Source organism: Sphaerospermopsis sp. LEGE 00249 (assembly GCF_014299995.1).
Classification (GTDB): Bacteria; Cyanobacteriota; Cyanobacteriia; order Cyanobacteriales; family Nostocaceae; genus Sphaerospermopsis; species Sphaerospermopsis kisseleviana.
In genome coordinates this window covers 1-57671 of record NZ_JACJUZ010000016.1, presented here as the reverse complement: position 1 = coordinate 57671, position 57671 = coordinate 1, and the positions used below count along the sequence as shown (strand labels likewise).

The 57671-nt window shown below is 37.7% G+C and carries 50 protein-coding genes (1 of these 50 running past the window's edge); 17 read left to right on the top strand and 33 right to left on the bottom strand.

Annotation, left to right across the window (positions count from 1 at the left end):
• Positions 1–16, bottom strand: the beginning of a protein-coding gene (locus H5968_RS25575) for a hypothetical protein (protein ID WP_255427075.1). The gene continues 113 nt to the left of window position 1, outside the view; 16 of the gene's 129 nt are visible here — the first part of the coding sequence; its start codon is at positions 14–16; the stop codon falls past the left edge of the window.
• Positions 17–479: 463 nt separating this feature from the next.
• Between H5968_RS25575 and H5968_RS08120 the strand changes: the two genes are divergently transcribed.
• Positions 480–809, top strand: a complete 330-nt coding sequence (locus tag H5968_RS08120; protein WP_187039530.1) for a hypothetical protein — start codon at positions 480–482, stop codon at positions 807–809.
• A gap of 713 nt (positions 810–1522) precedes the next feature.
• Positions 1523–4087 (top strand): alpha-glucan family phosphorylase, encoded by a 2565-nt coding sequence (glgP, locus tag H5968_RS08115; protein WP_187039529.1) that lies wholly within the window; start codon positions 1523–1525, stop codon positions 4085–4087.
• Between the two features lie 695 nt (positions 4088–4782).
• On the opposite strand, the gene H5968_RS08110 is transcribed toward glgP, so the two are convergent.
• From H5968_RS08110 to H5968_RS08100, 3 genes are all read right to left on the bottom strand, one after another.
• Positions 4783–5214, bottom strand: coding sequence for a DUF29 domain-containing protein (locus H5968_RS08110; protein ID WP_187039528.1), 432 nt, complete (start codon positions 5212–5214; stop codon positions 4783–4785).
• Positions 5215–5646: 432 nt separating this feature from the next.
• Positions 5647–6474 (bottom strand): DUF429 domain-containing protein, encoded by an 828-nt coding sequence (locus H5968_RS08105; protein WP_187039544.1) that lies wholly within the window; start codon positions 6472–6474, stop codon positions 5647–5649.
• Positions 6475–6901: 427 nt separating this feature from the next.
• The gene (locus tag H5968_RS08100) at positions 6902–8341 is read right to left on the bottom strand and encodes a GTP-binding protein (RefSeq protein WP_187039527.1); all 1440 of its coding nucleotides are present in this window, start codon (positions 8339–8341) and stop codon (positions 6902–6904) included.
• A gap of 302 nt (positions 8342–8643) precedes the next feature.
• On the opposite strand from H5968_RS08100, the gene H5968_RS08095 reads away from it, so the two are divergent.
• The 4 genes from H5968_RS08095 to folP all read left to right on the top strand — a co-directional run bounded on the left by H5968_RS08095 (position 8644) and on the right by folP (position 11719).
• Complete coding sequence (locus tag H5968_RS08095) at positions 8644–9465, top strand: class I SAM-dependent methyltransferase (RefSeq protein WP_187039526.1); 822 nt, start codon at positions 8644–8646, stop codon at positions 9463–9465.
• A 404-nt stretch (positions 9466–9869) separates the two neighbouring features.
• Positions 9870–10016 (top strand): hypothetical protein, encoded by a 147-nt coding sequence (locus H5968_RS08090; protein ID WP_162501893.1) that lies wholly within the window; start codon positions 9870–9872, stop codon positions 10014–10016.
• An 11-nt stretch (positions 10017–10027) separates the two neighbouring features.
• Positions 10028–10753 (top strand): triose-phosphate isomerase, encoded by a 726-nt coding sequence (gene tpiA, locus H5968_RS08085; protein WP_187039543.1) that lies wholly within the window; start codon positions 10028–10030, stop codon positions 10751–10753.
• A 108-nt stretch (positions 10754–10861) separates the two neighbouring features.
• Positions 10862–11719, top strand: coding sequence for a dihydropteroate synthase (gene folP / locus H5968_RS08080; RefSeq protein ID WP_187039525.1), 858 nt, complete (start codon positions 10862–10864; stop codon positions 11717–11719).
• Positions 11720–11824: 105 nt separating this feature from the next.
• On the opposite strand, the gene H5968_RS08075 is transcribed toward folP, so the two are convergent.
• From H5968_RS08075 to H5968_RS08065, 3 genes are all read right to left on the bottom strand, one after another.
• A complete protein-coding gene (locus H5968_RS08075; RefSeq protein ID WP_096566896.1) occupies positions 11825–12667 on the bottom strand; it encodes an SPFH domain-containing protein in 843 nt (280 codons plus the stop codon).
• A 347-nt stretch (positions 12668–13014) separates the two neighbouring features.
• Positions 13015–13455 carry an NUDIX hydrolase gene (locus H5968_RS08070; protein WP_187039524.1) on the bottom strand — a complete coding sequence of 147 codons (441 nt, stop codon included), beginning with the start codon at positions 13453–13455 and terminating at the stop codon, positions 13015–13017.
• A gap of 98 nt (positions 13456–13553) precedes the next feature.
• Positions 13554–14441, bottom strand: a complete 888-nt coding sequence (locus H5968_RS08065) for a bacteriohemerythrin (protein ID WP_187039523.1) — start codon at positions 14439–14441, stop codon at positions 13554–13556.
• Positions 14442–15076: 635 nt separating this feature from the next.
• Between H5968_RS08065 and malQ the strand changes: the two genes are divergently transcribed.
• Positions 15077–16582 (top strand): 4-alpha-glucanotransferase, encoded by a 1506-nt coding sequence (gene malQ / locus H5968_RS08060; protein WP_187039522.1) that lies wholly within the window; start codon positions 15077–15079, stop codon positions 16580–16582.
• A 248-nt stretch (positions 16583–16830) separates the two neighbouring features.
• Here the strand turns inward: malQ and H5968_RS08055 are convergent, their stop codons facing one another.
• Both H5968_RS08055 and H5968_RS08050 read right to left on the bottom strand, forming a co-directional pair.
• Entirely contained in the window at positions 16831–17625 is a 795-nt protein-coding gene (locus H5968_RS08055; protein WP_187039521.1) for a RodZ domain-containing protein, read from the bottom strand.
• Positions 17626–17804: 179 nt separating this feature from the next.
• A complete protein-coding gene (locus H5968_RS08050) occupies positions 17805–18575 on the bottom strand; it encodes a pseudouridine synthase (RefSeq protein ID WP_187039520.1) in 771 nt (256 codons plus the stop codon).
• 184 nt (positions 18576–18759) lie between these two features.
• On the opposite strand from H5968_RS08050, the gene H5968_RS08045 reads away from it, so the two are divergent.
• Positions 18760–19473, top strand: a complete 714-nt coding sequence (locus H5968_RS08045) for a DUF2993 domain-containing protein (RefSeq protein ID WP_187039519.1) — start codon at positions 18760–18762, stop codon at positions 19471–19473.
• Here H5968_RS08045 and H5968_RS08040 read toward each other — a convergent pair.
• The 3 genes from H5968_RS08040 to cbiT form a co-directional block, all read right to left on the bottom strand.
• Positions 19463–19630 carry a hypothetical protein gene (locus H5968_RS08040; protein WP_187039518.1) on the bottom strand — a complete coding sequence of 56 codons (168 nt, stop codon included), beginning with the start codon at positions 19628–19630 and terminating at the stop codon, positions 19463–19465. The two genes, H5968_RS08045 and H5968_RS08040, sit on opposite strands and share 11 nt — an antisense overlap.
• A gap of 17 nt (positions 19631–19647) precedes the next feature.
• Positions 19648–20535, bottom strand: coding sequence for a phosphatidate cytidylyltransferase (locus H5968_RS08035; RefSeq protein ID WP_096566886.1), 888 nt, complete (start codon positions 20533–20535; stop codon positions 19648–19650).
• A gap of 67 nt (positions 20536–20602) precedes the next feature.
• Positions 20603–21205: a precorrin-6Y C5,15-methyltransferase subunit CbiT gene (gene cbiT / locus H5968_RS08030; protein ID WP_187039517.1), complete on the bottom strand. Its 603-nt coding sequence runs from the start codon at positions 21203–21205 to the stop codon at positions 20603–20605.
• Between the two features lie 321 nt (positions 21206–21526).
• On the opposite strand from cbiT, the gene H5968_RS08025 reads away from it, so the two are divergent.
• The gene (locus H5968_RS08025; RefSeq protein WP_187039516.1) at positions 21527–22957 is read left to right on the top strand and encodes a serine/threonine-protein kinase; all 1431 of its coding nucleotides are present in this window, start codon (positions 21527–21529) and stop codon (positions 22955–22957) included.
• A gap of 176 nt (positions 22958–23133) precedes the next feature.
• Here the strand turns inward: H5968_RS08025 and H5968_RS08020 are convergent, their stop codons facing one another.
• Both H5968_RS08020 and H5968_RS08015 read right to left on the bottom strand, forming a co-directional pair.
• Positions 23134–24843 (bottom strand): diflavin flavoprotein, encoded by a 1710-nt coding sequence (locus tag H5968_RS08020; RefSeq protein WP_187039515.1) that lies wholly within the window; start codon positions 24841–24843, stop codon positions 23134–23136.
• Positions 24844–25271: 428 nt separating this feature from the next.
• Positions 25272–27020, bottom strand: coding sequence for a diflavin flavoprotein (locus H5968_RS08015; protein ID WP_187039514.1), 1749 nt, complete (start codon positions 27018–27020; stop codon positions 25272–25274).
• 188 nt (positions 27021–27208) lie between these two features.
• On the opposite strand from H5968_RS08015, the gene H5968_RS08010 reads away from it, so the two are divergent.
• From H5968_RS08010 to H5968_RS07995, 4 genes are all read left to right on the top strand, one after another.
• Positions 27209–27964 (top strand): pantothenate kinase, encoded by a 756-nt coding sequence (locus H5968_RS08010; protein WP_222620611.1) that lies wholly within the window; start codon positions 27209–27211, stop codon positions 27962–27964.
• A 519-nt stretch (positions 27965–28483) separates the two neighbouring features.
• Positions 28484–28777, top strand: a complete 294-nt coding sequence (locus H5968_RS08005) for a hypothetical protein (protein WP_187039513.1) — start codon at positions 28484–28486, stop codon at positions 28775–28777.
• A gap of 103 nt (positions 28778–28880) precedes the next feature.
• On the top strand, positions 28881–29117 hold the full coding sequence (locus H5968_RS08000; RefSeq protein ID WP_236104157.1) for a hypothetical protein: 237 nt from the start codon (positions 28881–28883) through the stop codon (positions 29115–29117).
• On the top strand, positions 29117–29521 hold the full coding sequence (locus H5968_RS07995) for a type II toxin-antitoxin system VapC family toxin (RefSeq protein ID WP_137668971.1): 405 nt from the start codon (positions 29117–29119) through the stop codon (positions 29519–29521). Before H5968_RS08000 ends, H5968_RS07995 begins: the two co-directional genes overlap by 1 nt.
• 825 nt (positions 29522–30346) lie before the next feature.
• Here the strand turns inward: H5968_RS07995 and H5968_RS07990 are convergent.
• The 9 genes from H5968_RS07990 to H5968_RS07950 form a co-directional block, all read right to left on the bottom strand.
• On the bottom strand, positions 30347–33454 hold the full coding sequence (locus H5968_RS07990) for a type I restriction endonuclease subunit R (protein ID WP_255427074.1): 3108 nt from the start codon (positions 33452–33454) through the stop codon (positions 30347–30349).
• A 185-nt stretch (positions 33455–33639) separates the two neighbouring features.
• Positions 33640–34551, bottom strand: a complete 912-nt coding sequence (locus H5968_RS07985) for a DUF4351 domain-containing protein (protein ID WP_187039512.1) — start codon at positions 34549–34551, stop codon at positions 33640–33642.
• Between the two features lie 90 nt (positions 34552–34641).
• A complete protein-coding gene (locus H5968_RS07980) occupies positions 34642–36000 on the bottom strand; it encodes a restriction endonuclease subunit S (protein ID WP_187039511.1) in 1359 nt (452 codons plus the stop codon).
• Positions 36001–36351 (bottom strand): type II toxin-antitoxin system VapC family toxin, encoded by a 351-nt coding sequence (locus H5968_RS07975; protein WP_187039510.1) that lies wholly within the window; start codon positions 36349–36351, stop codon positions 36001–36003. It lies immediately after the preceding gene.
• A gap of 219 nt (positions 36352–36570) precedes the next feature.
• Positions 36571–36888, bottom strand: a complete 318-nt coding sequence (locus H5968_RS07970) for a hypothetical protein (RefSeq protein ID WP_187039509.1) — start codon at positions 36886–36888, stop codon at positions 36571–36573.
• 67 nt (positions 36889–36955) lie between these two features.
• Positions 36956–37015: a hypothetical protein gene (locus tag H5968_RS25570; RefSeq protein WP_242027421.1), complete on the bottom strand. Its 60-nt coding sequence runs from the start codon at positions 37013–37015 to the stop codon at positions 36956–36958.
• Positions 37016–37152: 137 nt separating this feature from the next.
• Complete coding sequence (locus H5968_RS07960) at positions 37153–37446, bottom strand: UPF0175 family protein (RefSeq protein ID WP_187039508.1); 294 nt, start codon at positions 37444–37446, stop codon at positions 37153–37155.
• A 172-nt stretch (positions 37447–37618) separates the two neighbouring features.
• Positions 37619–39880, bottom strand: a complete 2262-nt coding sequence (locus tag H5968_RS07955; RefSeq protein WP_187039507.1) for a class I SAM-dependent DNA methyltransferase — start codon at positions 39878–39880, stop codon at positions 37619–37621.
• Positions 39881–40562: 682 nt separating this feature from the next.
• A complete protein-coding gene (locus H5968_RS07950) occupies positions 40563–41057 on the bottom strand; it encodes an NUDIX hydrolase (protein WP_187039506.1) in 495 nt (164 codons plus the stop codon).
• Between the two features lie 778 nt (positions 41058–41835).
• On the opposite strand from H5968_RS07950, the gene H5968_RS07945 reads away from it, so the two are divergent.
• Entirely contained in the window at positions 41836–42006 is a 171-nt protein-coding gene (locus tag H5968_RS07945) for a hypothetical protein (protein WP_187039505.1), read from the top strand.
• 209 nt (positions 42007–42215) lie between these two features.
• Here the strand turns inward: H5968_RS07945 and argH are convergent, their stop codons facing one another.
• The 7 genes from argH to trmD form a co-directional block, all read right to left on the bottom strand.
• Positions 42216–43598, bottom strand: a complete 1383-nt coding sequence (gene argH / locus H5968_RS07940) for an argininosuccinate lyase (protein ID WP_187039504.1) — start codon at positions 43596–43598, stop codon at positions 42216–42218.
• A 125-nt stretch (positions 43599–43723) separates the two neighbouring features.
• Complete coding sequence (locus tag H5968_RS07935) at positions 43724–43936, bottom strand: hypothetical protein (protein WP_187039503.1); 213 nt, start codon at positions 43934–43936, stop codon at positions 43724–43726.
• Between the two features lie 91 nt (positions 43937–44027).
• Positions 44028–44822, bottom strand: coding sequence for a nickel pincer cofactor biosynthesis protein LarB (gene larB / locus H5968_RS07930; protein WP_187039502.1), 795 nt, complete (start codon positions 44820–44822; stop codon positions 44028–44030).
• Positions 44823–45082: 260 nt separating this feature from the next.
• Positions 45083–46870, bottom strand: coding sequence for an ABC transporter substrate-binding protein (locus tag H5968_RS07925; RefSeq protein ID WP_187039501.1), 1788 nt, complete (start codon positions 46868–46870; stop codon positions 45083–45085).
• A gap of 59 nt (positions 46871–46929) precedes the next feature.
• A complete protein-coding gene (locus H5968_RS07920) occupies positions 46930–47523 on the bottom strand; it encodes a hypothetical protein (protein ID WP_187039500.1) in 594 nt (197 codons plus the stop codon).
• 19 nt (positions 47524–47542) lie between these two features.
• Entirely contained in the window at positions 47543–48025 is a 483-nt protein-coding gene (gene ispF / locus H5968_RS07915) for a 2-C-methyl-D-erythritol 2,4-cyclodiphosphate synthase (RefSeq protein WP_187039499.1), read from the bottom strand.
• A gap of 202 nt (positions 48026–48227) precedes the next feature.
• A complete protein-coding gene (gene trmD / locus H5968_RS07905) occupies positions 48228–48938 on the bottom strand; it encodes a tRNA (guanosine(37)-N1)-methyltransferase TrmD (protein WP_187039498.1) in 711 nt (236 codons plus the stop codon).
• Between the two features lie 704 nt (positions 48939–49642).
• On the opposite strand from trmD, the gene H5968_RS07900 reads away from it, so the two are divergent.
• From H5968_RS07900 to H5968_RS07890, 3 genes are all read left to right on the top strand, one after another.
• Positions 49643–50506 (top strand): cyanophycinase, encoded by an 864-nt coding sequence (locus H5968_RS07900; RefSeq protein ID WP_187039497.1) that lies wholly within the window; start codon positions 49643–49645, stop codon positions 50504–50506.
• 171 nt (positions 50507–50677) lie between these two features.
• Positions 50678–53380: a cyanophycin synthetase gene (cphA, locus tag H5968_RS07895; protein ID WP_187039540.1), complete on the top strand. Its 2703-nt coding sequence runs from the start codon at positions 50678–50680 to the stop codon at positions 53378–53380.
• Between the two features lie 478 nt (positions 53381–53858).
• A complete protein-coding gene (locus H5968_RS07890; RefSeq protein WP_187039496.1) occupies positions 53859–54227 on the top strand; it encodes a type II toxin-antitoxin system HigA family antitoxin in 369 nt (122 codons plus the stop codon).
• Here the strand turns inward: H5968_RS07890 and H5968_RS07885 are convergent.
• The 3 genes from H5968_RS07885 to H5968_RS07875 all read right to left on the bottom strand — a co-directional run.
• A complete protein-coding gene (locus H5968_RS07885; RefSeq protein ID WP_187039495.1) occupies positions 54211–54426 on the bottom strand; it encodes an antitoxin in 216 nt (71 codons plus the stop codon). The genes H5968_RS07890 and H5968_RS07885 overlap by 17 nt on opposite strands.
• A 6-nt stretch (positions 54427–54432) precedes the next feature.
• Positions 54433–55518 (bottom strand): RNA-binding domain-containing protein, encoded by a 1086-nt coding sequence (locus tag H5968_RS07880; RefSeq protein ID WP_187039494.1) that lies wholly within the window; start codon positions 55516–55518, stop codon positions 54433–54435.
• 98 nt (positions 55519–55616) lie between these two features.
• The coding region (locus H5968_RS07875) for a tetratricopeptide repeat protein (protein ID WP_187039493.1) at positions 55617–57671 on the bottom strand (2055 nt) is incomplete at its 5' end.

Genomic DNA, 57671 nt, shown 5'->3' with positions numbered 1-57671 from the left:
ATGATGCTCTAATCATGCTGCACACAAAGGACTTATAGGCTAGGGAAATCACGCTTTCAATAACATTAGCGATTTTGAATGACAATTGATCTTCACAATAACATAATTTATTTTTAATGAACAACTTTAAACAAAAAATCCGTTTATTCTCTATGATTTGTATCTGTAAAAATTGTGATATTGCACATTTTTATACTGCTATAAATAGTATTTTATGACTCAGATTTTATGTTTGATAGCTGGCTTTCTGTAGTCTTACTCACTACTATTAATTGATCATCAACTAGGATTTCTCCAAGGCTGACTGCTGATATAGGACTTTTATTTGATTTTGGCGATCGCAAGGTACACCTTGATTGCTTCTTACCCGTTTTCTTTTCCCTGTTACCTTCCCTAAATCACTTTTTTGCACCATGCACAGGACAAAAATCCACTTACAGAGTAGAATATCCCTTTTAAGTAACACCTACGGTTAAATCATGATTACAATTAAAGAAATTGTGCAGCAAGCTTTAACTACTGGCTATTTGAGTGCTACAGCAAAACATCAGATCCATAAACTTCTGCAAACAAATTATGACTCAGAAGACCTAGATGCGTTAATTATTTTACAACGTTCTATTGTGGCGGGTGCAGTTAACCAAGAGTCACTTCGTAAAAAAAATTACTCTGACATAGCTTCCAAAGATAAGAATGCTTCTCCAAACATCAAACTGGCTTATAAAATAGCTGCTGAAATGGCTTTTGCGGCTGCAATAGCCTTAACTATGCCACATAATCCCCAAGATCAGCCTTCTATCGGTACATAAGTATATCAATGATCACCTGATTCATTTTTTCCTGAGCAGAATATTAATAAAATATTAATAAATATTAATAAAATATTAATAAAATATTAATAAAATATTCATTTTACAAAGCTGGGTGTAGTCGCAGTTGTTCACTCTTGGGAAGAATTTGGTGGAGAAAATTTGTTTATTCTCTGTTGAATTAGACAAATTTTAGGGATTTATGTGCAAATAAACCATAAATTACACAAATTACAAATTTTTTTTACAAATTTTTGTGGTAGATTACTTTACTGCTAAACTGCTAAAAATATTAAGAAATAATTAAAAATTATCCGGTTGGTTGATGTGGTGGTTAGTATTTTTGGGCTAAAGTGTTAGTAAATTTAATGATAACTATAATTTTTGTTGCCAAAATCGGTGATTGATCATTGAAACCTAATAATATTCAGGGTTTCACTACTGCCGTTTGCCTGTTGCCTCTTGCCTGATGCTATACAAGTAACAATGAGAAACTGAATTTGATGCCAATAGGAAATTCAGGAATGGAAACCTATAGACCAAGAACGTTGTTTGGTGTAAACTCTAGCAAAGTATAAGACAATAATTCTTAATGCTTAACAAAGTCATCAGAAATTCACAAACATAGTATAAAGAATTGGCAACACCCAGTAAAAACAGTAAACAATAACAGTAAACAATAACCATAACAGAATTAGAACTTTTGCCATACTATGCAGCCAATTCGCACATTTAACGTTTCTCCTTCACTACCGCAGCGACTAGAACCACTGCGAAAACTAGCATACAATCTACATTTTGATTGGAATGTTGAGAGCAAAGACTTATTTCGTCGATTAGACCCAGATTTGTGGGAATCAAGCCGACATAACCCAGTTTTGATGCTAGGTACTATCAGTCAAGGGCGATTATTGGAAGTTGTCGAAGATGAAGGTTTCCTAGCACAAATGGATCGTGCTGCTCGACAACTAGAAGATTATTTACAAGAGCGCACTTGGTATAACAAACAACGCGGATCAACCCAAAAGGAATGTTACGCTTACTTTTCCGCTGAGTTTGGACTGGTAGATTGTTTGCCGATCTATTCTGGCGGTTTGGGTGTTTTGGCGGGAGATCACCTCAAATCTGCTAGTGATTTGGGATTACCTTTGGTTGGTGTGGGTTTACTCTACCAACAAGGTTATTTTGCCCAATATCTGAATGCTGATGGTTGGCAACAAGAACGCTACCCCATCAACGATTTTTATAATATGCCTTTGCACTTAGAACGCAATCCCGATGGCTCAGAGCTAAGGATTGAGGTAGATTATCCAGGACGCAAGGTATACGCTAGGGTATGGCGTGTGCAGGTGGGAACAGTTCCCCTGTATATGCTGGATACCAATATTGAACCTAACAAAGCTTATGATCATGACATCACCGATCAGTTATATGGTGGTGACATTGATATGCGTATCCACCAGGAAATGATGCTGGGGATCGGTGGTGTGCGGATGTTAAAAGCCTTGGGTTACAAGGTGACAGCTTACCATAAGAATGAAGGTCATGCGGCTTTCTCAGCTTTAGAACGCATTCGGATGTTAATCCAGGAAGACGGTTTGAGTTATTCTCAAGCTAGACAAGTGGTAGCTTCCAGTAATATCTTTACTACCCATACCCCTGTACCCGCTGGTATTGATTTGTTTGCTCCCGATAAAGTTTTGTATTATCTGGGATATTATGCAGATATCTTTGGTTTGCCCAAAGAACAGTTTTTAGGTTTGGGACGGGAAAATACTGGTGATTTATCCGCGCCTTTTAGTATGGCGGTGTTAGCTTTGAAAATGGCGACATTTTCCAATGGTGTGGCACAGTTGCACGGTGTGGTATCTCGGCAAATGTTCCAAGGTTTATGGAAGAAAGTCCCCGTTGATGAAGTGCCAATCACTGCTATTACTAATGGTGTTCACGCTCGCAGTTGTGTGGCTAAATCAACTCAGGAGTTGTACGATCGCTATCTTGGTCCAAACTGGTCATCAGTACCACCAGATAATCAGTTATGGGAACGGATGGACGCGATCCCAGATGAGGAGTTATGGCGTAATCATGAACGCTGCCGCCTGGATATGATTTTGTATGTGCGGGATCATTTGGTTAAGCATTTACGCGATCGCGGTGCTTCAGCTTCTGATATTGCCCAAGCTCAAGAAGTCCTTGATCCCAATGTCTTAACCATTGGTTTTGCTCGTCGTTTTGCTACCTATAAACGCGCTACGCTCTGGATGCGTGATTTAGAAAGGATCAAGAAGATTTTATCAGGACATAAACACCGCAAGGTACAGTTTGTCATTGCTGGTAAAGCACATCCTAAAGATATTCCGGGGAAAGAACTGATCCGCGATATCAATCACTTTATCCGCGAAAACCATCTGGAAAAACAAGTGGTGTTTGTTCCAAACTACGATATTCACATTGCTCGGTTGATGGTAGCTGGTTGTGATGTGTGGTTAAATACACCACGTCGCCCCCGTGAAGCTTCTGGTACTAGCGGCATGAAAGCAGCAATGAACGGACTACCTAATTTAAGTGTACTTGATGGTTGGTGGGATGAAGCTGATTATGTACGTACTGGTTGGGCGATCGGACATGGGGAAAATTACGAAGATCCCAACTATCAAGATGAAATAGAAGCTAATGCTCTTTATGAGTTGTTAGAAAAAGAAGTTGTACCCTTATTCTATGATCACCGTGATGGGGATGGTTTACCCCGTGCTTGGGTAGCAAAAATGAAAGATGCTATTCGGTTAAATTGTCCGTTCTTTAATACAGCGCGGATGGTGCGAGAATATGCATTAAGAGCTTATTTTCCTGCCAGCGATCGCTATCATACCCTCACGGCTAATAATTATGCCCCAGCGAAAGAATTAGCAGCTTGGAAAGCAAAACTTGGTGAACATTGGTTTAACATCAAAATCAAAGATATTGATGTCGGAGCAGCTTCAGAAATTGAAGTTAATCAAACTGTGGCTGTAAAAGCTAAGGTTGATTTAGCAACTTTAACAAATGAAGATGTGCAGGTAGAATTATACCAAGGTGCTATTGACGCTAACGGCAATATTGTCAATGCTGTTCCTGTAGTTATGGATTACCAAGGACAAGATGACCAAGGTTTAAGTGTCTATATTGCTGATATCACTTATACCTCTTCTGGTTTGCAAGGTTTGTCTTTGCGGGTGTTACCACAAAACCAATACCTTTCAAATGCTTATGAACCCAGGTTAATCGCTTGGGCGGAATAGGGTAATTTTGGATTTTGGATTTTGGATTTTGGATTTTGGATTATTTTTCTAAAGTCTAAAATCTAAAATCTCAAATTTTTCTCCCTATTGCCTATTCCTTTCTTACTGTCACCTGTCACCTAATTTTGTCTGAATCAGGATATCCAGGATTTACAGCTATTTTCAGGTAAATAAACCACATTTTAATTTAGGTTTCGCGTCAACAAACAATGTAGGGGCGTTCGCGAAGCGTGCTGGAAGCATCAGCATTCGGACAATTAATTAGGGGTTGCTGAGAAAGTCTTTCCGTGAGGGCATAGGAGTCAGGAGTCAGGAGTCAGGAGTCAGGAGTCAGGAGTCAGGAGGAGATTTGAAAATTTCTTTGCCATCTCTTGAAATCCCAAAAAATGCACACTTTTTCCGGTATACCCTTCAAAACCCTTGCACTAATTTCTGTGTTTATCAGCCTCTAACCTTTAATATATCAAGGTTTTAGGTTTATTCAGCAAACCCTAATTATCGGTTTTTACCTAAGACTATCATCCGAATGCTTCGCCCTTACTGTGGTTTAAAGACATGAAAATTGTGCGTATCAAATCTTCCTTGTCTACTTTCCCTCCGTGTCTTCCAGATCCTGCGTTAACAGATAATATTAAAAACCCACCCCTGTGAGGTTGGGGGGATCTACAAATATCTAACATCGCCATTTATTAGTTTTATTGCTTGGGAAACCAATCTTCATCTAAAGCTTGGGAGAGAGTAATTTCTGCTTCTGGGGGAAGTGTAAATAGTTTAGAGACAGATTTTATAGCGACAGGATAGGCTTTTGCATACATAGTAATAAGTTGAGGTTTGAGGCTGGGGCTATCTTCTAATCTTGTTTGAATTTGGGAACGAAAGTTAACAATTTCCGCAGCCCAGTGATTACCTGATCTTGGTTTTTCCGATTCCCAATAGGCTAATTTTAAAAGATGTTCTAAAAGCCGGGTTAAAAGACTAATCAATGCACGTTTATCATTTTTACCCATGCTTTCTATCTCTTCTATTAAATTTTCCCAATCTATATCATTAAAATTTCGTTCTCGCAGTTTTTGTAATGTTTCTTGTATCCATTGGTTATAGTCAGTTTCATAGGGTGTTGATGTCATTCTTTTTTCTCCTGTTAGGTTTATATAACCGTAAACAGTTTCTACTTTATAGATTTTATCTTTTTTTTGGTCTTTTGTGATTTTTTGTCAGCATCAGGATGTTTAGGATTTAAGGATTTCCAGGATGTTATTGTTAGAATCAGGATTTCCAGGATTTGAGGATTTACAGGATGTGATTGTCTGAATCAGGATTTCCAGGATTTGAGGATTTACAGCATAAAATGATCCGAAATGGGGGAAAATGCTATTGAAGCATCATCTAAATGCTACCCTAACCCAGCTTTAATATATGAATGAACAGCGTCTACAGGCATATTATCAGCTAATTCAACAACTGCTAAGTTGTGCATATGGGGAAGAATCGGCAATATTAATATTTCTTGAGTTGTGGAATACTGACCACTTTTCTCCCTAGATAAACAATAGCTAATTCTAATTCTTCCTCCTGACTCCTGACTCCTTGATCTCCTGACTCCTTGATCTCCTGACTCCTGACTCCTGACTCCTGACTCCTGACTCCTGACTACAAATTCTCTCAGGTACAACTATATAACCTGTACTTTCATCTCCTAAGACTAGGTTTTTTTCTGTTCCCCAAAACCACCAATAAGCACTAACATAAGCACAAATTAAACTATCTAATTTATCTTCGGTTTCTTTGAGTTGTTTTCCTGTGTTGGGTATTTCTGAAGGAAAGGAACTACAGATACATGGAGAAGATAAAGGAGGAGAAATAACAGGAAGAATCTCAAGAATGTAATTATATAACTTGAGCAGTTCTAATCGGCGTTCGTGGATTTTTCCTTTTTTATATTTTAAGATTTTTTCTAATCTAAATAAATTAACTATTGCTGGATGGGGAAATACTTCTATTTGATATCTCCCTAATTTTTGAGGTTCAATTTTAGGCGCGTGCATAAATCCCCGTGATTCTAATTCTAAACCAAAGTTAATTGTGCGTTCTGCAAAAGCTAGGTTTTGATTTGCTGGGTAGCATCCCGCATGATATTTACCAAAGTATTTATGACTGAGTTTATCTGGTAAGCGACTACCTGTAGAATTTGGTATTAATGTGGGTGCATCTACAGCAATTATGGCTGGTTCTTCTGGTTTGATGATCTGATCAATCCAAGTTAATATATCTGCAATGGCTTCCTGGCGATCTAAATCCAAAAGTTGCAGTTTTTCATCTTTTAATTCTAAACAACATAAACCACTTGGTTGAGATTGCCAGCCTAAATCAATACCTATAAATTTCATCATAATTAGGTAATTGGTAATTGGTAATTGGTAATTGGTAATTGGTAATTGGTAATTGGTAATTGGTAATTGGTAATTGGTAATTGGTAATTGGTAATTGGTAATTGGTAATTGGTAATGGGTAATTGGTAATTGGTAATGGGTAATGGGTAATTGGTAATGGGTAATTGGTAATTGGGTTATTTGTCTTTCCTCCTGACTCTTGTACGGGCGTTCGCGAAGCGTGCTGGAAGCATTAGCATTCGGAAAATAACCTTTTCATACAATTGATACAGCAGATTCCATTGCTATGAGGTACAAATTTTAATAATAAAACTCTTGTGGGGTGGGCATCTTGCCCGCCCGTGGTGTACCTCATAACACCAGAAAGTGCTGTAATTAGTCGCCCGAATGCTTCGCCCCTACGACTCCTGAGTCCTGAAAACTTTCACTTTCTTCTAATTTTTATCAATAACTCATCTTTAATGCGGTTTAAAATTGATGTTTCATCCAAGCTGGATAAAATTTTACTGACTACTGCTTTTGGTCCTTCGGGTCCCCAGGTTGCGCCATTGGCTAAATACGCTTTGGTGACTTGGCCAATACCATAGGATGATACTCCCGCTACACCTGCTTGAGTTACAGCTACGGATAAATAAGGTCCAAGGGCAACTCCCGCTGTGGCTGATGTAGAGATACCCAGTAAGGTTTTTAAACCACTTAAACCTAAATTTGCTAGTAGTTCACTAGCGCCTATTCCGCCCATACTCAGGGCGATTTTTTGCAGTAGTTGTACCGCTCCCTTTTCTGTCATTTGGATGCCATAGAGTTTAGATAAACCTAAAATCAAAGAAATATCAATAACGATACTGCTGAGGATATCAACTACAGTCACGGGATTAAGGGCGATCGCTAATGCTTTAGTCATCACCGCTTTCCAAATTAAATCATTAGCGTTCTGTTCCCGAATTTCTAATTTTCGCTGGATAACTTGCTCATTTACTGTGTCAGCATAAAGCATGGTGTTGAGCGCAACTAACGCTTTACCTTCCCGTTGCAAAATCTCTAAAATCTTGAGTTTTAGTTGATCTACTTGTGCTTGACCTTGACGTAACTGTATACCTCTACTACCATCAGCACGAACTACGGCAGTTTTAACTAAAGGTGAAGCCGCAGACATGACTATTTCATCAGGTGATAGCAACTCTCGTACTCTATCATCGCGGATTTTTTCGTAAATAGCGATCCGGTCTGTTTCTGGATATTGATCTACTTTGTTAAACACCAAAATCATCGGTTTACCCACTTCTCGCAACTGAGAAAGCGCCATCTGTTCAATTTTGGTCAGATCACCAGAAATCACAAACAGAATTAAATCGGCTTGTTTTGCTACCTGTTGAGCTAACGCAGCGCGGGTTTCTCCATCTACTTCATCTAAACCCGGTGTGTCAACTAATTCTACCTGAGATTGTCCAGTTGAGGGAAAGGTGGCTTTTAATGTACCAATAGCTTCTTCACTGATACTCCAATTTACCTTTTGTTCTGTACGGGTAACACCGTGTAAAGGTCCTGTTTCAAATACCTGCTGGCCTACCAAAGCATTAAGTAGGGAAGATTTACCCCTTCCTACCATGCCAAAAGCTGCTATTTGCACTACCATACTTTCTAGTTTGCCCAGCATGGTTTCTAAGTCGGAAATTTCCGCTTCTAGTCCAGATTTTTCTTGGGTGGTAAGATCAAGATTATTGACTAAATTTCTCAGTGCTGTTTTTGCTTGTGTATAGTTAAGTTCTGCTTGAATATCTTTAAAGGTGAAAATGGCGCTATCTAGTTCTTCTTCCCAGTTGGGTGTATTACTGTTTTCAGGTTGAGGTAATGTCGATGTCATGGGATTTTAGATTTTAGATTTTAGATTTTAGATTTTAGATTTTAGATTTGGGATTTGGGATTTTGGGCAATGATTCAGAATACAGAATACAGAATGAATTAGAGTTTTCGAGTCATTGGTTTGAACAATAGCCGTTTTCAGTTCAGCCTAAGTGAGAGTAGTTGCGGGAGGCAGCATTTTTTGAATGAATAATGAATATAGAATATATTTATTTTTAATTTGTGTAATTGCTCTTAAAATAATCGCACTATACTTAGCACGACTAATTAATTTTTCAAATAGCCATTATTATAACATAGATCATGAAAGAATTAGCACAAGTCAAAAATTTATATCCCCAAGACTTAGAACTGAGAAAAAACTGGTATTCTCCTGTAGCAGCAGCTTATGACAAGGTAAGACCACGTTATCCCAAAGAAATAATTAACCGAGCTATAAAAATAGCTAAACTTACCCCTAAAAGGAAAATTTTGGAACTAGGATGTGGTCCTGGAAATGCAACTGTATCTTTTGCGAAATTAGGATTTTCAATGGTTTGTTTAGATCCCAGTCAAGCAGCTTGTAAATTTGCCAGAAAAAACTGTGCAGCATATCCCAATGTAGAAATTCAACAGACGACATTTGAAGAATGGAAATTAACACCAGGAAAATTTCATGCTGTTTTAGCAGCGACTTCTTTTCATTGGATGAACCCAGAAACAGCTTATGAAAAAGCCGCTGCTGCTTTAAGAGATGATGGGGCTTTAATTTTGTTGTGGAACATGACACCCCAACCTGATTATGAAGTATACCAAAATTTGCATGAAATTTATAAAATTTATGCTCCATACTCAGCCAGATATGAAGATGTAACAGATCAAGAAAAAATAGTTAAATCCTTTGGAGAAAAAGCCATTGATTCAGGAAAATTCACAAACTTAGTTTCTGGTCATGTAATCTGTGAAGTAACTTATCATGTTGATGATTATTTATTATTGTTAGGTACGCTTTCACCTTATTTAAAATTAGAAGTTGGAATCAGAGATGGTTTATTTACGGGGTTAAAACAAAAGATTGATCAGCTTTATGGAGGAAGGATTAATATTTCTTATATTTCAGCTTTTCAGGTAATGAAGAAAGTTTAGAGGATTTTTGTGTGAGAGGATGTTTGAACAGTGGTATCCCGTGATTTTAATCATATTTTTACCCCCCTTAATCCCCCATTATCAAGGGGGGAAACAAGAAAATCCAGTTCCCTCCCCTGAAGGGGAGGGTTAGGGATCTCACAGGGGTAGGTTTTTAATATTAACTGTGAAGGCAGGACCAGGAAGACAAGGAGGGAAAGTAGACAAGGAAGATTTTCTACAAAAAATGTACTTCGGCTTCGCTCAGTACAAGGTCTGTTGAGCCTCAGTTTTTGTTACTAATTGTACATTATTGATACGTATTTTCTCCCTTGCTACCTTGTCTGCCTTGTCCTCCAAGTCTTGCCCTCACGACAATGTAAAATACCTACCCTTGTGAGGGGTTAGGGAGGGGTAAAAAATATTTGATACACTCTCAGGGACTTTTAAAACATCCTCTTATAGCTATTACGCCTTTGGGCGAAACACTAGCACTTTCCTCTCCTGATAGACAAGGAATGTCCGAAAAAGTAGTACAGTTAAAAATTGATCTAGTAGCGTTAGCATCTTGACAAAATCACCTGTGCGAAAAATAGTTATTGCCGGCAACTGGAAAATGTTCAAAACCCAGGCAGAATCAGAAAATTTCCTAAGCGGATTTCTGCCTCACCTGGAGGAAACACCCTCAGAAAGAGAGGTAATATTGTGTCCTCCCTTCACAGATTTAAGTGTAATGTCCAAATATTTACACGGTAGCCGTGTAAACTTGGGCGCACAAAACGTTCACTGGGAAGAAAATGGAGCCTACACGGGTGAAATTGCTGCTCCCATGCTCACAGAAATCGGTGTGCGCTATGTCATCATTGGACACAGCGAAAGACGACAATATTTTGGCGAAACAGAGGAAACAGTGAATCTGCGCCTCAAAGCAGCCCAAAAATACGGACTGACACCCATTCTCTGTGTTGGTGAAACCAAACAGCAACGAGACGCAGGGGAAACAGAAAAACTGATTAGCACCCAGTTAGAAAAAGACTTAGTAGATGTTGATCAAACTAACTTGATTATTGCTTATGAACCAATTTGGGCGATTGGTACCGGTGACACCTGTGAAGCCACAGAAGCAAATCGAGTCATTGGTTTAATTCGTGATCAACTGACGAATCCTCACGTATCAATTCAATATGGTGGCTCAGTCAAGCCCAATAATATTGATGAAATCATGGTACAACCAGAAATTGACGGCGCTCTCGTCGGCGGTGCAAGTTTAGAAGCTGATAGTTTTGCCAGAATTGTCAATTATCAATAACCAAGGCAAAAGGCAAAAGGCAAAAGGCAAAAGTTGATTCATTTTCCAATGCCTCCTGCCTCCTGCCTCCTGACTCCTGCCTCCTGACTCTTGACTCCTGACTCCTGTATGTCAAATCAATTAATTATTAGAGAACGTTGTTTTACTTGGGGACAACGGACTTATTTAATGGGAATTTTAAATGTCACCCCAGATAGTTTTAGTGATGGTGGTCTATTTAACACAACTTCAGCCGCTTTAGCTCAAGCGCAAACAATGGTAGACGCTGGTGCTGATATTATTGATATCGGTGGTCAATCAACCAGACCAGGAGCAGAACAAATCACCCTCACAGAAGAACTTGATCGGGTGCTGTCGGTTTTGCAAATCATTAGACCAAAAATTACTATTCCCATTTCTGTAGACACAACTAGAGCAGAAGTAGCTCAAGCTGCTGTAGAAGCTGGGGCAGATATTGTTAATGATATTTCTGGTGGTACTTATGATCCAGAAATGTTGCCAACAGTAGCCAAATTAGATGTACCAATCATGTTAATGCACATTCGGGGAACTCCCCAAACGATGCAACAATTAACAGATTATCAAGATTTGATGGGAGAAATTTATAGTTTTTTATCCCAACAAATAAAAGCCGCAATTACAGCGGGTATTCAACAGGAAAAAATAATTATTGATCCGGGTATTGGTTTTGCCAAAAATTATGATCAGAATTTAGAAATTATTCGCAGTTTGCCAACATTCAAAACCCTAAAGTGTCCCATCTTAGTGGGAGCATCCCGCAAAAGTTTTATTGGCAAAATTTTAAATCAACCAGAACCAAAAGCCAGAGTTTGGGGAACAGCAGCAGCCTGTTGTGCTGCCATTTTTAATGGTGCTGATATCCTCCGAGTTCATGATGTTGCCGAAATGCGTGATGTCTCCCTAGTTGCTGATGCTATCTATCGACAGGTGATTGGTGATTGGTGATTCTATTTTGGATTTTGGATTTTGGATTTTGGATTGTATTTCATGAATCCAATCTAAAATCTAAAATCTAAAATCTAAAATCTAAAATTCTCTTGCCTTTTGCCTCTAATTTTTTCCATTACCAGAAGTTTTACCATCATCTTCTTTAGTTACAGATTCAGCAATTAATTCTTGAAACATATCTGTAGAATTAGCCGGATCTACAAACACAATTTTAGCGTTATTACTTTCGCCCAATTTTTGGCTGGCTTGTACATAATCTTGAGCTACAAGATATCTTAAAATATCTTTGCTTTCGGGATGGGAACGTATAGCTTCAGAAATAATTTCCATTGAAGTCTTAGTTCCTTCGGCTTTCTTAATAGCTGCTTGTCTCTCACCTTCAGCAGCCGCGATTACCGCCCGTTTTCTAATTTCTGCTGCTCTTTCCTCTTCCATTGACTTCTGTACACTTTCAGGGGGTGTAATTCGCTGAAAATCCAACCGCAGAATTTCGACTCCCCAAGTCCGTGAAATTGGATTTAATTGATCTAATATGCTTTTGTCCATATCTGCCCTAGACATATTAGCTTCCTCTACAGTTTTCTGGGCTATAACTTCCCGCACTGTAGTTGTAGCTAAATTTGAAAGTGCCTGTTGCAAATCATCAACTGCATAAAAGCTGTTTTCCATCTCGACAATGCGCCAGTAAACGACTGCATCTATTTCCATGTAAATACCATCTTTAGTAATGACATTCTGGGGCTTAACATCTAAAATCTGTTCCCTGGTGGTATCTTCCATAACAATTTGATCAAGAAAGGGAACAATGAAATTAAGTCCTGGTTTCAGTTTTCGATGGTATTTTCCCAAGCGTTCAACTAGAGCTTCATTACCTTGATTAACCAGTTTTGCAGATCCTAAAGCATAACCTATGAGTGCTAAAACTATAGCAATAATTGGCTCCATATATACTCCTATTTAGGGCTGGAGAGAATTGAGTATAAAACAGTATGGCAAGAAGTCAGGAGTCGTAGGGGCGAAGTAGGGGCGAAGTAGGGGCGAAGCATTCGGAAAATAGCTTTGGAGAAAAATTAATAATTGTTCGCCCGAATGCTGATGCTTCTAGCACGCTTCCCGAACGCCCGTACAGGAGTCAGGAGTCAGAATATTTGTTTGTAGCAAGAAACCTCCAGAATCAAGTTTTTTTCTCAACAACCAATAACTCGAAAACTCTCATTTGTTCTGAATCTTGTATTCTGTATCCTCAATCCTTACACAGCATGATATTTTACAATAATTATCCTATATGTGGTTCATTTCCCAAATCCGAACCGGGGACGAATCCCATAATTCCGATACCGGAAATAATCCCGCAAAATCCGGTCATGGTCAAAACATAAGTTAATCGGTACACACCAAGGCTCAAAAATACCCACACCCTTAGCATCATCACCCGCTACAGGTTCACCCGTTGCAGTTGCCAAAAACACAATACTAATTGTATGTTGACGAGGATCACGACTAGGATCAGAATAAACCAAAAACTGTTCAATTAACTCTATTTTTAAACCTATTTCTTCCTCAGCTTCCCTGCGTGCTGCCACTTCCACAGGTTCACCATAATCTACAAACCCTCCGGGAATAGCCCATCCTAAAGGTTCATTATGTCTTTCAATCAGAATGATCGGGCGATGAGGTCGATCAATTAATTCAATAATAATATCAACGGTAGGAGCAGGATTTCTGTAAGTCATTGTCAATTTTTAAGTAGCTTCATCTAATATGAACTACCCCAGCCTCAACGATGTCGGCTAGGGTTTATACATCCCCAGCAGTACGTTTATTGAGATGCTTAGGATTGAATTTCATCTTTTTTTTGCCGTTTTTGTCTCAGAAAGGCACTCATTTTTTTGTCTTCATTTTGGATGTGATGAATCAGCCAATCTGTCAAAAAATGGGATACGCTAATAGTAACTTGGGAGCTATCTTGTGTATTTATTTTTTGATTAAATACTGTCACCTTTTCCCTCAGAAGTTCATGTTTGGCTTTATGTTCGGTGTAGCCAGGATAGTCATTTTTTAGCATTACTTCTTCTTCGGTTTCAAAATGAATAGTTGTGTAGATTTTCAGAATCTCTAAGGTTTTTTCTAGTAATTCAGATCCTCTTCCTGCCAGCATGGCACTATTGAGGGCATTAATAGCATGAAACAGACTTTGATGTTGATTATCAATCAGAATATAACCTGTTTCATACTCAGGTCGCCATTGGGCAATCTCTATCTGGGAATTACTAGAAGCAAAGGATGAGATATCTTGAGATTGGGACTTGCTCAAATGACCCTGAAGACAATAATTAATCATCTTCACGTCTTCATTTTGAATGTGATGAATTAACCAATCAGTTAAAAAGTGAGAAATTGTATTCGTTAACTTGGATAAGTCATACTCATTTTCTCTCTCAAAGCTTAAAACCCTGGCTTTTAGTGCTTCATGCTTCATCCTATGTTCTGTATAACCCGGATATTCATGGTCTATCATGAATTGTTCTTCAGTGCTAAAATGAATTGTTGTGTAATCTTTTAAACTCTGAATAGTTTGTTTGATTAAGGATTGGCCTTGTCCCTCCAACATAGCATTATTTAGCGCATTAATTGTACTTAATAAGCTTTTATGTTGCTCATCAATGATGACATTGCCTGTTTCATACTCAGGTCGCCATTGTGCGATTTTAATACTCATATATGAATCCTCAATAAAGAATAAATTGTAACTGCTTAGACAGAAACTTAAATTGAGAGATCTTTGCTTGATCAAGCTTGCACGAAAAATATTTGTTTTTACTTGCAGTTCTCCTGTTTATTTTATACTGGAATTGATATGTAGGGGTTGCTGAGAAAGTCTTTCCGTGAGGGCATAGGAGTCAGGAGTCAGGAGTCAGGAGTCAGGAGTCAGGAGGAGATTGGAAAATTTCTTTGCCATCTCTTGAAATCCCATTGAAATCCCAAAAAATGCACACTTTTTCCGGTATACCCTTCAAAACCCTTGCACTAATTTCTGTGTTTATCAGCCTCTAACCTTTGATATATCAAGGTTTTAGGTTTATTCAGCAAACCCTATGTATTAACTATTATACTAAGCTGATAAACCTTTAATTTGCACAACCAATGCGGGCAGGATGCCCACCCCACAAGAGTTTCAATTTTAGATAATATGCAAGTTAAATGTCCAACATACGCTAAATTTTAGTACGGTACGTTAGACTAAATAAATTGTTAAGAATCAACATATTTTTAATTTAGTGTCCCTAAAAAATCAATTAAATGTAACATTTGTGTAAGTCCTCATCAACAATCTACTCATATTCACCATTAACTATGCCTTTTCCTAGATCAAGCGGAATTTTACTGCATCCAACTTGTTTCCCCAGTCGTTTCGGGATTGGGGATTTAGGGGATAAAGCTTATCGTTTTATTGATTTTCTCAAAGATAGCTACCAGCAATATTGGCAAGTTTTACCTTTAGGACCTACTGGTTATGGTAATTCTCCTTATATGTGCTACTCAGCAATGGCGGGAAATCACCTGCTGATTAGTCCAGATAAGCTGGTAGATGAGGGATTGTTATCTGAAGCAGATTTTGCGAATTTACCAGCATTTCCGGCTGATAAAGTGGATTTTGAGCGAGTTATTGCCATTAAAACCAATCTGCTCAAAAAAGCTTGCGAAAATTTTAAACATCACGCCACCGCTATCCAAAGAAAAGCTTTTCACACTTTTTGCAACACCAGAGGCTATTGGCTGGATAACTATGCTTTGTTTATGGCGCTCAAAGATGCCCACAATGGAGCTAGTTGGTACAGTTGGGAACTAGAACTGACAAAAAGAGAAACCGCAGCATTGGCACGGATGGAACAAGAGTTAACACAAGAAATATTTTATTACAAGTTCATCCAATATGAGTTTTTCCGTCAATGGTCAGAACTCAAGAATTACGCTAATCAAAATGGTGTAGATATTATTGGTGATATCCCCATTTACGTAGCTCATGATAGTGCTGATGTATGGGCAAATCCTGAATTTTTTGCTTTGGATGAAGAAACAGGTGCAGCGGCTTTAATGGCAGGAGTTCCACCAGATTATTTTAGCGCCACCGGTCAATTATGGGGCAACCCGGTTTACAACTGGGAAAAGTTGCAAAAGCAGGACTTTAAATGGTGGGTGCAACGTTTTGAGGCTATGCTGGATTATGTTGATATCATTCGGATTGACCATTTCCGAGGGTTTGAAGCTTATTGGGCTGTACCCCAAGGAGAAGAAACCGCCATCAATGGAGAATGGATCAAAGCGCCAGGGGTAGAATTTTTTGCAGTTATTAAACAAAAACTGGGCAAATTACCGATTTTAGCCGAAGATTTGGGGATTATTACAGAAGAAGTGGAAGCACTACGAGATCAATTTGAGTTTCCGGGGATGAAGGTATTACAATTTGCCTTTGGTTCAGATCCTGGTAATCCGTTTTTACCTTTTAATTACCCACGTAATGCAGTAGTTTACACTGGCACTCACGACAATGACACGACTCTGGGCTGGTTCAATACTACCAATGATTACGAAAAGCAAAATTTATTGTTATATTTGGGAAATATCAGCCCTGATGGTATAAACTGGGATTTAATTCGTTTAGCTTTGAGTTCCATCGCTAATCAAGCGATTATTCCTTTACAGGATGTTTTGGGATTGGCAACTCAAGCCAGAATGAATTATCCCAGTACGGCTGAGGGTAATTGGGAATGGCGTTATCAGCAAGAGGTTTTGACTAAGGAATTAAGCGATCGCTTGAAAATTCTCACCAATCTTTATGGACGCGCTCCCATAAGTTGATGATTAACTTTTCCTGATTAACTTTTTCTGGGTGCGTAGTATAAAGCTGAAACCTCCATTCCGTACTCAAAACCTCATGGTTAGTAGGGGTTGGTTTAACCTAATTAGCAGTTTCAAGGAAACATAGCTATTTTTAGTTATGTGTAGTAGATGATATTGGCAAATAACAGCAATGTTTTCTATATTGTGTTGTATGCCACTGATAAATTTAATACTTGGTTAACCTATCCCTACTGACGCACGACGTTTCAAGACCTGACCTTAGCGGCAATCCTGACTTCCTGAAATTTCCCTGGCTGTCCCATTTGTTTAGGTTGTTGCTGATTAACGCTCATCAACACACCCCCAGCATTGTCAGTTTTTACAGTCAGTTCTTCAGCAGCTTTCCATTTGCGGTGAGATCCTTTTGGTAGAACTCCCTCAAACTCGGTTTTACCATCAGCGACAATACGAACCCAAGATGAGGACTGCAAGGTAACATCAATTTCTACAGTTTCTGAACTGTTGATATCAAATGGAATTGCCTTTAAATCCTGGGATTGCAGTTTCTGAGGCTTTAAATCGTCATTTTTCTCCGCCTTTAGTTGATTTTGGCTATTGTTTGCTTCTAAAGCAGTTTGATTCAATAACTGAGATAAACTAGTTACAGAGCATACTATGACGACAATGTAAAGCAAGTACAGATGAAGAGGACGCAGTTGAAAAAAGGGTTGGGGTTGCCAATTGCTTTGAAAACTGACTTTTTGAGAACCGAGAGGAAAATGGCTGGCAAATTCTGCCCCCTTCACCCCCAGTGCATCAGCAAATTGCCTGATTAAACCCTGAGTGTAAATAGGTTCTGGTAAATCGCTTAAATCACCTACTTCAATTGCGTTTAATAGTCGGCGAGGAATTCTAGTGGTTAACACAATTTCATCCATAGATAAACCCTTTTGTTGACGCAAAACCGCGAGTTTAGCGCCCATTTGTGCTAATTTTTCCGCCTGTTGTTCTTCTATTGATGGTTTGCTGGGTTTCTCATCTTTTTTTCTTGGCCATTTCATAATTTTTATTACACTCCTTAACTCAACTTAATCATTAATAGGTATCCGCTTTATCAATTGATAATTAACAATTGACAATTGATAATTGTGTTATTCAAGGTTGAAAATCCCCGATTTCCAGGTAAAAAAGCCAAAAATTCCAGTTTTTCAAGATTCTGACTTTTAGGAAGAGGCAATTGTCAATTGTTCATTGTTAGTTGTCCATTATTGAATTGATTCTTTAAAAAAATAATTTCTTCTGGGGTGAGATGACGATAGTCACCAACACCGAGAAAACCAGCTTTTAGTGTTTGTAGTTGAATTGAACCGATGGCAGTGCGATGCAGTTGGATCACAGGATATCCTAACTGTTCAGCTACACGGCGAATTTGACGATTTCTGCCCTCCTGTAAAATTATTTCTAATTTGCTTTGGTTGGCCAAACGTTCAATCAAGCGTACTTTAGCAGGTCGTGTTTTTCTACCTTCTAGTACAACACCTTCACGCCACATCTTCAGAACTGTTTCTGGGGGATGTCCTTTAACCACAACATGATATGTCTTAGAGATATTATGACTGGGATGAGTTAGCGAAAATGTCAAGTCTCCATCATTTGTTAATATTAATGCTCCGGTAGAGTCAGCATCTAAACGCCCCACTGGGTGAATACCAGTACCCTTGTGTAAATTTTCGGGTAATAGATCCAAAACTGTAGTTCTGCCGTGGGGATCATCACAAGTAGAAACTACTCCAGCGGGTTTGTTGAGTAACAAATAGATTAAAGCTGGGCGATCGCTGTGAGAAATAGGTTTACCATCAATGCAAATAGTGTCTCGTTGGGGATCGACTTTTTGACCTAAATGTGCCACAATCCCATTTATCTGCACTCGTGATTGCTTAATCATCTCCTCAGCTTCACGACGTGAGGCTATACCCCATTGAGAAATAATTTTTTGTACTCGTGCCTCCATGTATAAATTTTGTATACTTTGTTAATTCAGACTTATTATTAATTGTTCCAAGTTTTGTGGAGTTGATACCTAAAAGTGAATCTTGCCATTTCTCAGTTAATAGCAATCACCATTACAGTTAAGAACTGTTTAAGATCTCGTGATTTTTGAGCAAATATCAAATATTAAGCAATAACCTTGTTCAATGACAGATAAAAACCCCCCATCCGCCAATAGTAAGAAAATAAGGTTAATTACTCAAGCACTAACCACAGCAATTAAGCTATGGCTAAAAACACAATTAACTCAAGTATCGCAGATTGAGATAGAGATTGGAGCAAGCGATCGCCAACTCCTTTCTGGCTGTATTCCTGTGGTATCTATTTTTACTACTAATGCAGTTTATCAGGGTATCCATGTTACACGCATTCAACTTTCAGCTGAAAATATACAGATAAACATTGGTTCCATAGTCAGGGGTAAACCCCTTAAATTATTGGAAATAGTTCCCGTAGTTGGTGAACTGGTGGTAGATGAAGGGGATCTGAATAAATCTCTTTCATCAGAATTATTGTCAACTGGCTTAAATGATGTACTGTTTAAACTATTACCAGAATCATGGGAAAAATACAAGCCTATTTGTTGGCAGAAAATTACACTTGACAATCAGCATTTAATACTGTATGGACTTGTAGCAACTGACAGAGAACCTATATCTTTAGAAATTTCTTTAGGTCTAGAACTGCTGAACAGTCAAGAACTACAATTAACACAGATTAAAATTCTGTATAATCAAGAACCAATTTTAGAAAATAATCCTGGATACAATTTAGACCTTGGTTCAGACGTTGACCTCCAAGAATTAACTTTGGAATCTAGCCAAATCTTATGTCGTGGACGCATCAACGTCAACCCATAATAGATAATTGACAATTGATAATTGACAATTGATAAGTGGTGATTGGTGACTGGTGATTGGTGACTGGTGACTGGTGACTGGTGACTGGTGACTGGTGACTGGTGACTGGTGACTGGTGACTGGGTAATAAATTTGATGTTTCCCTATCAACTATCAACTGTCAACTATCAACTATCACTTTAACAAAGGTAAAATGAGTGTGACAAAATAGTAAACTAAAGGGGCGGTAAAAATATAACTATCAGTCCGGTCTAATATACCACCATGACCGGGTATCAATTGTCCTGAATCTTTTACCCCTGCATCTCGTTTTAACATAGATTCAGTTAAATCGCCTAAAAGACTAGCAACACCTATCAATAAACCCAAAGTTAAACCAGAGATCACAGAGTAAGGAAAATGGAGAAAATAAGCACCGGCTAGTGCTACTATGAGACTGCCGCTAATACCAAAAATTGCCCCTTCTACAGTTTTTTTCGGACTGATATTTGATAAAGGAGTTTTACCGAAAAACTTACCAAAAAAATAAGCACCAATATCAGCAGCCCAAATACATAAAAAAGTTAAAACTGTAAATGTTAAACCTTCGGGTAAACCAGTGATATTTTCTGGGGTAAAAATTTGATTCCAGTTTTCAGGCCAGTAGCCACCAAAGGGAAGATTACTAATAATATTTGTACTATTGAGATTTCGCAAACGTACCCAGTAACTCGGTAAATAACCGACATAAAACAGCCCCATAATAGAAGCGGAAATATCGGCAATGGTAGCAAATTTGGGTTGAAAAAGCAGGTAAAAACAAATAAAAGTTCCTGCTATGGGCATGATAGCATCCGCTAAACTGGCATTGAGAGTACAAATAGCCAGTAAAATTAAACTGACAACTATAGTAGTTTTAGCTGCGGGAGCAATACCTCTGGATCTAACTAAATTAAAATATTCTTGTTGACCTAAAAAGACAACGATCGCCATAGCTATGGTAAAGTACCAACCACCTAATAAGGTTGAAGATAAAGCTAGAGCGATCGCAATAATTCCACTAATAATTCTTGACCAAGGCATAATAATAGTATTTTAGATTTTAGATTTTGGATTTTGGATTGAATCCAAAACCGAAAACCGAATAGATTCAATCTAGTTTTTCACCACTGAGAATAAAAATCGGATCAGCGGCGACAAAGGTTTGGGAAAAACCGCGAGTTTCTAAGCGGTTAACAGCAGACTGTACAACCTCGATATTTCTGGCTCTTAACTGAGAAAAGCTTTGAGAAATAGCATACAGACTTTCTAGATTAGCAGCTGTGGCGACAACTCGACCGGATAAAGGCAAATAAAGCCAGACAGCTTGTAAAATTTCCTGGATAGCTTTTGCCCCTGCTATACAAACACGATCAGGGGTGGGTTGTATATCATGTAAACACTCTGGGGCGCTGCCTTCAATTACTTTGATATTTTTGACTTCAAAGCGATGGCAGTTACGTTTAATCAAATTAGCCACTTCTTCATCTCGTTCTACCGCAATAACTCTTCCTTGGGGACACAATAACCCCACCTCTACAGGAATTGTACCTGTTCCTGCACCAATATCCCATAATACCGAATCTGGTTTTAATCGTAGTTGGGAAATTAACAACAATCTTAATTCTCGCTGAGTTAGGGGTATACCTGGTAAGTTCTCAAATAAGTCATCGGGAATACCAGGGGTAACATAAGGCCAAAGTTGGGAAGGCATAAGCAATTAAAAATTCAAAGTTTAAAATTCAAAGTTTAAAATTCAAAGTTTAAAATTCAAAGTTAAAATTCAAACTTAAAAATTACAGCGGATTCCTGTGTTATAAAGTACATAATAGCGCCCTCATCGGTTGCGGGGAGGGGGTTGGGGATGGGGTTTTTGTACCTGATGACACTGGGAAGTGCTGCATCAGCAGAAGTAGGAAGTAGTAACAATTAGTAAAACTATTCACCGAAAACTTTTAAAACATCCTGACAGTCAACAAGAATAAAATAGAGAAAGTTTAACAACATAATTTTCTAAGTGATCTAGGTGATGCTGATGAATAGGGAAATATTGGGCGATCGCTACCAAGTTCAACAGCAGTTAGGTAAAAAGTCAGCCCGAAGGACTTTTTTAGCTCGTGACACCATAAACAATAACTTAGTAATTGTCAAGTTACTTGCTTTTAATAGTGACTTTGAATGGGATGATTTGAAACTGTTTGAACGGGAGGCGGAAACCTTAAAATCTTTATCCCATCCATCCATACCCTCCTACCTTGATTATTTTGAAGTAAAATCCTCTAATTTTCAAGGATTTTCCCTGGTACAAACTTACATCCCAGCGAAAACCCTAGAACAATACTTACAAACTGGGAGAAAATTCACAGAAAATGAAGTTCAAGAGATAGCTAAAGCAGTTTTAGAGATATTGGTTTATCTTCATGAGTTACACCCACCTGTGATCCACCGTGATATTAAGCCTAGCAATATTTTATTAGGAGAGCGATCGGGGAATAGTGTGGGAAAAGTTTATTTAGTAGATTTTGGTTCTGTGCAAACTGTTTTAGCCTCAGAAACAGGTACTAGAACCATTGTAGGAAGCTATGGTTATATGCCACAAGAACAATTTGGGGGGCGTACAGTTCCCGCTTCTGACCTTTATAGCTTAGGTGCAACTTTAATTTATTTAATCACAGGTACTCAACCGGCAGATTTACCACAAAAAGATTTTCGCATTCAATTTGAACAAGTGGCAAATCTGAGTCCGGGCTTAACTAACTGGTTAAAAAATATGATAGAACCAGATTTAGCAAAGCGGTTTACATCTGCAAAAACAGCACTACAAGCTTTAGAAACACCGGAAAAAACTGATATTACAAATTCAACAATTGCTAAACCAGCAGGTAGTCAAATTCGACTAATTAAAAATGAGGAATATTTAGAAACTACCCTTCCTGCTAAGGGATTAACATTAACTCTTAGTTTATTAGGAATTCCATTTATGATATTTTGGAATTCCGTGATTTTGTTGTTTATCGTTGGCGCGTTTAAGGTCTTTATTTCTAATCCTTTTGATTGGAGAACAATAATAAATGCTACATTCGTAGCTTTCTTACTATCACCTTTTTTTTACAGTGGTTTAGCTATGATATATGGTATATTAAGTTCATTTTTTGAATGTAAAATTAGCATAAATCAGCAACAAATATCCCATAGTCTTTATCTTTGGGGACTGAAAATTAAACATACCTCTGCACCGAGAGAAAACATTAATCACTTAGTTTATATACCTCAACATTTGACAAAAGATAGTGAGGTTGGTAATTCTTTAGTCAACGCAAAGTTGGTAATTTGGATAGGGGTAGAAAAATTGGAAATAAAAGTTGGTGACTATATCATCAAGTCTGAATATGAATTAAAATGGTTAGCTGATGAGTTAAGTAATTGGTTAGGGATAGAACTTGAAATAACCAAAAACTCAAATTAATGCTTCAGATATCTGTTGAAAATGATTCTGGGGACAACCAGAAATAGGTTTAAGTTTTCTCCTTACTAGTCTCTGACTCTGAATGGAGTTGTTGATTACTAATGAAGCAGAAAACGCCTCTTTATAGCCTAAATTACCCCTCTATTTCATGTTAGAGGGGTTAATGTATGGGGTGCTTAATAATAACTTGCTGATTTCCGATGATGCACAGCAGTCACACTATCTTGGTTTAACACTTTGCCATCATCCACTGTGGCATAAACTAACCAATGATCGCCTACTTCCATCCGGTTCTTCACTGTACATTCTAGGTAAGCTAAAGCACCATTTAAAATTATACCACCGTTGTTAGCTTCTGCGGTGTCTAAACCTGCAAATCTATCTTGTCCAGGGGCGTAAACCTTCATAAATTGTTTACGTATTTCTCGCCCCTCTGCTAAGATATTAACAACAAATTTACTACCTGTGTAAGTCATGTTTTCCATTGCCCGATCTTTAGCAACTGCAATGGTTAACCCAGGAGGACTAAAGCTGGCTTGTGCAACCCAAGATGCTAACATTCCAGTTTTCACTTCACCTTGAGTTGCTGTAACGACACACAAAGATCCGACAATTCGCCCTACTGCTTGTTCAACATTACTTGCAGGTTGTCTAGCAACCACGGCTTTTTTAGCAGCGCGTTTTAATGCTTGAGCAAAATCTGTACCTGCTTCCTCACAGGTTTGTAAGGTGACTTCATTAGGTTTGAACTTAACGCGGATGGTTTCAAAACCAAAACGATAACCTGCATCTTTCAGTTTACCTTCAATTAAATCAACTGCTTCCCCACTCCAACCAAAAGAACCAAAGACACCAGCTAATTTATTATTAGTTGCAGTTGATAAAACAATACCTAAAGCTGTTTGTACGGGTGTGGGTGCATGACCGCCTAAAGTGGGCGAACCGATTACAAAACCGGCTGATTTTTCAATTGCCGTTTTAATTTCTTCAGGATCAGCAAATTCGCAGTTAATAGATTCTACGCTAACACCTGCTTTAGTAATACCACGAGCGATCGCACTAGCTAAAGTTGCAGTATTTCCATAGGCAGAAGCATAGATCAAAGCTACACTCATTTCCGCGTTAATTTGTTGCTTGATCCATTCTCGGTAAGAGTGGGTAAGTTCTTGTAAAGCATATCTTACCAAGGGACCATGACCAGTAGCATACAACCTGACTGGCAAATCTGCCAACTTATCCAAAGCTGTTTCTACTTGTTTGGCATGGGGAGCCATAATACAATCGAAATAATAACGGCGATCTTCGTTAAAAACTTCCCAACCTTCATCAAATACTTGATCACCACAAATGTGCGCCCCAAATAACTTATCAGAAAATAAGATTTCTGTTTGTGGATCGAAAGTACAAAGTTCATCAGCGTAACGGGGGTTAGGAGTAGGAATAAATTGTAAATGATGTCCTTTACCTAAATCTAAAGTTTCATCACCCCGCATTACCACAATCGGTAAATCTTCATTTTCTAAAGCTGCACGTAAATTTATCGCCCCTGGGTTAGAACAAACAAAAGTAATTTGAGGCGCAATTTCTGTTAATATTTTTAATGTTGCTGCCCGGTTAGGATTGACATGACCAAGAATTACATAATCAATATTTTTGATATCTATTCTTTTTTGTAAAGCCTGTAAATAAATTTCCGTAAAAGTTTCCCCAGGTGGATCAATTAAAGCGATTTTATCACCTTGAATAATAAAAGAATTAGCTGTTGTTCCCTTAGCTAAAGCATATTCAATTTCAAATCTTAACCTTGCCCAACTGCGCGATCTGATGATTGTTGTATCAGTACCAATAGGCAATATTTGGACATCACGGGGTTTAGTATTTGACATAAATTTAATCTCCTTGTTTCTTGCTTTTAAATCTTCTATTTATGGGAGCATCCCAAATGTGTAAATCTTTTTTGAACTAATGGTAAAAATGATCCAATGAACTGATATGATTGAACCGCAAAGGACACAAAGGACACAAAGGTAAGAGAGTTTAGGAGTTTTTTTGGTGTTACTGCGGTTATTTTTTCAAAATTGGGATGTTCCCATATTTATATTGTTTGTTTCCACTTAAAAACATTCAAATAAAACTCTGTGTCCTCTGTGCCTGGAGTGGTTCTTTTATAAATTAGTTGGTTTCTCAGATAAACTGTGGAATGCCCATTTTTTTACAAAGTGGGCATTTTCCACACAGTAATTGATAAAATTTAATTCATAATTAGTAATGGCAAATTTTTCTTAATTACCAATTACCAATTACCAATTACCAATTAATAGTGATTACCAACCTTCCGATGGTGTACTGCTGTTAATGATTCAGGTTTAGATACTCTACCTGCATAAACCGTACTATACACCGCCCAATGATCGCCGCAGTCCATCCGGCTAACTACTTCACATTCCATGTATGCTAAAGCATCACCCAAAATAGGCGCACCATTTTCTGCTGGTTGGGTTTTGACACCTTCAAAACGATCCGCGCCGGGACTAAAACGTTTTAAGAAGTGTTTCATCAATGCTTGATAGTTGCCTTCTTCTAAAACATTGAGAACAAAGCGATCGCCTACTTGCATCAATGATTCTATCGCCCGATCCTTAGCTACTGCAATAGAAAAACCCAAAGGTTTAAAACTCGCTTGACTTACCCAAGAAGCTAACATGGCGCTGGAAACATCGCCTTTTTTGGCTGTGATGATATACAAACCGCCGCTAATTCTTCCTAGTGCTTTATCTAAATCAGCACTTAAAGATTTCATAGCTTTGATGCTTTTTTCTTTTGTCACCAACTGTCCCAAATCTGTTCCCGCTTCTTCACATTTTTTATAGGTGTTTTCTGTGGGTGTTTCCCGAATCTCAATCACAGGAAAAGCTACAGTTAAACCCGCAGCGCGGAATTTATTTAACAGTGGATAGGTAGGTTCATCATCTCCACTACCGGTTTCAAAAATACCAATGGCTTGTTTTTCCGTTGCAGATCCTAGAACTGTACTCAATGCTGTTTGAATGCTTGTATTACTAGATACGGGATTCATTCCCACTACCAAGCCTTTACAGCGTCCTACAAGTTCCCGTAATTCTTGTAAATCAACTGTTCCAGATAAATCAACTACTTCCACAGCTACCCCGGTTTTTACGATACCGTTGGTAATAGCTTGAGCTAGGCGATCGCTATAACCATATTCAGAAACGTAAAATATACCCACAGTGGTTTCTGCTTTGGTTTGGTTTTGACTCCAATTGAGGTAACGTCCTGTTAATTCTTGGAGATTGTGATATAGTAAGGGTCCGTGACCAGTGGCGATCATTTTGATGGTTTTTAATTCTGCCATGCGCTTCATTGCAGAAAGCACAGAACGGGCATTAGGACCCATCAAGCATTCATAGTAATATTGAAAGTCTTTTTCAATGGCAGATAAATCATCATCAAAAGTGCTATCTGTACAGTAATGCATTCCAAAAGCATCACAGGTGTAAAGAATTTGGGTTTTGTGGTCAAAACTGAAAATAGTATCAGGCCAGTGTAAATTAGGAGCAATCACAAATTCAAACTCATGGCCATTACCGAGATCCAGGCGATCGCCATTTTTCACAATACGACGTTTAAAAGGCTGATGTACCAAATCTTCTAAAAATTGAATTGCTACCTTAGAACCAACAACGGTAATATCAGGAGCTTTTTGTAGTAAATCTTTAACTAAACCACTGTGATCCGGTTCTGTGTGGCTAATAATTAAGTAATCTATATCTTGCGGATTAATTAAACCAGTCAGTGTATCAAAATATAACTGACGGAACTTTTCATGGGAAGTATCAACCAGGGCAGTTTGTTCACCGCGGATCAGAAAGGAGTTGTAAGTTGTACCATTTTGCAAACCAAACTCAATATCAAAGCGATCGCGGTTCCAGTCTAAAGAACGAATAGCCGTGGTATCCTGATCAATTTCTACCGTTTGTATAGTCAGCCGTTTTACTGGGGTTGTACCTTCCTGGCCTTGATTTTTATCGGTGAGCAATACCATAACTCCCCTCCTTAACTTTTATTGAGTATTTATTCCTCTGCCTTATATTGTGACACGGGTTGAATATAACTTTTTCTTAAAAAACCTATCATTCAATTAAGAAAATTAAAACTGTGAAACAAACTGTGAAACAAACTGTGAAACAGAATATCCAACCGCAACAGACAAACAACCCTTGGTTAGCCTTAATGGTTGGTAACTCCCGGCTACATTGGGCTTTATTTATAGATCACACTCTCAACTCTACCTGGGATACACAACATTTATCAAAGTCTGATCTAGAAAAATTAGCAAAAACGAATACTTTGCCCCTTCCTCCGTCTTATGCTCGTTCTATCTTCCTTTCTCCTAACCTGCCTATCACTCTCGTTTTAGCCTCCGTAGTTCCCAGTCAAACACAACTATGGCAAACTTACCCTAATCATCGTTTAATCACCTTAAATCAAGTCCCTATCCGGGGAATGTATCCCACATTGGGCATTGATCGCGCTTTGGCTTTATTTGGCGCAGGTAAATCCTATGGTTTTCCCATGTTAGTAATTGATGCAGGAACAGCATTAACTTTTACAGGGGCAGACTCCAATCAGCGTCTTATTGGTGGTGCTATTTTACCAGGTTTGGGTTTACAATTTACCAGTTTAGGACAAAAAACCGGACAATTACCATTGTTAAAAATTAGGGAGATCATAGATTTACCGCCCCGGTTTGCTATGGATACACCCCAAGCAATTCAAAGTGGTATCATTTACACTTTATTGGCGGGAATAAAAGAGTTTATTGATGAGTGGTTATCGTTGTTTCCTGATAGTAAAATTGCTATTACTGGGGGAGATAGTGAGTTATTGAGAATTTATTTAAAACAACAGTTTGCCGAAATAGGTGAAAAGATAATTTTAGATAATAATTTGATATTTTGGGGAATGAGAGAAGTTAATTTTGTCTGAATCAGGATGTCTGGTTACTGAGCGACTTGTACTGAGCGCAGTCGAAGTAAGTCGAAGTACAGGATTTAAGGATTTACAGGATTTTTTTTGATAGGTTATTTGTGCAGTATCATAATTTTTATTTGTCTGAATCAGGATGTCTGGTTACTGAGCGACTTGTACTGAGCGCAGTCGAAGTAAGTCGAAGTACAGGATTTAAGGATTTACAGGATTGTCTTTGAGAGGTTATTTGTGAGATGCAATGATTTTTATTTGTCTGAATCAGGATGTCCAGGATTTAAGGATTTACAGGATTTTTTTTGATAGGTTATTTGTGCAGTATCATAATTTTTATTTGTCTGAATCAGGATGTCCAGGATTTGAGGATTTACAGGATTTTTTGGTAATTTTAATAATTGGGATTTGGGGAATGGTTGGTATTTGGCGATCGCTACTTTTACGAAAGATATCACATGATTTACAAAACCTTTGAAAATGTGATATAATAAATATACTATTTTCTATACAATGAAATAAAATATGACTAAAACATTAATGATTGATGTTATTCAGCACCTAGACTCTCTTTCTGTTGAAGAACTACTGGCAGTTAAAACAAAAGTAGATTTTTTAATTCAAATTAAATCATACTCTCACAGTATCGAAATTCCAATTGCAACAGAATCTTTAAGCGAATTAAAACCAGAAAATAATAATTCTTTAGAAAAAATTATCGCACTTGTAGACGAATGGATAGCTGATGAATCAGGCTATGATCAAGAAACTTATCCTCAAATTGAAGCAGCTTTGAATAAAAACAAGTTGTCAATATAAATGAGTAGAGTAATATTGTTAGATTGTTCTATTTTAAAATAAAAATATTGCCAAAAATTGTTTATAATTACATCATAACTATTGGAATATAGGAAAAAAATTAATGATGCACAGTATGAGAGTGCGATCGCGCATTGGTAAAGATGGACTATTGCAGATTCATTTACCCGAAGCACAAGAAGGAACAGAACTAGATATTGTTCTTGTCTATGAAACAACAGCAACAGTTCAAAATAAAACTCAAAACACAATCAAAATCAGTGATTTTTATGGATGTATTCAGGATGAAACATTTATCAGACATCCACAAACAGAACAACCAGAGAGAGAAACATTTTAATGATTTACTTACTAGACACTAATACCTGTATTGTTTATCTCAAAGGTAAAAATCTCTATTTAAAGAAAAAACTTGAGAACATACCACTTTCAGAAATCGCTGTTTGTTCAGTTGTCAAAGGTGAACTATTTTATGGTGCAATGCGTAGTGCTTATCCAGAACGTAATTTGAAATTACAGCAAGATTTTCTCAATCAGTTTGTTTCTTTACCTTTTAATGATCAAGCTGCCACTATTTTCGGAAACATTCGCGCTCAACTGACTGCACAAGGAACACCTATCGGTGGTTATGATTTACAAATTGCGGCTATTGCTTTAACCAACAATTTAATTTTAGTCACTCACAACACCAGAGAATTTTCACGTATACCCGAATTAAAATTAGAAGATTGGGAAATTGTCTGAATCAGGATGTCCAGGATTTAAGGATTTACAGGATTGTCTTTGAGAGGTTATTTGTGAGATGCAATGATTTTTATTTGTCTGAATCAGGATGTCCAGGATTTAAGGATTTACAGGATTTTTTGGTAATTTTAATAATTGGGATTTGGCGATCGCTACTTTTACGAAAGATATCGCACAATCTACAATCTGCTAAACTGTTCCAAAATCCCTAAATTATCATACTTTTAAATAACCAAACACCAGAAATCACCAATCCCCATCCTGTACATCCTTAAATCCTGGATATCCTGATTCTGACAAAAAATCAACACCAGAAATCAAAAAACCCCATCCTGTACATCCTCAAATCCTGGATATCCTGATTCTGACAAAAAAAAGATCAACAAACCTTTTATTATCAATAAAATCTGTCTTATTCTCAATAACTATTGAGAATCATGTCAACAAGCCAAAATCAACCAACGAATTTTCAAGGTTCTTGACATCTTCACAGCTTATGTTATGATAGAAAAGACAGACCCAAGGGACTACTATATCTTTATATCCCCTACTCCCAACTTAATAAAAAGGGTTTTCTGACTTCCCATAACTAAACCCAAGAAATCAAAAATCCCCATCCTGTAAATCCTCAAATCCTGTACTTTGACTTACTTCGACACCGCCCTTCGACACCGCCCTTCGACACCGCCCTTCGACACCGCTCAGGACAGGCTCAGGACAGGCTCAGGACAGGCTCAGGACAGGCTCAGGACAGGCTCAGTAACCAGATATCCAAATTTTAGTTACATTTCATTAACGTACCCTACAGAATTGGCGATCGCACTATCATAAATTCTCACCTTTAAGACTCTCATAAATACTAGCCAATAACTTATCAAACACCACCGCTTTAAATTCTTCATTATTCATCACCTCCATAAAGATTTTTTCATTCCCGTCCATGCGTTCAATAAACAACGCTTCCAGATGCTTTTCTAGGACAGGGGCGAAGTTTTCTTTGCTGTTGACTTGGGCTGCTTGTTTGATATGATCTTTACTAATAGCTGTTTCGGTGATTTGTTCAAAAAATAACTGATCTGCTAGGGTAAAATTAGTCCCAAACCGTTCATTAAGAGAGTCTATAAGCTGGGATAGGGGAACTTCTCTATCTGGTTGACGAGTTCCCACTGCTGTAGCACCTGTTAATGGTTCTGCTGTCCCTTCTTGTAAATCAATTTTGCCTTCACTGATTTTTTCTAAGCGATAATATTTAATTTCTATATCCCTAGATAAATCAATTTGGGGAGCGTTTTTACTTTTGGGTAATTTCTTGAGTAAAAATCGTCCGTAAGCATAAAGTTTTTCAAGTTCTGAATCTTGATAAGGAATAATTTGCGCTAGGAATAAATACAAATTACGAAAGCTGGTTAATTGATTTTTAAATTGTTCTTGTTCTGGTTCTGCTAATTCTTGATATTTGTCTACAATTGGATCTAATAAACTATTTAATTTTTGATGTTCACCGCCAGTCAAGGAAGTTTTAGGACGAAACCAAATTTCACACCATTGGTTAACATCATCTAGGCTAAAAAGTTGCCATTGATAAAGTTGATAGGATAAATCATTTAATTGTTGGGGATCTGCTGTTTCTCCTACGGGGGTTTCTTCGTAGTAAGGTTTAAAAGCTTGGTAAATGTCCTCTGGTTTGTTGACAAAATCCAGTACAAAGGTGTCTTCTTTCCCTGTAGTGGTACGATTGAGGCGAGATAAAGTTTGCACTGCTTGGACTCCATCTAGCCTTTTATCTACAAACATTGTATGTAATAATGGTTGGTCAAATCCAGTTTGAAATTTATTCGCTACTAATAATACTTGGTAAGCATCACTGGTAAATTTATCGGCAATTTCTTGAGATTTTATTCCTCCATTCATGTTGACTTCTGTAAATGTTTCATCTGGTAATTCATCTAAGGTGATAGAACCAGAGAAAGCGACTAAAGATTTAATATCACTATAGCCTTTGGCTTGAATATATTTATCAAATTCCAGTTTATATCTTACTGCGTGTTCACGGGAACGGGTGACAACCATTGCTTTAGCTTTACCGCCTATTTTATGACGGGTATGGTTGCGGAAATGTTCGATAATAATTTCTACTTTTTGGGCGATGTTATGGGGGTGAAATTCGATAAATCTGGCAATGGCTTTGGCTGCTTGGCGACGGGGTAAATCGGGATTTTTTTCTGAGGTGCGGACAAGTTCATAATATCTTTCATAGCAGGTATAATTGGCTAGTACATCTTTAATATATCCCTCTTCAATTGCTTGCCGCATGGTGTAAAGATGAAAGGGAGATTGACCGTTTTCTCCTGGTTCATCAAATACCAGCAGGGTTTTTTGTTTGGGTGTAGCTGTAAAGGCGAAATAACTCAAGTTAGGTTGTTTGGTGCGGGCAATTTGTTCTTTTAATAGTTCTTGTTTGGCTTGGTCTGTTAAATCTTCTTCTGTTTCATCTGCTAAAATTTGGGCAGCAATGGCTGATTCAATGCCATCTTTATTGAGAATTTGCCGCAGTTCATTGGCGGTTTCTCCACTTTGGGAACTATGTGCCTCATCTACTATAATAGCAAAGCGTTTATCTTTGGTGGTGATGTCTATAGTTTTACCTTTTTTAGCTAAGGTTTGAATGGCTTTATTAATAAAGGGGAATTTTTGAATAGTGGAAATAATAATTGGTACACCATCATTTAAAGCTGTGGCTAGTTGTTGGGTGTTTTCATCTATTTTTTGCACCACTCCGGCTTTATGGTCAAATTGATAAATGGTGTTTTGTAATTGTTGGTCTAAGATGGTTCTATCGGTGATAACGACGACGGTATGAAAGATTTTTTCATCTTGGTTATCGTGGAGGTTGGCTAACCGATGTGCCAACCATGCAATAGAGTTTGATTTTCCTGAACCTGCGGAATGTTGAATTAAATAATTATGTCCGGCTTTATGTTTTTTGGTATGTGCAATTAATTGACGAACTACATTAAGTTGATGATAGCGGGGGAAAATTAAAGTTTCTTTTTTTTGATAGTTAATTCCTGTGGCTGTGGGTGTTTTGATTTCTTCAATTTTTATGTGTAAAAATCGGGCTAATATATCTAATAAACTATCTTTTGCTAATACTTCTCGCCAAAAGTAACTGGTGCGATATTCGCCATTTTCCCCCGGTGGGTTGCCAGCACCGTGGTTATGGCCTTTGTTGAAGGGGAGGAAGTAAGTATTTTCTCCTGCTAGTTTGGTGGTCATCCATACTTCTTCTGTGTCTAGGGCAAAGTGGACTAAGCACCGTTGTTTAAAGACAAATAGGGGGTCTTTGGGGTCTCTATCCTGTTTGTATTGGTGGATGGCGTTGAGGTAGGTTTGCTGGGTGAAGGGGTTTTTCAGTTCGATGGTGGCGATGGGTAGTCCGTTGATACTGAGGAGGATATCAGGGATTTTTCCGGTTTTAATTGTGACTTGGCGGGTGATGGTGAGGCGATTTTTTTGATACTGTGCCAAGGTGTCGGGGTTCATGGCTGTGTTAGGTTGGAAGTAGGCGACTCGTAAGGTTTTACCGTAGCATTTGAAACCATTACGGAGGACATCTAGCATTCCCCGGCTTTTAAGTTCTTTGGTGAGGCTATCTATGAGGATTTTTTGGGGGTCTTTATTGGTGGCTAGGCGTTGCCATTGTTTAGGTTGGGTGGTTTGGATGAAATTGATGATTTCTGTGGGGAAAAGGGCGGTTTCTGGGTCGTATTCTGCGGCGTTACCTTGGTGGTAGCCACTGTGTTGCAGTAGTTCTCTTTCGATGGTGTGTTCAAATTCTTTTTCTGTGTGCATTGGTGTATAACCAAATTTTGTAAATATTTTCAGTATAATCCTAATATTCTTAACTCTTGTAGCACAGGCACACTTCGACATAGTTCGACTCCGCACTTCGACTTACTTCGACTACGCTCAGTACAAGTCGCTCAGTACAAGCTCACTAACCGCTCAGTACAAGTCTTGCCTGTTCTGTACATCATGTAGATGAAATATGCTGTAAATATTTTAAATTGGTTGGGTTTCACTTTGTTCTACCCAACCTACAATTAAGTTATTTTAAGTTATTTTTGTTGATCTAACCAGTTAATTAAATTATCTACAGATTGGAAATCAAAAATAGCATCTGCTAGACTCTCTATCTGTTCTACAGATAATTCATTAATCCGGTTTTCTAGGCTGGGTGTAATATTATTAAAACGCCGTTTTATTTGTTTTTTGATAATTTTTTGTTCTCCTTGTTCAATACCTTTTTCAATACCTTTTTCCATCCAACTGGTAACAATTTCCATGATTTGTTCCTGTTCTACTAAGTTAGCTTGTTTTAATTCTGTTTCTAGTTGTTGTTCTTCTGTGGTGTTTAATCTGAGGTAGGTGTCAATGAAACCGGAAATTAGTTCCATTTTAGCAGGGTTTAACTGGAGTGTTACTAACATTCTTAGGCATTCTAGTTTGACGCGGACTCTTTCTTCTGGTGCAAAGTCCATTTTTGCCATTAATGCTGCTGCTACGGGGTTGGGTTGGTTTAAAAAGTTGCGCCAGTTGAGGTTGTTTAGTTGAATGGCAACATAGTTAAATTCTAATATTTTGCGGTTGGGGAAGTTAACGGTATATTGGTTTTTTTCTGGGCGTTTTGGTTCATCATAGGAAAATATAACGATGGGGAAGATAGGAAGTAAATATTTGGCATCTAAACGGGAAAAGTAATGAAACATTCGCCGTTCAAATTCTTTTTGATTATATCCTTGGTTTTCTAGATGTATTAAAAAATAACTGTCTTGTCCTTGCCATTTGACTTGTGCTAATAGGTCTATTTTTCTTTTGTCTCCAGCGGTGACATCTGTAAATATTTCTTCTGGTAAAAAGGTGAGGGTGTCTTTTTCTACATATTCTAATATTTCTGGTAGAAACAGTTCTATAAATTCCCAAAAGAATGTTTGGATTAATTCTTTAAATAGTCTATCGTGGTCTATCATGGGTTTTGTGGTAGAGAATAGGGAACGGGTTTAAAAATGTTTTAGCATCAGGTTTTATGATTACAGGTTTGATTTATTTAGCTACATTAACTATATTTTAGGTATGGGAATTTTCCTCACATCTATTTTACCTGTGACGGCATTGGTGATCAAGGCTGTGCGGTATTCTTTTAATAGGTCTATGGCTTGTTTAATTTTGGTTTTTTGTTCTTCTATTTGTTTGGTTTTATAGTCTAAATATTCAGCTATTTTTTGTTGTTCTTGGAGTGGAGGTAATAATACTGGTAATTTCTTTAAAAGTTCCTGACTTAATGATGCTCTAGTAACAAGGTTCATTTCTTTTACAAAGAAAAATCTATGCAGTTGACACCTAAAATAATATTTTGAAAATCCTGGAAATATTAAGTTTGCAAAGGGTCTAACTCTGATTAAAAAACCTGAAAAAGTTGCATTATCAATGGACTGTAAACAAGTTGATGTAATGCCTATTTCTTCTATAGTTTCTGATGTTCTTGTAAAAAATATATCTCCTGTTTGGACTGAATAATTTATTCTATCTTCATCTGTAGAATTAGCTAATCCATTTACTATTTTTGGTAATTCTGGATTTGCATAAACATCTGTATAATTTACAAAAGGATAACCAAAACCAAAATAATCAGCACCTTTACTTATTCCATTTTGACAAAACCCTGTGTAGCGTAATCTTTTTACTTCCCAATGCTTCGGAATATCACCCAACCACTCAATACCAGAATCTTTCATCGGGACATTTACATCTAGTCCTTTGGTGACTGCGTGAGTAATAAGGGACGTGCGTTTTTCGTCCAGTTTTTCAATCAGGGTTTCTTTCTTCGCTATCAGTTCATCTATTTGTTTGGTTTTATAGTCTAAAAATCGAGCGATCTTTTCTTGTTCTTCTAATGGGGGAAAAGTAATTCTAATATTAGCTATAATTCCCATTCCTATATTCTGCTGTGTACCAAAACTCCAACTTTGTTCCACTGAATAGAAGAAAGGTTTTGACTTAATCACATAAAATAAAAAATCAGTTGTTGTTTTTTCTTGATTAGGTCTTAAAGCTGCTAAAGGCGACCATATATTAAATTCTTCATGTGTTTGAACACGAGCTACGTTTCCGGTAGTTGCACCGGATTTAACCATATAAACATCACCATATTTAGGTTTATATTTTTTAGAGAATCTTTTATGTTCTTCTAAAGAAATATAGCCTCTTTTTTTGTCAAAATTAATTTGATCATTTTTAATAGCTTCAGCAGAAATAAATGGTATTCCATCATCTAATAAATCTGGAGTTTCATGTGGTCCATCTGTAATTGGCATAGATAAAGAGAATTTAATAGGTATAACTTCCCAATGATTAGGAATCGCCCCCAACCACTCAACCCCAGAATCTTTATACTTATCATAACCCTGATACTTACCCATTTAACTAACTTCCCAATCTTCAAACTTTAACCCGTCAATTCTGCTAAACTCTCTCACATTATGAGTTACTAATATTAAATTATTCGCCAAAGCAATAGCAGCAATTTGTATATCATTGGAACTAATAGGAGTACCAATTTTAGCTAAATCAGCCCGAATTTGTCCATAAACTTCCGCACAATTATCATCAAAAGGTAAAGATACAAATTGATATAAAAATGATTTTTGAATCTTCAAAGCTTTTTCAGGGTTATTACTTCGCTTTGATCCATAAAATAACTCAGCCTTGACCACAGAACAAACCGCAACTTTTTCAGGTTCTAGATTATCGAGATGATAATTAATACTCAATAGACATCTCCAGAAAAGAAATTATGGAACTTATTTATGGGGGCAGGGCGAAGCTTATGGGATATCTAGATGTCTGATTTTTCCGTTAAATTATCGCCCAAATGCTTCGCCCCTACAACATATTACAAATTAATACATTCTATTGTGGAGATGTCTAATGACCTACCCTTGAGATACATAATACAAGCATTTGTATCTAATAAATAAACTAAAGAATTTTTATTCATTAAACACCCCAACTAAATCATCATCCCTATCTTCATAAATCCCTAGTTCATCAATATTAAAATCAATATCCGCACAAGCACCAGATAAATTGAGTATTCCTTTAGTATGCAGCATATTCTTTTGTTTTAAAAACTCCTGTAATTCAGCTTCAGAGAAAAAGTTAAGCATCTCCTTCATTTCCTGAAAATCAATTAAACCTTCCCGCAAAGCATCTAAGACAAGATTGGCAATGATTTTTTGTGGTAAATTACCCCATTCATTTTGAATCTTATCTGTTAAATTATCTGGTAAATCTATGGTGATTTGCATAATTATAAAATCTCCCTAATCTATTTTTTTATTATACCTGAACAAATACCCTACTTCTTTTTTATTCTTACTCCTGTTCCTGTACCAAAGTCAAAACTTGTACATAAAGTCTGTCAGAAATTCTCATTCCCTGTGCTTGCATCTCATCTAAAACACCTTGAACACCTGGGGAATAATAACTTTACCAAAAAGTTTGGGTAATAAATCAAGATGATTTACCTTAGCTAATTCACTAATTGGCGTAGTATCAGAAACGATTATCATTTAATAATTATGTTGATTTAAAATTAATTTTGCTAATTCTGCTTGTTCTACTTCTTGACGTAATTCATCCAAGGTTTGAGAATCATCAAAAAGAGAAATACCCCATCTTTTCATCATTTCTATGACTTCTAAACGAGAAATGCCCAGAATTTTACCAGCCCTACCACTGGTAATTTCTCCTACTTCTAATAATGTCATTACATAACCTTCCTTGGCTTTTTGTAAAGCCTTTTGTCTGACTGCTTCTGAAAGCTGAATACTTTCTAATTGTTCATCTAAAATCACTAATGCCATTACTAAAATCTCCCCAATCTATCTTTTAATTTTACAGCATATTCTAGGGACAAGATGAAAACTTTTATTAACAATCTTCCATCATACCCAGATCCCCGACTTCTACCATTAATTAATAATTTCTGGACAAGAATATTAAAGAAGTCGGGGATCTTAATTCTGCTACTACAACCTATACCACTTCCCCTAACATCGCCATAATATCCGTTTCCAAAGATTTAATATCATCCTCAATTGCATCTAAATTTCTGGGTGGTTGATATACATAAAAATGGCGATTTAAAGGAATTTCATACCCTACCTTAGTTTTATCAAAATCAATCCAAGCATCTGGAACATGGGGTAAAACTTCTTTTTCTAAATATTCTTGACAGTGGTTGTCTACTAACTTAATCAATTCATTGACACTCGCTTTGTCTCCATATTCCAAAGGTAAAGGTAAGGGAATATTATCTGGTAAAGGAACAATTTCTGTATCACGTAAATTACTATCAGGTTCAGGATTTCCTTTAGCATCTGTACAAATTTCTGCTTGTGGATCTGTTTCTCCTAATGCTGCTAAAATGGCTTTTTTTACAGGTGCTTTTAATGTCAATCCTGCCTTTTTTAACACTTTATTTAAATCTGTTTCCAACTCTGTACGGGATAAATACAGTTTATCAGCTTGCATATTTTGCAAAGCATCAATAATCTGTGATTGGAGATTTTTACCCTCTAATATTTCTAACTGTTGTACTTTTTCATCTTTGCGCTTTTTAGTAGTAGCTAAATTTTGAAACGCTGTTTGTTCCCATAATCTCCCTAAACGTTCCTCGCTTACCTGAAAATTTAATCTTAATGGACGTTCCACAGTAATCTTTAAAAAACCAAATTCCCGATTATCAAATATCTTAGAACATACTCGCTGTTCTATTTGTCCATCTGTTTCTACTTCACTAATACCATTGTGGTGAAAATCTCCATATAATCGCACCAGTTCGGTAATATGTGCGGGGGATAATTCATTGCGCTTATTACCAAGACTCTTTTTCATTTTCTGGTAATGTTTTGTACCATCAATAAGCTGGACTTTACCTTTTCTATGATCCGCTTTTTTATTAGTAACTAACCAAATATAAGTGAAAATTCCGGTGTTATAAAACATCTGATCAGGTAATGCAACTACCGCTTCTAACCAGTCATTTTCAATGATCCACCTTCTAATATTACTTTCACCACTTCCCGCATCTCCTGTAAATAAAGGTGAACCATTAAAAACAATGGCAATTCTTGAACCGTCTCCCCCTTCCTCTGGTGGTTTGTGCATTTTTGATATCTTATGTTGCAGGAACAACAATGAACCATCATTAATGCGTGGTAAACCTGCGCCAAATCTGCCATTAAATCCTAAGCTTTCATATTCATCTTGCACAAAATCTTGCTCTGGTTTCCATTCTACTCCAAAGGGAGGATTGGCAAACATATAATGAAATTTTTTATCAGGATGTCCGTCCTGGGGTAAGAAGTTATTACTTTTAGCTTTGGCGTTTTTTACTCCCAAGGTGTCGCCATAAATAATATTATCAATGGGTTCATCTTTAATCAGTAAATCTGCACAACAAATAGCATAGGATTCGGGGTTATATTCTTGCCCAAATAATCCTAAGTTAGCTTGGGGATTCTGATTTTTAATATGTTCTTCTGCTACTGATAACATTCCCCCTGTTCCGGCTGTGGGGTCATAAATAGAACGATAAATACCTTGTTTAAAAACATCTTGTTCATCACAAAAAACCAAATTTACCATCAAGCGAATTACTTCACGGGGTGTAAAGTGGTCTCCCGCTTCTTCGTTTGCTTGTTCATTAAATTTTCTCACCAATTCTTCAAATAAATAACCCATTTGTAGGTTAGAAAGTTTCTCTGGTGATACATCTATTTCTGGTTTACAAAGTTCTTTAATCACTAAATACAAGCGATTACTTTCATCGAGTTTTTCTATTTCCGCATCAAAATCAAATTTTTCAAATATATCTCGCGCCCTGGGGGAGAAACCATTGATATAATTGCGTAAGTTACTGGTAATGCCATCTGGGTCACTCAATAAACTTACATATTGGGGAATATAGTTAGGTTCTGTGGATGAGGTGTCAGATGTATTAAATGTGAACTTGCTGAGATTGTATAAAGGTTGAGTTCTCTCTGTACCTGTGGCAACTTTGGCGATCGCTTTTTCTAGTGCGTCTCCTTTTATCCCCATTCCCTCATATTTTACTTGGGCTTCCAGTACAGCTTTCTTGGTTGGTTCTAATACCGCATCTAATCGCCGCAACACTATCAAAGGTAACATCACCCGCCGATATTGGGGAGGGCGGTAAGGTCCCCGGAGTTTGTCGGCTATACTCCAAATCAAACCGACTAACTCTTGATGATTTGTATTTGCTGTAGTTGTCACTTTAGTAATTTTTAGTAATTGAGTAATTGAGTAATTGAGTAATTGAGTAATTGAGCAAGTCCTAAGTTGACAATTTCATAGACAAAACTATACTTATATTGACAAAAATCAATATATTTTTAGGAAAAAATCAACTACTTGATATATAATACAGTGATATCAAGTATTGAATTGAGACTATTGCCGACGCGAAAACCAAGCAATGATGGTGGTAGTCTTTTTCAGAAACTTAATTGGAACACAATCGCGTCTGGCTAAGGCGTGAAAGTCTACTGAGGGATAACTGCTCCCATGCTCCCGTTGAAGTAGAAAGTAAAGTCTAGTTTTGTCTAGGTTTTATATAGCAGTAATAAAATTAGAGCGAAGTTAAGCTGTTGTGCCTTTAACTTGAATAATTAATACAAGCAAGATGCTTGTGCTACTGTAAGTTCAGGTTTTTTGATTATACAGTTTAGCTAGTTTTAGGGATAGTTTGTTGGGTTTTGTTCCTTAACCCAACCTACAAGATCAGCGATCGCATTTCAGATTGAAGTTAAGCTGTTATGCAGCTAAACTGTATAATCTTAATATTCTTAAGTCTTGTGGAACAGGCATCTTGCCTGTTAACCTTATATAAATTAAATGCACAACAGCTTATTTATTAATTGGTAAAGAAAATTAATGACTAATGACTAATTACCAATTATGCCAAAGTTGTTAAACCTTGTAAATAATCTTCTAACTGTCTAGCGTGATCATGAGACATTTGAGGTTGAGGTAAAGAACTAGGATCAAAAGCTTGAATTTCTAACACTTCTAAATTATCTTCAACTTTCATTTCTCCTTGTACTTCTGCTTCTACCACAATACAAATAGAATGAATTCTTGGATCTCTATCTGGTGCAGAATATACCCCTACCAAACGCCGAATTTTTAATAATTCTAGTCCAGTTTCTTCTTTTAATTCTCGACAAACTGCACTAGCAATATCCTCTCCCCAGTCTATCATTCCTCCCGGTAAAGACCAACAACCATCATCACTGCGACGAATCAAAACAATTCTACCATCAGGTAAAATGGGAATCACGCTAGTACCAGTAATGGGATGGCGAAAAATAATACCCAATACTGTTTTTCCAACGTGCCATAAGCTACCAATAGATTTAATTAATGAACTAAAAAAAGCCAGAATATTCAATCTTCAAATTCTTATTTTGTAATTGTTAATTGGCGAACACTTGATAGAAATGTAACTCACAAAAGATGATTTTCGTTTTTTTTATACAACTCTATCAAGTATTAGGTTTATTATTCTGCTATATAAAACCTAGACAAAACTAGACTTTACTTTCTACTTCAACGGGAGCATGGGAGCAGTTATCCCTCAGTAGACTTTCACGCCTTAGCCAGACGCGATTGTGTTCCAATTAAGTTTCTGAAAAAGACTACCACCATCATTGCTTGGTTTTCGCGTCGGCAATAGTCTCAATTCAATACTTGATATCACCGTATTTATTATATATCAAGTAGTTGATTTTTTCCTAAAAATATATTGATTTTTGTCAATACAAGTATAGTTTTGTCTATGAAATTGTCAACTTAGGACTTGCTCATGGTCATTCTGAGAATCAGTCAATTTTAACATCTGCTGTCAGTAATTGCCTAACTGCTTAAACTCCTTAAACTCCTTAAACTCCTAACTCCTTGAACTCCTGACTCCTTGAACTCCTGACTCCTTGAACTCCTGACTCCTTGAACTCCTGACTCCTTGAACTCCTGACTCCTGACTCCTTGAACTCCTGACTCATAAGAAAAATTATGATCAATCCGGCTTGACATACCTCCATTAAATAAGGTAGACTAGGATACTGTTTCAACTATTTTCATTTCTACACTAGGCTGAAAGTGTATCAATAACATCGGTAACTGGATATTGCCTGAGTGTAGGTTTTTTGTTGTTTATTCATGAGGTGAATATGGCCAAGCGCCGTAACCCGAAAAAAGAAAAGGCGCTACGGAACCAGGCTTATGCCAGGAAGTTTCGTAAACGGACTACTACAGGAAGAATGCAAAGACGGTTCCAACAAAGACCACCTAAGAGTGAAGATGAAGAAACAGGGGCAGCAGCAATGGACGCTGCTGATTAATTTGACTGTTTGAATATTTACTCTTTGAATATTTACTCTGGAATTAATTTGCTATGTTTGGGCGTACATTTATTTTTATCTGTACGCCCTTGTTTTTGGGATGCAGAAGGCAAAAGGCAGAAGGCAAAAGGCAGAAGGCAACAGTTTATTTTTTTCCCAATCACCAATCACCAATCACCAATCACCCATCACCAATTACCAATTTATTGTTATAAAATTTGAGTACGTGCAGCAATGAGCGCCTGTTTAACTTGCTCAAAGCCTGTACCACCGTAACTATTACGGGCTGCAACTACTTGACGGGGTGATATGGCTTCATAAATATCTTCTGCAAAGGCGGGGTGTATTTGTTGCCATTCTTGCAAGGTTAAATCTTTCAGCAGTTTACCAGCAGCGATACTGGTTTTCACGACTTTACCAACGATATTATAAGCTTCCCTAAAAGGTACTCCCCGCGCTGCTAAATAGTCTGCGACATCGGTAGCATTAGAAAAGTCTTCTGCTACTGCTTGTGCTAGGCGTTGGGGTCGAAATTCTAAACCTTCTTGCATTAATATAGTCATAGCCTCTAAACAGGCTTTAACTGTGTTCACAGCATCAAAAATACCTTCTTTGTCTTCTTGCAAGTCTTTGTTATATGCCAGGGGTAAACCTTTCATAATTACTAACATGGACTGAAGATGACCAAAAACACGCCCTGTTTTTCCGCGCACTAATTCTGGTACGTCGGGGTTTTTCTTTTGGGGCATGATGCTAGAACCTGTGGCACAGCTATCTTTGAGGGTGACAAAGCGAAATTCTTCTGATGCCCACAGGATCACTTCTTCCGAAAGACGGCTGAGGTGAACCATGATCATACTCGCTGCACAGAGAAATTCTATGGCAAAATCGCGATCGCTGACTCCATCTAAGCTATTAGCATAAATATCATCAAAATGCAATAGTTTTGCTGTGTAATGTCTGTCAATGGGAAAAGTCGTTCCCGCTAAAGCACCACAACCCAAGGGGGAAATATTCACTCGTTTGTAAACATCTCCTAAACGTTCCCAGTCCCGTTGTGCCATCTGCAAGTATGCTAAGAGGTGATGGGCTAAACTCAGCGGTTGGGCGCGTTGAAGGTGGGTATAGCCAGGAATGAGGGTTTCAACGTTGTTTTCCGCTATATCTAGTAATACTTTTTGAAATTCCCTTAAATATCGGCGAATTTGTTGAATTTGGTCGCGTAAATAAAGTCTTGTATCTGTTCCTACTTGGTCATTACGAGAACGGGCGGTATGTAGCTTTTTACCGACATCGCCAATAATTTCTGTAAGTCGCTTTTCTACAGCAAAATGCACATCTTCGGCATCAATACCAGGTTGAAATTTACCTTCTCGGTATTCTTGCCTAATTTGTTCTAAACCTGTAACTAATTGCTCTCCTTCTTCTGGGGAAATAATTCCTGTGTGAGCCAGCATTTGAGCATGAGCTTGAGAACCAGTGATGTCATATTCTATGAGTTCAATGTCAAAACTGATACTGGCATTAAAACGAGCGATCGCTGGATGTAGAGCGGTTTCAAACCGCTGGCTCCAAGTTTGTTTTTCGGTCATAAATTAGAAAGGAGAGGTAATAACAATTTGTGATTTTAGACTTTGAATGAATATCAATTCCAAATCTAAAATCTAAAATCTAAAATCTAAAATCTAAAATCTAAAATCTAAAATCCAAAATTCATTCAACCGTAAGTTGTTAAACTCTTAAACATATAGCCGATAACCATCCCAATTAACATTGCCCAAACTTGACCTGTTTTAACAAAGTTATTCCAAGCATTTTGCATCTGTCCTAAAACATCTGGGTCTTGTATCTTAGTAGCTACAAAGTTAATATCAATGTGTATATTTCCCAAAAGGGAAAACAGTGTATCATGAAAATGCAAATATTCCATAATCTCTTTACCAAACGGGTGATCAGCTTATTGAATTAGCAGTAATTGATCCAATCAGCAGTTACCGAAATTATACGCAGTTTTCACTGTATTAACCTAACTCTTTATCCGATGCCAAGCGTAATTTCTCGGAAGTTCGCAAAATTTGTCCTGCTAACACCGCTGCACCAAAGCCATTATCAATATTAACTACACCAATACCTGCTGCACAAGAATTAAGCATTGTTAACAAAGGAGCTAAACCGCCAAAACTTGCACCATAACCGATGCTAGTAGGAACAGCAATCACTGGACAATCTGCTAAACCTGCAACTACACTTGGTAAAGCGCCTTCCATACCCGCCACAACAATTAATACAGATGCAGAATTAAGCAAATGACGATTATTTAATAAGCGGTGAATACCTGCCACACCCACATCCCAAAGACGTTGTACCCGAAAACCATATAATTGGGCAGTCATAGCAGCTTCTTCAGCGACGGGTAAATCAGCAGTACCAGCAGAAACTATACCTATTTCTCCGGGAAAACGCGGTTGAATTTCATGGGGAATAATCGCACAAATCCTTGCTAATTCAAAGTATTGTAAACCTCTGACTTTTTTTTGCAGGATAGAATATACATCTGGTTGAATACGAGTGGCCATGACTACGGAAGTACGATGACGCATCACTTCCATAATTTGAGCAATTTGCTCAGGAGTTTTACCAGGACCCCAAATAACTTCGGGGAAACCGGTTCTTAAATGACGATGATGATCGATTTTGGCAAACTCACCCACAGATTCATAAGCTAAATCTTTGAGAGATTCAAAAGCTGTATCTGGGGAAATTGTACCATTAGCAACAGATTCTAATAGAGATTTTAAATTTTCAGGTTGACTCACAGCAGTTTTTTGGGGAATGGGGAATAGGGAATAGGGAATGGGGAATAGGGAATAGGGAATGGGGAATAGGGAATAGGGAATAGGGAATAGGGAATAGGGAATAGGGAATGGGGTAATAGATAATTATTTATCACCAATCACCAGTCACCAGTCACCAGTCACCAGTCACCAGTCACCAGTCACCAGTCACCAGTCACCAATCACCAGTCACCAGTCACCAGTCACCAGTCACCAGTCACCAGTCACCAGTCACCAGTCACCTACTTTGTAATTTTAATTTCATAAATGTTCCAGAAAGCACCACCCAAAGCAGAATATTTAATTCCTGCGAACTTATTTCTTACTGCTCCTAGTGAATAGGGATTTACCAAATAAATAAAGGGTAAATTCTCCTGTGTTATTTTTTGACTTTCAGCATAAATTTCCTTGACCTTCGCTTCATCAAATTCTTGAGCGCCTTGAATATAAAGTTGATGTATCTTTGCTTCCCAAGGTGCAACTTCCCAACCTTGAATTGGTTTTTGTCCTGGTTGGGGTTTTTGGTTAAACATATGTAAACCACCTTCAGGAGACCAAACATTTGCACCGTCATTGGGTTCTAAACCACCTGTTAAACCTAACAACGATGCTTCCCAATCTAAAGTATTAGAAAGTTTATCTAGAAAAGTATTCCATGCTAAAGGTGTGAAATCAACTTGAATACCTATTTTACTCAAATCTTGTTTAATTTGCGAACCCATTGCTTCACGGATTTTATTACCTGCATTGGTAAGTAAAGCAAATCTCACCCGGTTTCCTTGTGCATCTTCTAATTGATTTTGTGCATTGTATTTAAAACCAGATTTGAGTAGTAATTCCTTAGCTTTTTCAGGATTGTAATTATAAACTCTTAATCCTTGTTCTGGAGTGAGATAATAAGGACTTTGCACAGAAATCGGCGAATTTTGCATTTGACCTAAACCACGAAAAGTATTGTTAATCATGGTTTTTCGATCAATTGCGTAAGCTATAGCTTGACGAAATTCCACACTATTAAACCAACGTGATTTAATCGGATCAACAAGGGGTTTACCATTTCTTTTACCTTTATTCAAATTGAAAGAAATGAAACTTGTACTTGATGAAGGACCTCCATTATAAATTTGGAAATTACCTTGTTTTTCTTGTGCTTTTAGCAAAGAAAAATAATCAGGTGTCACCCCTACAAAGTCTAACCCACCAGAACGAAATTGCAGTAAAGATGTATCTGTAGATTCAACAATTTGCCAAATAATACGCTCAATATAAGGTTGGGATTGACCTTGTGCATCTTTACGCCAATAATAGGGATTACGACGGAAAAGTATCCGTTGACTGGTATCGTAACGTTCTACTTTATAAGGTCCATTGACAATAATTTGCTCAGGTGGAGTATCTACACCCCACATTGTTAGAAATTTAGGTTTACCATCTTGATCTTTTGTTTTTACCGATTCTCTTAATACATGAGCAGGTAAAATAGCAGCACCAGCACTTTGTAAGAATGGTCTAAAAGGTTCGGGTACACTAAATTCTACTCTTTTATTATCAACTTTTCTCACGGTTGGTAATTTGCGATCTTTTCCAATTCTCAAAATATCTCTCACATCAGTGGGAATGTCTTCATTCAGATAAATATCGTTATAGGTAAAGACGACATCATCAACGGTTAATGGTTTACCATCTGACCATTTTAAATTATCCTTTAAAGTGAAGGTAATTTTGAGTTTATCTTCGGAAACTTCCCAGGATTCAGCTAAATTTGGTTCTAGTTCACCCGTAATAGGATTTTGGCTAATTAGTCCCTCATAAGTATAACCGAAAATATTAGGTGATTCGGAACTGAGGGCATAGTTAAAGGTTTTGGGATCGCTGAGTATACTGGTGATTAATTGTGGTACTTTTTGAGTTGCATTACTTTTGAAGTTGCTGGGGTTACAACCTGTGATTGATAATGCTGTAAATGACAGGATGGTGATGAGTAATAAAAGGCGTGTTGTGTGATTGAGAATGTTTTTATTGAATTTCATAATTTTTTTCACAAAATATAACCACAAAATCTAATATAACCACAAAATCTCAATACTATTTAGGTTGATGAACGGGAATTATTAAACCAGTCGAGAAAATGCTGTGTCATTGTCAAATATCTGATTCCTGCTTGTTCTAAAGCATTTTTAACTTCTGATGTACCAAAGTCTTTACTATTATTACTAATAAATGCTTTATTTTCTTGAGGATATAATTGAGCATGATCTAGGATAGATTGTAATATTAAATTATAAATTATAAATATTGTTTTCTCGCCAAATTCTGAATCATAATGGCTGAGAATTTTTCCTGTATTTAATGATATCTCTGGCTTGACAAATACGCCCTTAATAGATTTAAAAACCTTAATTTCTGTTAGATTTGCTATATTAGCAAATCTAGGGTTTTCCTGAGAGTTTTGTAAATATAGGTTGCTGACTTTTGATAAATTATTTTCATGATTTTTCAGAATTTCTTGCGTTGTGATATCTACTAATAATGCAATTTGCTGATTTTGATCTAAGACAATAATATCTGGAGAAGGTAGTTGAAATAAACTTTCTATTTTTTCTGGTGAATCAACTTGATTATTCCAAATATTAGAAATTAGTCTGATTTTAACTAATTCTTCAGGTTTATCTAAACTAAACATTTTCTCATCCTCCTATTAACTAATCACCAGCCACTAACAAAACCACAGCATAAGCGCAAATACCTTCTTCTCTACCTGTAGGACCCAATTTTTCATTAGTAGTAGCTTTGACACCAACTTGATTTGGTTCTAGTTGTAAAACTGCTGCTAATTTATCTCGCATTGTAGCAATATGGGGTTTTAATTTGGGGCGTTCTGCAACAACAACAGAATCAATATTGCCAATTTTCCAACCTTGATCAATAATTAACTGGTTTACCTGTTTTAATAACACAAGACTATCAGCGCCTTTCCATTGGGGATCACTGGGGGGGAAATAATGGCCAATATCTCCTAAAGATAAAGCTCCCAGCATTGCGTCCATAATGGCGTGAGTGAGAACATCAGCATCACTGTGTCCTAACAAACCGAGTTCATGGGGAATGTGAACACCACCCAAAATTAAAGGGCGATCGCTCACCAATCTGTGAATATCGTAGCCGTTACCAATTCTGATGTTCATAAAAAATAGAAGTTCAGGAGTCAGGAGTCAGGAGTCAGGAGTCAGGAGTCAGGAGTCAGGAGTCACCAGTCACCAGTCCCCAGTCACCAGTCACCAGTCACCAGTCACCAGTCACCAGTCCCCAGTCACCAGTCACCAGTCACCAGTCCCCAGTCACCAGTCACCAGTCACCAGTCCCCAGTCACCAGTCCCCAGTCCCCAGTCACCAGTCACCAGTCCCCTGTTCCCTCTCTTGTTGCCATTTTTCCAGCAAATCGGGACGACGGGAAGCGGTGCGTTGAATTTGTTGTTGAAAACGCCATTTGGCAATTTCCGCATGATTACCACTGAGTAGCACATTTGGGACTTTCCAACCGCGAAAATTGGCAGGACGGGTATACTGGGGAAAATCTAATAAACCTTCCTCAAAACTTTCAGCCTTGAGAGATTCTACCTTACCTACAGTTCCCGGTAGTAAGCGTACAACGCCATTTAATAACGCCATCGCCGGAATTTCGCCACCGGTGAGGATAAAATCACCCAAAGATACTTCACGAGTGACTAAATTTAGCACTCTTTCATCTACCCCTTCATAATGTCCACAAATCACCACCAATTGGTCATAATTTGTTGCTAATTCTCGCAGCAGGGGCTGATTTATTGTTTCACCTTGGGGACTCATCAAAATTACCTCTCGACGGGGTAAAATCGGCAAAGATTCCACAGATGCAAAAATCGGTTCAGGCTTCATCAGCATCCCCACACCACCGCCGTAGGGTTCATCATCTACCTTACGATGTTTATCTGTGGTAAAATCCCTGGGATTAACCAGATGTACTTCAGCAATCTGCTTGGCTAGGGCTTTGCCCAAAAGACCAGATCCCAGAACTGAACTAAAACTATCAGGAAAAAGTGTAACTATATCAAAACGCACAATAAATCGTATTTAATGACACTAAGATGAGATTGGGACATTTAACGTAAATTACCAATGAGGCACAAGGCACAAGACAGAAGGCACAAGGCAGAACGTAAGTAAATATTTCTCCCCATCTTCCCATCTTTCTATCTTCCCATCTTTATCCCATTAAGAGTTCCTGTGAAGTCAGGAGGAGGTAATACTAGAGATAAACCGGAGCTATAGTATCTAAAAGTACCAGAATTCTTATCTTTTTGGTGGGAGCAAAAGTTTTTCTAATTACTTAATTTATGTTTAAATATTGTCACAACTAAATTTAAATTAATAATCCCACCAAAGTTAACAACTTCCAGGATGTATCGAGCCAACTTCAGAAAAAAGAGTGTCAAGACCTGCTTTCGCCCCCAAAACTAAAGGGTAAACCCAGCCTGAAAGCACTATTATTCTACCACTCTGGAATCAGCAGAAAGGTGAAAAACAAGGCGCTGGTGATGAGGAACAGTAACGGACATGACAGAACTTAAACTTCATCTGCGTTTAAGGAAAAGTTGGAGAGTCAAATTTAGCAACTCTGAAACTGATCACAAGTGTCCTCTTAAAAAAGCAAAGGGCGAAAAGAAACAGGCGACTAAACCTGATTAAATTCACAAGCCATTCGCCACAAGCCTGGGAAACCTTTAAAGGCGATGGTTCCTGAAGTTGTTGACCACAGAAACACAATGCAGCAATTAAAAGCTAAATCGCTGGAAATGAGGACACCCCAAGCAACTAAAACCGCCGTTCTAGTTATCGGAGGCGCAGAAGACAAAGTTCACGGACGCGAAATCTTGCGGACTTTTGTTGCTCGTGCTGGTGCTAGTAAGGCATATATTACAATTGTTCCATCTGCCTCCCGCGAACCAGCCATCATTGGTGGTCGGTATATTCGCATTTTTGAAGAAATGGGTGCGGAAAAGGTTGAGATTTTAGACATTCGTGAACGCGAACAATGCGACAACTCTCAAATTCAGGCATCCTTAGAAGCCTGTACTGGGGTCTTTTTAACAGGGGGAGATCAATTGCGCCTCTGTGGAGTTCTGTCAGATACACCGGCAATGGATATTATCCGCCAGCGGGTGCGAGCAGGACAACTGACTTTAGCAGGAACGAGTGCGGGGGCAGCAGTCATGGGACATCACATGATTGCAGGTGGAGGTAGTGGGGAAACGCCCAATCGTTCCCTGGTTGATATGGCCACAGGTTTAGGATTTATTCCTGAAGTTATCGTCGATCAACACTTTCACAACCGCAATCGCATGGGAAGATTGATTAGTGCGATCGCAGCCCATCCAGATCGTCTTGGTATTGGCATTGATGAAGATACTTGTGCTGTGTTTGAACGTGATGGTTGGTTGCAAGTATTAGGTAAAGGTAGCGTCACAATTGTTGATCCTACAGAACTTACCCATACTAACGAACCCCATGTTAGTGCTAACGAACCATTAACTGTACATAATTTACGTCTACATATCCTCAGTTACGGAGATCGCTTCCATCTTTACCAACGTACTGTTTTACCCGCTGTGCATCGGATCTCCAGCTGACGGGATAGAGTATCTGAGGTTACACTGGTTGACCGCGTATTTATTTGTTGTTACCAAAAAAAATAGACAAATACTATCTAAAAAGAAAAAACTGTTTATAGTGAACAGTTTAGCGGTCAATTTCAGTAAGAAACTAGAATTTTGGTTCCGAATCTCCATCTACCTATTCCCATGAGAATCCTCAAGATCCAGACCTTACGCGGCCCAAACTATTGGAGCATTCGACGCCATAAACTAATCGTCATGCGCCTTGATTTGGAAAATCTTGCCGAAACACCCTCAAATCAAATCCCAGGCTTTTATGAAGGATTAGTTGAAGCCCTACCAAGTCTGGAGGGTCACTATTGTTCACCGGGCTGTCGTGGTGGTTTTCTGATGCGTGTACGAGAAGGCACCATGATGGGTCATATCGTAGAACACGTAGCTTTAGAACTCCAGGAACTAGCTGGAATGCACGTAGGTTTCGGCCGTACCCGTGAGACTGCCACTCCTGGAGTTTACCAGGTAGTGATTGAGTACTTAAATGAAGAAGCGGGACGTTATGCGGGACGTGCAGCAGTGCGGCTTTGTCAAAGCATTGTTGACCGGGGTCGTTATCCTAAAGCCGAGTTAGAGCAGGATATTCAAGACCTTAAAGACTTTTGGCGTGATGCTTCCCTTGGTCCTTCTACAGAAGCAATAGTCAAAGAAGCAGAAAAAAGAGGTATTCCTTGGATGCCTCTAGCCGCCAGGTTTCTGATTCAACTCGGCTATGGTGTGAATCAAAAACGGATGCAGGCCACAATGACCGATAAAACAGGCATTCTCGGTGTAGAATTAGCTTGTGATAAAGAAGCCACCAAACGCATCCTCGCTACCAATGGTGTACCAGTACCCAGAGGTACGGTGATTAACTTCTTGGATGATTTGGAAGAAGCCATTGAATATGTGGGCGGTTATCCTATAGTCATCAAACCTCTAGATGGCAATCATGGACGTGGTATCACCATTGATATCAGAAATTGGGATGAAGCTGAAGCAGGCTATGACGCGGCTAGACAGGTTTCCCGTTCTATTATTGTGGAACGGTATTATGTTGGGCGTGACCATCGGGTGTTAGTGGTAGATGGTAAAGTTGTAGCTGTAGCGGAACGAGTTCCCGCTCATGTAGTTGGTGATGGTAAATCCACTATTGCTGAATTGGTTGATGAAACCAATAAAGACCCAAATCGCGGTGAAGGTCATGATAATGTCCTGACTAAAATTGAGTTAGATCGTACCAGCTACCAGCTATTAGAAAGACAAGGTTACACCGTTAATAGTGTGCCTCCCAAGGGGCAAATTTGTTATCTGCGGGCAACGGCTAACCTGAGTACAGGTGGTATTGCTGTAGACCGTACCGACGAAATTCACCCGGAAAATGTCTGGTTAGCACAACGGGTAGTGAAAATCATTGGTTTGGATATTGCAGGTTTGGATGTCGTCACTACGGATATTAGCCGTCCGCTGAGAGAAATGGATGGTGTGATCGTGGAAGTTAACGCCGCCCCTGGTTTTCGGATGCACGTTGCTCCCAGTGTGGGTACTCCCCGCAATGTTGCCGGCGCAGTCATGGATATGCTGTTCCCCAACGAAAAACCGAGCCGTCTTCCTATCCTCAGTGTCACTGGTACTAATGGTAAAACTACTACAACTCGTCTGTTAGCACACATTTATAAGCAAACAGGTAAAGTTGTCGGTTATACCACAACAGATGGTACTTATATCGGTGATTTCTTGGTGGAAGCTGGAGATAACACGGGTCCCCAAAGCGCCCATGTGATCCTGCAAGATCCGACTGTGGAGGTGGCTGTATTAGAATCGGCACGGGGCGGTATTCTCCGTTCTGGGTTAGGTTTTGATGCGGCTAATGTGGGTGTGGTGTTAAATGTGGCTGCTGACCATTTAGGTATCGGTGATATTGATACTATTGAACAGTTAGCAAACCTGAAAAGTGTAGTTGCTGAAGCGGTGTTTCCTGATGGTTATGCAGTTCTCAATGCTGATGATACCAGAGTAGCAGCGATGGCAGAAAAAACAAAAGCCAATATTGCCTACTTCACCATGAATCCTGACTCGGAACTGGTGCGAAAGCACATCCAGAAGGGAGGAGTAGCGGCAGTATATGAAAATGGTTATCTGTCAATTGTTAAAGGCGATTGGACACATCGGATAGAAAGAGCAGAAAATATACCCTTAACAATGGGCGGAAAAGCGCCGTTTATGATTGCCAATGCTTTAGCAGCAAGTTTGGCAGCTTTTGTACAGAATGTGAGTATTGAACAAATTCGTTCTGGTTTGAGGACTTTCCGCGCTTCAGTGAGTCAAACACCAGGACGGATGAATTTGTTTAATTTGGGTAAATATCATGCTTTGGTAGATTATGCCCACAACCCTGCTAGTTATGAAGCTGTGGGATCTTTTGTTCGTAACTGGACAAGTGGACAGCGCATAGGTGTAGTTGGGGGACCGGGCGATCGCCGGGATGAAGATTTTGTCATTCTGGGTAAATTAGCAGCTGATATTTTTGACTACATCATTGTGAAAGAAGATGATGACACTAGAGGCAGACCACGGGGATCAGCCGCAGATTTGATTATTCAAGGCATTAATCAGGCTAAACCTAATTGCCGTTATGAATCAATTCTGGATGAAACCCAAGCCATTAATAAAGGTTTGGATATGGCTCCTGATGGTAGTCTGGTGGTGATTTTACCGGAAAGTGTGAGTCGTGCTATTCGGTTGATTAAGGTGCGGGGTGTACAGGAAGAAATTCAGCCACAAAGCGCAAATACTACGATTAATGATTCCCAAAATGGGGTAGCACCTTCTTCCGTGGTTAATACCCTACTCTAATTTGCGGTAGGGATAATTTATGAATTGTCCCTACTGTTGATTTTTCTTGGTGTTTTTGGTTCGTCTGGTTGTCGGTTTTTTTGTCTGAATCAGGATGTCTGGTTACTGAGCGACTTGTACTGAGCCTGTACTGAGCCTGTCCTGAGCCTGTCCTGAGCGGTGTCGAAGGGCGGTGTCGAAGGGCGGTGTCGAAGGGCGCAGTCGAAGTAAGTCGAAGTACAGGATGTAAGGATTTACAGGATGATCAAAGATATCAACTATATTATTGATTGTAGTGATTTTTTTGTCTGAATCAGGATGTCTGGTTACTGAGCGAAGTCGAAGTACAGGATTTCAGGATTTTCAGGATGATGAAAGATATAAATTATATTATTGATTGTAGTGATTTTTTTGTCTGAATCAGGATGTCTGGTTACTGAGCGACTTGTACTGAGCGCAGTCGAAGTAAGTCGAAGTACAGGATTTCAGGATTTACAGGATGGGAAAGGATATAAATTATGCTATTGATCGTAATGAATATCAATCAGCATTACAAGAAGTTGAACGGCTTTTCTTTAACAAAAATAGAACCACAGAAGAAGATGCTTTATATGATTTATTAGTGATGTTGGTAGAAAAATATGAAACTGAAAATCATCCTTTAGAACCAGCAAAACCTCTACAAGTTTTACAACATTTGATGGAAGAAAGGGGAATGAATGAAGCAGATTTATTAAATATTTTAGGTCTTAAAGAAGGTGATCAGGAAATAGTCAATGCTATCCTTAAAGGTGATTGTAATATCAATGCAGAACAAGCTGAAGTTTTAGGTAAATATTTTTATGTTCCGTCTAAGTTATTTGTTTGATTATTGATAATTTGTGTTGATTTTCCACACATTCACGCAGATAAAGATGAATTAATTTTACATAAGAAATGCCAGTTTCTTGAGCTATTTCTTCAAAGTATTCAATTACATCCTGTTCTAAATCAATTGTGATTTGTTTTTTCAACTGTTTAGAATAGGGATTTTTAATAGATTGAGAAAAATCATAATTTTCTCTCATATTATATCAACTCTTGATATTGTTTTTGTTCTGATTTAAACAAAATTCTACTGTTGCTGAAATATCAAGAGATTTTGAGGTATTACCAGCACGAATATAGAGTTCTGATTTTTTATCTTTACCTTGCATCACAGCTATTATATCTGATTTTCTGACATCAATTGCACATACTGTTTTACTGTCTATTGTCTCAAATCTGACCGTAACTAATGACATAAAACCAGCACCAATGTACGTACAAATTAGATGTACAATTGTCTGCTCAAATTGATCTAGAGAACCTTTGGAAAGTATCACTAAATCTTGCTCTAAACCAAAAATATTACCATCATCTTCAACTCCAATAATTAAAGTTCCACCTTCAGAATTGAGAAAAGCAGCAATAGTTTTAAGGACACTAAATTTTAAATCCTCATTTTTACGATTTTGTCTAACATCCCATTGCAAAGTGCTTTTATATTCTAGTTTCGGACTTTCTGGTAATTTTATAAGTTGAGAAATTGGTTGTAAATCACCTATTTTTCTAATAGTAGTTAAAAACCGTCTTAATTTTCGTTCCTCAAGTAATGCGTTGAGGGTATCTTCATTATCTGCTGTTTCAATCACAGTTTTATTAATAACTGCAATATATTTACCCCAATAGTCTTTTTCTAAAATTTCCAGATTTTCAGTTATCCATTGTTCATTGTGAACATTACCCCACCGATTAAAATAGGTAATAGCTTCTTGGATAGAATCGTGGAGAGCATCAAAAACATTACCCCGCATGGTTTTAGAAATATAGTCCCATGCTTGCAATTTAAAAGCATTCCGACAATCTACCACATTATCATTAGCAGTGAGGATAATCACCACTGATGAAAGATTACGTGCTTTTACCTCTTCCAAAATCACAAATCCACTGTTATCTTGCTCCATTCGCATATCAGCAATTATGACATCAAAAGGATCACATAACTTTTCTGTTGCTTCAACTACACTAGAAGCAGTCTGAATCTGACGATAACCATAATCATTTAACCACTCTATAAGTTGAGTGAGGTAGCCAGAATTATCTTCCACCAATAGCAAATGAATATTTTTAGTCTGCATAATTCTATAATTTTCAGAGATTTAAAAATGACACAAAGCAAATTATACTATATTCCTAGTATAACCTGATAGTGTGACTTATATCAAATTTAACACAATTAAGTATTTTTGCTTTCTGTATAAGGAATATAGATTTTAAATCTAGCTCCTTTCCATCCAGTTTCTTGGATGTGTCCGTTCATCTGTATTAATGTTTTGCGGATAATGAATAATCCTAAACCACTACCATGACCTTCACTAGCGGTAGTTTTTAAAGGTTGAAATATCCAATCTTTTTTATCTGGGGGAACTCCTTGACCATTATCATTAAACTCAATTAATAGATATTTTTGCTCACCAGGAATATTAGCACCACGGATTCCCGGAGGATTGATAATATCCTCTGTAGATATGGAGATGTTTAAATCTAGTTTTTTAGCATTGTGTTTGAGGGAATTTTCTACTAATTCATTTAAAATACTTTTGATCTTTTCTTCATCACCATTAAACTCTGAATCACCATTTTTAATATCCAGAGTAATAGAAGCATTATCAATATGAGGGTTAGCTTCCCATTTTTCAAATAGTTTTTTGATTTTAAAATGATGATTTTTAATTTTAATCCCTTCATTAATGGCTTTGAGATCATTAAGAGCAATTTGAGTAAATTCTAGTTGTGTTAATAGTTTCTCAAATTGCTTATAGTGAGGGTCATCAACAGCAAGTTTTCTCATTGCACGTCTAGTTTTAGACTCAATAATTGCTAACTGATTATTAACAAAATCAGAAATATCGTGAGCAGTTTTGGAAATAATTGCTATAATTTGCTCGTATTCATCATTAGCAATAGTGGAAATTTGGGATTTTTCTAATGCTCGACGACGGTTAACTTCTTCAAATACATCCTCAATATCATTAATAATACCTGTAAGTAAGGGATCTTCTGTTTGAGAAAAACGCAAAATCCGGTAAGCAATGCCTTTGAGAATACTGATTTCATTAGCAATTTTATGATAAATTGCTCGATTTAGTATTTCGGTGTCATTCACACCACTTTGATAATCAGATTTGACCATTTTAAAATATTCTTCTTCACTTAAATTTAGTGACAACATCTCCAGTGCTTGAGAATAGCGTGGTGATTCTTCAGCAATTTGTTGTAACATCTTCATAGCAGTTTCATTATAAGGATTATGAGCGAGAATACTTCTAGCACTGGATAGTATTGACTTCTCTTTATCATCTGAGTTAGCAAGTGCTAAGTTAAAATACTTATTTCCTTGTTCGTAAGATTGAAGACAATAATAAAGTCTTCCTAAAGTAATATGAATAACATTTATATGATATTGGGGGAGACTATCAAAATCTATCGCTTGCAGTTGAGATATGGCATCTGTGTATTTACCCAAATGTTCTAGACATCTAGCGTATATAAAAGATATGTAATTATTAGATTTTATTTGTAAAAATCTCTCAAAAATATCACAAGCTTTTTCATAATTTCCCGACTCAGCTAAGGCTTTACCATAGCTAGTTAATGCTATTATATTATCAGGATTAATATTTAAAGACCTCTCAAAAATATCACAAGCTTTTTCATAATTTCCCGACTCAGCTAAGGCTTTACCATAGCTAGTTAATGCTATTATATCATCAGGATTAATTTTTAAAGACCTCTCAAAAATATCACAAGCTTTTTCATAATTTCCCGACTCAGCTAAGGCTTTACCATAGCTAGTTAATGCTATTATATCATCAGGATTAATTTTTAAAGACCTCTCAAAAATATCACAAGCTTTTTCATAATTTCCCGACTCAGCTAAGGCTTTACCATAGCTAGTTAATGCTATTATATCATCAGGATTAATTTTTAAAGACCTCTCAAAAATATCACAAGCTTTTTCATAATTTCCCGACTCAGCTAAGGCTTTACCATAGCTAGTTAATGCTATTATATCATCAGGATTAATTTTTAAAGACCTCTCAAAAATATCACAAGCTTTTTCATAATTTCCCGACTCAGCTAAGGCTTTACCATAGCTAGTTAATGCTATTATATCATCAGGATTAATTTTTAAAGACCTCTCAAAAATATCACAAGCTTTTTCATAATTTCCCGACTCAGCTAAGGCTTTACCATAGCTAGTTAATGCTATTATATTATCAGGATTAAT

What these genes read in the sequence shown, in the direction of transcription:
- H5968_RS08035 (WP_096566886.1), bottom strand. Translation starts at nt 20,535, where the DNA reads ATGCCTTGGTCAAGAATTATTAGTGGAATTATTGCGATCGCTCTAGCT.
- H5968_RS07935 (WP_187039503.1), bottom strand. Translation starts at nt 43,936, where the DNA reads ATGGAATATTTGCATTTTCATGATACACTGTTTTCCCTTTTGGGAAAT.
- H5968_RS07885 (WP_187039495.1), bottom strand. Translation starts at nt 54,426, where the DNA reads ATGAGAGAAAATTATGATTTTTCTCAATCTATTAAAAATCCCTATTCT.
- H5968_RS08005 (WP_187039513.1), top strand. Translation starts at nt 28,484, where the DNA reads ATGACTAAAACATTAATGATTGATGTTATTCAGCACCTAGACTCTCTT.
- glgP (WP_187039529.1), top strand. Translation starts at nt 1,523, where the DNA reads ATGCAGCCAATTCGCACATTTAACGTTTCTCCTTCACTACCGCAGCGA.
- H5968_RS08100 (WP_187039527.1), bottom strand. Translation starts at nt 8,341, where the DNA reads ATGACATCGACATTACCTCAACCTGAAAACAGTAATACACCCAACTGG.
- H5968_RS07995 (WP_137668971.1), top strand. Translation starts at nt 29,117, where the DNA reads ATGATTTACTTACTAGACACTAATACCTGTATTGTTTATCTCAAAGGT.
- H5968_RS08010 (WP_222620611.1), top strand. Translation starts at nt 27,209, where the DNA reads ATGGTTGGTAACTCCCGGCTACATTGGGCTTTATTTATAGATCACACT.
- H5968_RS07890 (WP_187039496.1), top strand. Translation starts at nt 53,859, where the DNA reads ATGGGAAAGGATATAAATTATGCTATTGATCGTAATGAATATCAATCA.
- argH (WP_187039504.1), bottom strand. Translation starts at nt 43,598, where the DNA reads ATGACCGAAAAACAAACTTGGAGCCAGCGGTTTGAAACCGCTCTACAT.
- H5968_RS08070 (WP_187039524.1), bottom strand. Translation starts at nt 13,455, where the DNA reads ATGACTTACAGAAATCCTGCTCCTACCGTTGATATTATTATTGAATTA.
- folP (WP_187039525.1), top strand. Translation starts at nt 10,862, where the DNA reads ATGTCAAATCAATTAATTATTAGAGAACGTTGTTTTACTTGGGGACAA.
- H5968_RS07960 (WP_187039508.1), bottom strand. Translation starts at nt 37,446, where the DNA reads ATGGCATTAGTGATTTTAGATGAACAATTAGAAAGTATTCAGCTTTCA.
- H5968_RS07900 (WP_187039497.1), top strand. Translation starts at nt 49,643, where the DNA reads ATGCAGCAATTAAAAGCTAAATCGCTGGAAATGAGGACACCCCAAGCA.
- H5968_RS08065 (WP_187039523.1), bottom strand. Translation starts at nt 14,441, where the DNA reads ATGAGTATTAAAATCGCACAATGGCGACCTGAGTATGAAACAGGCAAT.
- cbiT (WP_187039517.1), bottom strand. Translation starts at nt 21,205, where the DNA reads ATGCCTTCCCAACTTTGGCCTTATGTTACCCCTGGTATTCCCGATGAC.
- H5968_RS07970 (WP_187039509.1), bottom strand. Translation starts at nt 36,888, where the DNA reads ATGCAAATCACCATAGATTTACCAGATAATTTAACAGATAAGATTCAA.
- H5968_RS07990 (WP_255427074.1), bottom strand. Translation starts at nt 33,454, where the DNA reads ATGTCGAAGTGTGCCTGTGCTACAAGAGTTAAGAATATTAGGATTATA.
- H5968_RS08120 (WP_187039530.1), top strand. Translation starts at nt 480, where the DNA reads ATGATTACAATTAAAGAAATTGTGCAGCAAGCTTTAACTACTGGCTAT.
- H5968_RS08105 (WP_187039544.1), bottom strand. Translation starts at nt 6,474, where the DNA reads ATGAAATTTATAGGTATTGATTTAGGCTGGCAATCTCAACCAAGTGGT.
- H5968_RS07945 (WP_187039505.1), top strand. Translation starts at nt 41,836, where the DNA reads ATGGCCAAGCGCCGTAACCCGAAAAAAGAAAAGGCGCTACGGAACCAG.
- ispF (WP_187039499.1), bottom strand. Translation starts at nt 48,025, where the DNA reads ATGAACATCAGAATTGGTAACGGCTACGATATTCACAGATTGGTGAGC.
- H5968_RS08050 (WP_187039520.1), bottom strand. Translation starts at nt 18,575, where the DNA reads ATGGAGGCACGAGTACAAAAAATTATTTCTCAATGGGGTATAGCCTCA.
- H5968_RS08095 (WP_187039526.1), top strand. Translation starts at nt 8,644, where the DNA reads ATGAAAGAATTAGCACAAGTCAAAAATTTATATCCCCAAGACTTAGAA.
- H5968_RS07920 (WP_187039500.1), bottom strand. Translation starts at nt 47,523, where the DNA reads ATGTTTAGTTTAGATAAACCTGAAGAATTAGTTAAAATCAGACTAATT.
- H5968_RS08000 (WP_236104157.1), top strand. Translation starts at nt 28,881, where the DNA reads ATGATGCACAGTATGAGAGTGCGATCGCGCATTGGTAAAGATGGACTA.
- H5968_RS07985 (WP_187039512.1), bottom strand. Translation starts at nt 34,551, where the DNA reads ATGATAGACCACGATAGACTATTTAAAGAATTAATCCAAACATTCTTT.
- H5968_RS07980 (WP_187039511.1), bottom strand. Translation starts at nt 36,000, where the DNA reads ATGGGTAAGTATCAGGGTTATGATAAGTATAAAGATTCTGGGGTTGAG.
- H5968_RS08015 (WP_187039514.1), bottom strand. Translation starts at nt 27,020, where the DNA reads ATGGTATTGCTCACCGATAAAAATCAAGGCCAGGAAGGTACAACCCCA.
- H5968_RS08110 (WP_187039528.1), bottom strand. Translation starts at nt 5,214, where the DNA reads ATGACATCAACACCCTATGAAACTGACTATAACCAATGGATACAAGAA.
- malQ (WP_187039522.1), top strand. Translation starts at nt 15,077, where the DNA reads ATGCCTTTTCCTAGATCAAGCGGAATTTTACTGCATCCAACTTGTTTC.
- H5968_RS08045 (WP_187039519.1), top strand. Translation starts at nt 18,760, where the DNA reads ATGACAGATAAAAACCCCCCATCCGCCAATAGTAAGAAAATAAGGTTA.
- cphA (WP_187039540.1), top strand. Translation starts at nt 50,678, where the DNA reads ATGAGAATCCTCAAGATCCAGACCTTACGCGGCCCAAACTATTGGAGC.
- H5968_RS08075 (WP_096566896.1), bottom strand. Translation starts at nt 12,667, where the DNA reads ATGGAGCCAATTATTGCTATAGTTTTAGCACTCATAGGTTATGCTTTA.
- H5968_RS07925 (WP_187039501.1), bottom strand. Translation starts at nt 46,870, where the DNA reads ATGAAATTCAATAAAAACATTCTCAATCACACAACACGCCTTTTATTA.
- H5968_RS08020 (WP_187039515.1), bottom strand. Translation starts at nt 24,843, where the DNA reads ATGTCAAATACTAAACCCCGTGATGTCCAAATATTGCCTATTGGTACT.
- H5968_RS08025 (WP_187039516.1), top strand. Translation starts at nt 21,527, where the DNA reads ATGAATAGGGAAATATTGGGCGATCGCTACCAAGTTCAACAGCAGTTA.
- H5968_RS07880 (WP_187039494.1), bottom strand. Translation starts at nt 55,518, where the DNA reads ATGCAGACTAAAAATATTCATTTGCTATTGGTGGAAGATAATTCTGGC.
- H5968_RS08055 (WP_187039521.1), bottom strand. Translation starts at nt 17,625, where the DNA reads ATGAAATGGCCAAGAAAAAAAGATGAGAAACCCAGCAAACCATCAATA.